We start from the raw sequence: 57,038 nt of genomic DNA, 5'->3' as shown, positions 1-57,038 counted from the left end.
GACGCGGTAGCGAAGCTGGGCATTTCGTACGACGATGTGGTGCAGCTGCTCGAAGAAGAGGGCGTCGAGAAGTTCGCGGTGTCCTGGAACGACCTGCTGAAGTCGACCGAGGCGGAGCTTCAGCGCCTCGCCCCCACGGAGGCCTGAACACTTTGTCTGTAAACGGAGCGAACCCGCTTCGTGACGCACAGGACCGGCGGCTCCCGCGCATCGCGGGGCCGTCCGGCCTGGTCATTTTCGGCGTTACGGGTGACCTGTCGCGCAAGAAGCTGATGCCTGCCGTCTACGACCTCGCCAACCGCGGCCTGCTTCCGCCGGGCTTCTCGCTGATCGGGTTCGCCCGGCGCGAGTGGCAGGACGAGGACTTCGCGCAGGAGGTCCACGACGCGGTCCAGCAGCACGCGCGCACTCCCTTCCGTGAAGAGGTCTGGCAGCAGCTGGTGCAGGGCTGCCGCTTCGTCCAGGGCGACTTCGACGACGACCAGGCGTTCGAGACGCTGAAGTCGACGATCGAGGAGCTGGACAAGGCGCAGGGCACCGGCGGCAACTTCGCCTTCTACCTGTCCGTCCCGCCGAAGTTCTTCCCCAAGGTCGTCGCCCAGCTCAAGAAGCACGGGCTGGCGGACCAGAAGGAAGGCTCCTGGCGGCGCGCGGTCATCGAGAAGCCGTTCGGGCACGACCTGACCAGTGCGCAGGAGCTCAACCAGCTCGTGCACGACGTCTTCCCGCCCAACGAGGTCTTCCGGATCGACCACTACCTGGGCAAGGAGACCGTCCAGAACATCCTGGCGCTCCGCTTCGCCAACACGATGTTCGAGCCGATCTGGAACCGGTCGTACGTGGACCACGTGCAGATCACCATGGCCGAGGACATCGGGATCGGCGGCCGGGCCGGCTACTACGACGGCATCGGCGCGGCCCGCGACGTCATCCAGAACCACCTGCTCCAGCTGCTGGCGCTCACCGCGATGGAGGAGCCCGGCTCCTTCCATCCGAAGGCGCTGGTGGCCGAGAAGCTCAAGGTGCTGACCGCCGTGGAGCTGCCCGAGGACCTGGGCAAGCACACCGTGCGCGGCCAGTACTCGGCGGCCTGGCAGGGCGGCGAGAAGGTCGTCGGGTACCTCGAAGAGGACGGCATCGACCCCAAGTCGAAGACCGACACCTACGCGGCCATCCGTCTGGAGATCAACAACCGCCGCTGGGCGGGCGTCCCGTTCTACCTGCGGACCGGCAAGCGCCTGGGCCGCCGGGTGACCGAGATCGCGGTCGTCTTCAAGCGGGCCCCGTACCTGCCGTTCGAGTCGGGCGCGACCGAGGAGCTGGGGCAGAACGCCCTGGTCATCCGGGTCCAGCCGGACGAGGGCGTGACGGTGCGCTTCGGCTCCAAGGTTCCGGGCACCTCCATGGAGGTCCGGGACGTCACGATGGACTTCGCCTACGGCGAGTCCTTCACGGAGTCGAGCCCCGAGGCCTACGAACGGCTCATCCTCGACGTGCTCCTCGGCGACGCGAACCTCTTCCCGCGCCACCAGGAGGTCGAGCTGTCCTGGAACATCCTCGACCCGATCGAGAAGTACTGGGACACGCACGGCAAGCCCGCGCAGTACCCGTCGGGCACGTGGGGGCCGGTCGAGGCCGACGAGATGCTCGCACGAGACGGACGGAGCTGGCGCCGGCCATGAAGATCGATCTCACGGAGACCAACTCCAGCAAGATCAATGCCGCGATGGTGCAGGCACGCCGGGACCTCGGCACGCCGGCCATCGGCATGGTCCTCACGCTGGTGATCGTGACCGACGAGGAGAACGCGTACGACGCGCTCAAGTCGGCCGGCGACGCTTCCCACGAGCACCCCTCGCGGATCATCGTCGTCATCAAGCGGGCCAGCCGCTCGCCGCGCAGCCGCCGCGACGCCCGTCTCGACGCGGAGATCCGCGTCGGGGCGGACTCCGGCAGCGGCGAGACCGTCGTGCTGCGCCTTCACGGCGAACTGGTCAACCATGCCCAGTCGGTGGTTCTCCCCCTGCTCCTCCCGGACGCGCCCGTCGTCGTCTGGTGGCCGGAGGGCGCTCCGCAGGACCTGGCGGGCGACCCCCTGGGGGCGCTCGGCCAGCGCCGGATCACGGACACGTACTCCGCCGAGGACCCGATCGAGGCGCTCGGCCGCCGGGCGGAGGCGTACGCGCCCGGGGACACGGACCTGTCCTGGACCCGGATCACCCCGTGGCGCTCCATGCTGGCGGCCGCGCTGGACCAGCAGACCCATTCGGTGGCCTCGGCCACCGTCGAGGGCGAGGACGACAACCCGAGCTGCGAGCTGCTGGCCATGTGGCTCGCGGACCGGCTGCAGGTCCCGGTCAAGCGCACCTCCTCGGCGGGCCCCGGGCTCACCGCGGTCCGCCTGGAGACCAAGGGCGGCGAGATCGTCCTGGACCGGGCGGACGGTGCGCTGGCGACGCTGTGCATGCCGGGGCAGCCCGACCGTGCGGTGGCGCTCAAGCGCCGCGACACGGCCGAGCTCCTGGCGGAGGAGCTGCGCCGCCTGGACCCGGACAACACCTACGAGGCCTCGCTGAAGTTCGGCGTGACCCGCCTGCAGGCTCCGCCGGAACCCGCAGCGGCCAAGGCCGAGCCCCCGGCCCCGAAGCCGGCTCCGGCAAAGCCGGCCAAGAAGGCCGCGGCGAAGTAACCCCGACCGCTGCGCGGAGCTCTCCCCGCCCCGCCCTTTCGCCGTTCCCTGGGGCTCCGCCCCAGACCCCGCGCCTCAAACGCCGGCGGGGCTGGATGATGCCGCGCAGCGGCAGATCCAGCCCGCCCGGCGTGTGAGGGCCGGGTCCGGGCAGAGCCCGGTTTCGGGAAGGGGCGGGGTGGGGTCCGGCTCCGCGCAGCGGCATCCGCACCCCGAACTACCGACAAGGCGGCAGCACATGGGCATGACGACACCCCAGGTCGTCGTCCACCGGGACAAGGAGCTGATGGCCCAGGCCGCGGCGGCCCGGCTCATCACGAAGATCGTGGACGCACAGGCCGCCCGCGGCACCGCGTCCGTGGTCCTGACCGGTGGCCGCAACGGCAACGGCCTGCTCGCCGCACTCGCGGCCGCCCCGGCCCGGGACGCGATCGACTGGTCGCGGATCGACCTGTGGTGGGGGGACGAGCGGTACGTGCCCGCCGACGACCCCGAGCGCAACCACGTGCAGGCCCGTGAGGCCCTGCTGGACGCCGTCCCGGTGGACCCCGCGCGGGTCCACGCCATGCCCGCCTCCGACGGCCCGTACGGGGTCGACGTGGACGCGGCGGCCGCCTCCTACGCGGCGGAGCTCAAGGGGGCCTCCGGCCCCGAGGACCACGGGCCGGTCCCCCGCTTCGACGTCCTGATGCTGGGCGTCGGCCCGGACACCCACGTGGCCTCGCTGTTCCCGGAGCACCCGGCGTCCCGCGAGAGCGAGCGCACGGTCGTCGGCGTCCACGGCGCGCCGAAGCCGCCGCCCACCCGGATCTCGCTCACCCTCCCGGCGATCCGGGCGGCCCGCGAGGTCTGGCTCCTGGCGGCCGGCGAGGACAAGGCCGGAGCGGTGGCGATCGCCCTCGGCGGAGCGGGCGGGGTCCAGGCCCCGGCGGCCGAGGCGTACGGCCGCTCCCGGACCCTGTGGCTCCTGGACCGCGCGGCGGCGGCGAAGCTCCCGTCGGCGATGTACCCGCCGGCCTCCGCCTGACCCGTACGACACGACCCGTACGAGACGACCCGTACCACTGGGCCCGTACGACACCGCAGGGCCCGCCCTCCCCACGGAGAGCGGGCCCTGCGGCCGTTGCGGTCAGTGCCGGGTCAGCGGCCCCGGAGCGAGCGGTACGTCGCCACCAGCGCACGCGTGGACGCGTCCAGCCCGGGCACCTCGGCGCCCTCGACGAGGGCCGGCTCGACCCGCTTGGCGAGCACCTTCCCGAGCTCCACGCCCCACTGGTCGAAGGAGTCGATGTTCCACACCGCTCCCTGGACGAACACCTTGTGCTCGTACAGCGCGATGAGCTGGCCCAGTACCGCCGGTGTGAGCTCGGTGGCCAGGATCGTCGTCGTCGGGTGGTTGCCCGCGAAGGTCTTGTGCGGGACCAGCGGCTCCGCGACCCCCTCCGCCCGGACCTCGTCCGCCGTCTTGCCGAAGGCCAGCGCCTGCGTCTGCGCGAAGAAGTTCGCCATCAGCAGGTCGTGCTGGGCCGCCAGCGCCGGGGACAGTTCGCCGACCGGACGCGCGAAACCGATGAAGTCCGCCGGGATCAACCGGGTGCCCTGGTGGATCAACTGGTAGTAGGCGTGCTGGCCGTTGGTGCCGGGCGTGCCCCACACCACCGGTCCGGTCTGCCATTCCACCGGATTGCCGTCACGGTCCACGGACTTGCCGTTGGACTCCATGTCCAGCTGCTGCAAGTACGCGGTGAACCGGGAGAGGTAGTGGCTGTACGGGAGCACCGCGTGCGACTGGGCGTCGAAGAACGCCCCGTACCAGATCCCCAGCAGGCCCAGCAGCAGCGGCGCGTTCTCCTCGGCGGGCGCCGTGCGGAAGTGCTCGTCCATCGCGTGGAAACCGCCGAGCAGTTCACGGAAGGCGTCCGGGCCGATCGCCACCATCAGCGAGAGGCCGATCGCGGAGTCGAAGGAGTAGCGCCCGCCGACCCAGTCCCAGAACTCGAACATGTTGGCCGGATCGATGCCGAAGTCCGCGACCTTCTCGCCATTGGTCGACAGTGCCACGAAGTGCCGTGCCACGGCCGCCTGGTCGCCGCCGACACCCGCGAGCAGCCACTCGCGCGCCGAGGTGGCGTTGGTGATCGTCTCGATCGTCGTGAAGGTCTTCGAGGCGATGATGAAGAGCGTCTGCTCCGGGTCCAGGTCCCGCACGGCCTCGTGCAGGTCGGCGCCGTCCACGTTGGACACGAAGCGCAGGGTCAGGTCCCGGTCGGAGAAGGCGCGCAGCGCCTCGTACGCCATCGCCGGACCGAGGTCGGAGCCGCCGATGCCGATGTTGACGATGTTCTTGATGCGCTTGCCGGTGAAGCCGGTCCACTCCCCCGACCTGACCCGGCCGGCGAAGGCCGCCATCTTGTCGAGCACCGCGTGGACCGCGGGTACGACGTTCTCCCCGTCCACCTCGACGACCGCGTCGGCCGGTGCGCGCAGCGCGGTGTGCAGGACCGCGCGGTCCTCGGTCGTGTTGATCTTCTCGCCGCGGAACATGGCCTCGCGGAGCCCGGCCACGCCGGTGGCCGCGGCCAGTTCGCGCAGCAGCGTCAGCGTCTCGTCGGTCACGAGGTGCTTCGAGTAGTCGATGTGCAGGTCCCCGACCTGCAGGGTGTAGCCGGCACCCCGGCCCGGATCCGCCTCGAACAGCTCCCGCAGATGCGTCTGCCCCAGCTCGTCCCGGTGCTTGCCGAGCGCCGCCCACTCGGGCGTCCGGTTGAGCTTCGTACGGCCCTCCCGTCGCCCGCCACCACCCTCGCTTGACGCGCTTCGCGCGGCGGCCTGGTTTGCATTCATCTCGGACATCAACCCACTTCTTCCGTCCTGTCGTGCCCCGCCGTTCTCCAACCTAAGGGATGGGAAGCGGTACAACCGACACAAAGCGGCCCGGCCCGCGGGAGAAGAAGACTCCCGCGGGCCGGGCCGCATGTCACATCAGTTGTCCACGGGGGACGCGTCAGATCTCGCCGCGCAGCTTGGCGAGCGCCTCGGCGAGGATCGCCTCGCCGTCGGCGTCCGTGCGCCGCTCCCGTACGTACGCCAGGTGCGTCTTGTACGGCTCGGTGCGCGGCGGCGCCGGCGGGTTGTCCCGGTCCTGGCCGGCCGGGAACCCGCAGCGCGGGCAGTCCCAGGTATCCGGCACCTGCGCGTCGCTGGCGAAGCTCGGCTGCGTCTCGTGCCCGTTCGAGCACCAGAAGGAGATGCGCAGGCGGGGCGCGGACTCGCCGCGCTCGGCCTCACCCATCGGCCCCGCTCCGACCCGACTACCACGGATCGCGTTGCCACTTGCCACGGTCGTAACTCCCTGCGTGATGGTGCCGCGAAGCGTGAGTGGATTCCGCCGCGGGCGCCCAAGTCTACGTAAGGCCCAACGCCCGTCCAGGAGTGGAGTTACCCATTCCAGACAAGAACGCTGGACCTCATGATAGGCCGGAGGGAGCCGACCGGACTGCCGGAATGGCCAGAACGCTTCAGCTGCCGGACTTCATGAGCAGACCGAGCGCGACGATGCACGCGAACCACAGGAGACCGATCACCACGGTGATGCGGTCAAGGTTGCGCTCCGCGACCGAGGAGCCACCGACCGACGACTGCATACCGCCGCCGAACATGTCGGAAAGACCGCCGCCCTTGCCCTTGTGCATCAGCACGAGCAGCATCAGCAGGGCGCTGAAGACGACCAAGGCGATCTCGAACCCCAAAATCACGGCTGATTCCTACTTTCTGGGCTTTCTGGACTTTCCCGCATTGCCGATTACGAGCACGGGGGCCAGCAGCTCGTTCAGCCTGCTGGCCCCCGCAAGGGTACGACGGATCCGCCCTACCGCATACTCACGACGACCGTCACTGGTCGCGGAAACGCACGATCTTGACGAACTCGTCCGCGTCCAGCGCCGCGCCGCCGATCAGGGCGCCGTCGACGTCGGGCTGGGCCATGATCGCGGCGATGTTGCCGGACTTGACCGAGCCGCCGTACTGGATGCGGACCTTGTCGGCCAGCTCCTGCGAGTACAGCTCCGCGAGACGGCCGCGGATGGCACCGCAGACCTCCTGCGCGTCGTCGGGGGTGGCGACCTCGCCGGTCCCGATCGCCCAGACGGGTTCGTACGCGATGACGATGGACTCGACCTGCTCGGCCGGGACGTCCTTGAGGCCGCCGTCGAGCTGGTTCAGCGTGTACTGGACCTGCTGGCCGGCCTTGCGGATGTCCAGGCCCTCGCCGACGCACAGGATCGGGGTGAGCCCGTGCTTGTAGGCGGCCTTGACCTTGGCGTTGCAGATCTCGTCGCTCTCGCCGTGGTACTGGCGGCGCTCGCTGTGGCCGACGGCCACGAACGCGCACTTCAGCTTCGACAGCATGGAGCCGGAGATCTCGCCGGTGTAGGCGCCCGAGTCGTGCGCCGAGATGTCCTGGGCGCCGTACTTGATCTTCAGCTTGTCACCGTCGACCAGGGTCTGGACCGAACGGAGGTCGACGAAGGGCGGCAGCACCGCGACCTCGACGGCGTCGAAGTCCTTGTCGGCCAGGGCGAAGGCGAGCTTCTGGACGTGGGCGATGGCCTCGAGGTGGTTGAGGTTCATCTTCCAGTTGCCCGCCATCAGCGGGGTACGCGTGGTCATGCGGTTCAGACCTCCAGTGCGGCGAGGCCGGGGAGCGTCTTGCCCTCGAGGTATTCGAGGGAGGCGCCGCCACCGGTCGAAATGTGGCCGAAAGCGTTCTCGTCGAAGCCGAGCGTGCGCACGGCGGCGGCCGAGTCGCCACCGCCGACCACGGTGAAGGCGTCGCTGTCGACGAGGGCCTGCGCGATCGCGCGGGTGCCGCCGGCGTAGTCGGGGTGCTCGAAGACGCCCACGGGACCGTTCCAGAAGACGGTCTCGGCATCGGTGATCTTCGAGGCGTACAGCTCGCGGGTCTTGGGGCCGATGTCCAGACCCTCCTGGTCCGCGGGGATCTTGTCCGCGTCCACGGTGATGAAGTCCGCCGGGGCCTTGGTCTTCAGGTCCGGGAAGTCCTTGGAGGCGAGGATGTCGACCGGGAGCACGAGCTCGACGCCGTTCTTCTCGGCGCGCTCCATGTACTCCTTGACGACGTCCACCTGGTCCTTCTGGAGCAGGGAGATGCCGACCTCGTAGCCCTTGGCGTAGAGGAAGGTGTACGCCATGCCGCCGCCGATGAGGAGGCGGTCGGCCTTGCCGAGCAGCTCGTCGATGACGGCGAGCTTGTCGGAGACCTTGGCGCCGCCGAGGATGACCACGTACGGGCGCTTGACCTCGGCGGTCAGCTTCTTCAGGACGCCGACCTCGGTGGCGATGAGGTAGCCGGCCGCGTGCGGGAGGCGCGCGGGGAGGTCGAAGACCGAGGCGTGCTTGCGGTGGACAGCGCCGAAGCCGTCGCCGACGTAGACGTCGGCCAGCTCGGCGAGCTGGTCCGCGAAGGCGCCGCGCTCGGCGTCGTCCTTCGCGGTCTCACCGGCGTTGAAGCGCAGGTTCTCGATGACGGCGACCTGGCCGTCGGCGAGGGCGGCGACGGTCTCCTTGGCGGAGGCGCCGACCGTGTCGGTGGCGAACGCGACGTCCGTGCCGAGCAGCTCGCCGAGGCGGGCCGCGGCCGGGGCGAGGGAGAAGGCCGGGTCCGGGGCGCCCTTGGGGCGGCCCAGGTGCGAGGCCACGATCACGCGGGCGCCGGCCTCGGCGAGCTTCGTGATGGTCGGCTGCACGGCGCGGATGCGGCCGTCGTCAGAAATCTCGGTGCGCCCCCCGTTGACGGCGAGCGGCACGTTGAGGTCCGCGCGGACGAAGACCCGCTTACCGGACACGCCCTCGGCGAGAAGTTCGTCGATCGTCTTCATTGCTGTTTCTACTCCTTTTCCCCGGCCGGATCCTGTATCCGTGCGGGGTGAGAGGTACAAGGCAAGCAACAGGGCCCGTACAGCGCTTCGTCGCGCTGCCCGAGCCCCGGTGCTCACATTGTGGTGCCTGCTGCCTTGGTGCTCAGAGCTGGCCGCCGACGAACACGGTCAGGTCGACGAGGCGGTTGGAGTAGCCCCACTCGTTGTCGTACCAGCCGATGACCTTGACGCTCTTGCCCTGGACCATGGTCAGGGAGGAGTCGAAGGTGCAGGAGTACGGCCAGTTCACGATGTCGGAGGAGACGATCGCGTCCTCGGTGTAGTCCAGGATGCCCTTGAGCTGGCCCTGAGAAGCCTTCTGGAAGGCCGAGTTGACCTCGTCCTTGGTGACTTCGCGCTCGAGCTCGATGACGAGGTCGGTCACGGAACCGGTCGGGACCGGGACGCGCATCGCGATGCCGTCGAGCTTGCCCGCCAGCTCCGGGATGACCAGCGCGGTGGCCTTGGCGGCACCCGTGGTGGTCGGGATGATGTTCTCGGCGGCGGCGCGGGCGCGGCGCAGGTCCGAGTGCGGGAAGTCCAGGATGCGCTGGTCGTTCGTGTACGCGTGGACCGTCGTCATCATGCCCTTGACGATGCCGAAGTTCTCCAGGAGGACCTTGGCCATCGGCGCCACGCAGTTGGTGGTGCAGGAGGCGTTGGAGATGACGTGGTGGTTGGCCGCGTCGTACTTCTCCTGGTTGACGCCCATCACGATCGTGATGTCCTCGTCCTTGGCCGGAGCCGAGATGAGGACCTTCTTCGCACCGGCCGCGATGTGCTTGGCGGCGTCGGCCTTCTTGGTGAAGATGCCGGTCGACTCGATGACGATGTCGGCGCCCAGCTCGCCCCAGGGCAGGTTCGCGGGGTCGCGCTCGGCGAAGGTCTTGAAGGTGTTGCCGCCGACGGTGATGGTGTCGTCGGTGTGGCTGACCTCGGCCTTGAGGCGGCCCAGGATCGTGTCGTACTTGAGAAGGTGCACCAGGGTGGCATTGTCAGTCAGGTCGTTGACACCGACGATCTCGATGTCCGCTCCCTGCTCCAGGAGCGCACGGAAGTAGTTGCGGCCAATTCGGCCAAAACCGTTGATGCCTACGCGGATCGTCACGAACCGATCTCCTCGTTGGTGCGCCGGCCTGTCCGCCGGCGAGCTGTATGGGATGTCCCCGACCGCTTACGACCCTACCTCTCCGTGAGCTTCGGAGTGACATCGACCATCCTCTGACACGCCCCGAAGCCCCGCACTCCAGGACGAGTACGGGACCTCGGGGACCTTCGACCCCGTCACTCAACGTGAGCGAATGCGGGGCCCCTGATCAGCGGTTCAGCGACCGCAGCGCCTTACCGACGAGTACGGCGCGGTCGGCTGCCGCCGGCACGTGCTCCAGGCCGAAGCCCAGGAGCACGGTGTTACGCGTAGTGACTGCCGCGTAGGACTTGAACAGCTCTCCCGACCGGGACCAATCGCCCGGAACATCAGGACTTCCGGCAGGTGCGCCCTGGGCGGTCCAGACGCCGAGCGAGGACTCGAAGCCCTCGGCCACCTGGTCGGTCCCACCGACCGAGACGCGCGCCTCGTCCGCGAACACGCCGCGGCCGCCCGAGCCCGGGTCGGTGATGTAGGAGAGGGAGACCTCGACGCTCTTGCCCGCGTACGCGCTCAGGTCGAAGGAGACCTGCTTCCAGCCGCCGGAGGAGCCGGTGAAGGTGTTCCAGGAGCCGCTGGTGCCCTGCGGGGCGCAGCCTCCGCCGTCGAGGGTGAGGTAGCGGCGCAGGAAGGGGTGGTCGTTGACGAAGAACCCGGCCCCGCACTCCTCGGGAACGGTGGTGGAGCTCAGCCCGCCCAGGTCGGGGAGCGTGGTCCAGTCGTCGCCGCCCGCGGTACGGGACTCCAGGACCGCGTGGTCGTAACCCTCCTCGGTGTTCCAGTTGAGGGCCATCTTGAGCTGCGGCTTGTCGGCCGCGCTGACCCCGGTGAGGTCGATGGTCCGGGTGAGGCGCTTCCAGTCGTCGTCGGCGTGGGTGGCCGAGGCCATCCCGGCGCCGGCGTACGGGGCGTACGGGTTGGTGACTCCGGCGTACTGGCCCGCCTGCGCGCTCTTGAACTGCGGGAACTGCGCCGCCGGCAGGGTGTCGGAGGTGACGGTGTAGGAGCCGGGGCGGTCGAGCGGGTTGCCCGCGGCGTCGCCGACGGCACCCTTGGCGCCGGCCAGGGAGCCCGCCCCGGTGAAGCCGGTGGGGCCGGTGACGCCCGCGCGGCCGTAGGCGCCGAGGTAGTACTGGCTGAAGTCGTCGGTCACGGCCCGGCCGACCTGGGCGTTGCCGCCCGCCAGCTCGCCGGCCTCGACCAGCTTGCCGCCCTCGTTGAGGAAGTCGCGCACCGCCAGCTGGGTGTCGCCGCCCGGGGACTTGGCCCCGGTGTAGTGGACGGCCGTACGGAAGTGGGAGAGCACTCCGAGGTGGTGCGGGGCGCCCTGGACGGCCACGTCCCAGACCGCCGCGCTCTTCCCGTTGGCGCGCAGGGCGTCCACGTACTCCTGGGCGTGCTGCGCGGGGGCGCCCTCTTCGGCGATCACGAGCACGTCGGCGCGCGGCCGCTGGGCCACGGTGTACGTGAAGTGCTCGCTGGAGACCTTCTTGCCGGTGCGGTCGCGGCCGGTGAACCAGACCTCGACCTTGTCGCCGGGCTTGGTGCCGTCGACCTTGGCCCGGTACTCGTCGAACCAGTTGTTGTCGTCGCCGCCGTAGACGTCACCGCCCTTCCAGGCCTTGAGGTCCTCGTCGTGGGTGCGGCCCCCGTTGACATTGAAGTTCAGTTCCTTGTCCTTCAGCGCCTTGCGGGCCGTGACGGCGACCGTCTGGTCCTCGCCGCGGGCCGCGTAGGAGGTGGTGAAGGGGTCGAGGGTGAAGTCCGCGGCGCTCAGGCCCACGGAGGACTTCGGCTGGTCCGGGTGCTCGGCGCTCTCGGCGACGGACAGCGCGAAGGGGATGTTCTTGGTGAACTCCGCCTGGATGAGCTTCTCGTCGTCCGGGAAGTTGAAGCCGGAGGCGCAGTCCTCGGGCTTCCACCGGTCGTTCGGGTCGATCGCGGAAGCCGTCTGGCAGGTGGTCATCTCGGGCGTGAACATCATGACGCCGTTGGCGTTGGCGGCCTGGCTGTCGGCCTCGCCGTTGGTGGTGTAGAGCTCCGAGGACACCTGCGGGTAGTAGCCGGGTACGGCCGAGTTCTCCGGGGTGCCGGCCAGCGCCTTGTAGGCGATGTCGTCGGGGGTCGGGGTGGCCACCTGCCAGCCCACGCCGTAGAGCAGCAGCTCGGCGGCCGAGTGGTAGTTGACGGCGTAGCTGAAGCCGATGCGCTTTTGGAACTTGTCGAGGGCGACCGTCTCGGGCTCGGAGGCGGCCTTGGGCCCGCGGTAGGTCTCGCTCGACAGGTTGGGCGAGGAGCCCTCGTTGTCGTAGCCCCACTTGTAGGCGAAGTTGCGGTTGAGGTCGACGCCGTCGCCGGCCGTGATCTTCCCGTCGCCGTTGTTGTCGCGCAGGTTCTTGCGCCACAGCCGCTGGCCGTCGGGGGCGAAGGTGTAGTCGTAGCCGTCGGGGTTGGCGGAGAGCAGGAACCACAGCTCGGTGGAGTCCACCAGCTTGGTGATCCGCGGATCCTTGCCGTAGTTGTCGAGGGTGTGGTGCATCAGCCGCCGGGTCATCTCGGGGGTGATCCACTCGCGGGCGTGCTGGTTCGACATGTACAGCACGGAGGGCTTGTCGCCGTCCTTGGACTTCTTGGCGTTCTTGCTGACCTTCAGGGCGAGGATGTCCTTGCCCTGGACGGTCTTGCCGATGGAGACGACCTTGGTGAGGCCGGGGTTCTCCTGGGCCGTGCGCAGGATCTCCTCCTGCAGTCCGCCCTTGCCGCTGTACGGGCGGAACACGCCGTCGCCGGCCTCCAGGGTGCGCGCCGCGGCCTTGGCCGGGACCTTGCGCTCGGCGAGTTTGATCCCCTTGGCCGCCAGGTCCTTGGCCTGGCCGCCGGTGAGGAAGAGCTCGACCTTGGCGGTCCCGGTGGCCGGGGCGCGTTCGGAGAGCTCGTGCCCGTCCTGGCCGGCGGCCAGCACGAGCGGGACCTGCTCCTTGGTGATGTCGGCGTCGTAGACCCGTACCTCGTCGGCGGCGGACTTCGCGGCCGCCTCGGCCTGGGCATGGGCCGCCGCGGGTAGTGCGGCCAGTGTGGTGCCGAAGACGAGTGCGCTTGCGGCGAGGATCGATCTCGCGCGGTGCCTCATATGCCCCCCTGGGCGTCGTCTGCCACGAAAGCTGTCGTCTGCCACGAAAGCCTCGGACGACAGGCTCACGACCAGTCCATGCTCATGTCAATGGGGCCTACGGAAAGAGGCCCGCACGAATGATCGTGCGGGCCCCCGTCCGAGGGACTCAGCCGGCCAGGTTGTCGGCCAGTTCCTCGGCGTCGCTGAGGTCGAGGTTCGACTCCGTGCCCGGGATCCCGAGGTCCTGGGCCCGCTTGTCGGCCATCGCCAGCAGGCGGCGGATCCGGCCCGCGACCGCGTCCTTGGTCAGCGGCGGGTCGGCGAGCGCGCCCAGCTCCTCCAGGGAGGCCTGCTTGTGCTCCATGCGCAGCCGGCCGGCCGCGGCGAGGTGCTCGGGGACCTCCTCGGCGAGGATCTCCAGGGCGCGCTGCACCCGGGCTCCGGCGGCCACCGCGGCCCGCGCCGAGCGGCGCAGGTTGGCGTCGTCGAAGTTGGCGAGGCGGTTGGCGGTGGCGCGCACCTCGCGCCGCATCCGCCGCTCCTCCCAGGCCAGCACCGAGTCGTGGGCGCCGAGCCGGGTCAGCAGGGCGCCGATGGCGTCCCCGTCCCGGACGACGACCCGGTCCACGCCGCGGACCTCCCGGGCCTTCGCGGCGATGGAGAGCCTGCGGGCGGCGCCGACCAGGGCCAGGGCGGCCTCCGGGCCGGGGCAGGTGACCTCCAGGGAGGAGGACCGTCCCGGCTCGGTGAGCGAGCCGTGGGCCAGAAAGGCCCCGCGCCAGGCCGCCTCCGCGTCGCAGGTGGCCCCGGAGACCACCTGCGGGGGAAGACCCCGGATCGGACGGCCGCGGCCGTCCACGAGCCCGGTCTGGCGCGCCAGCTGGTCGCCGCCGGCGACCACGCGGACCACGTACCGGTTGCCCCGGCGCAGGCCGCCGGGAGCCATGATCACCAGATCCGAGGAGTGCCCGAAGATCTCCAGGATGTCCTTGCGCAGGCGGCGGGCCGCGATCCCCGCGTCCAGTTCCGCCTCGATGACGATCCGGCCGCTCACCAGGTGCAACCCGCCCGCGAACCGAAGGATCGCCGAGACCTCCGCCTTCCTGCAGCAGGTGCGGGTCACGGGCAGGCGGGCGATCTCATCCTTCACCGCGGGCGTCATCGCCATGGGCCGATCCTTCCATGCATCCGAAAAATACGGTCGTACGCGGCGGCGAGCAGCTCCGGATCATGCTTCGGAGAGCCGTCCTGCCTGGCAACCGGCGCCAGCTCGACCGCGGCGCCGAACCGTTTTGCGGCATCGGCGAGGGACTCGCGGTCGGGCACGGCGGCCTGATCGGCCAGAACCACGTCCAGGGCGAGTTTAGGGGCGTGTCGGGCCAAAACCTCCAAATGACGCTGCGGAGAGAAGCCCTCTGTTTCGCCGGGTTGCGGAGCGAGGTTCAGCGAGAGGACCCGCCGGGCCTTCGTCTCGATCAGCGCGTCGAGCAGTTCCGGCACCAGCAGGTGCGGAATCACGGACGAGAACCAGGACCCCGGACCGAGCACCACCCAGTCCGCGTCGAGCACCGCCGCCACCGCTTCCGGCACCGCCGGCGGATCGGCGGGCACCACCTGTACGGAGAGCACCTCGCCGGGGGTCAGCGCCACCGTGGCCTGTCCCCGTACGGTGTCCACGTCCTCGGGGCGGGCCGGATCGTGACCCTTGACCAGGGCCTGGAGCTCCAGGGGAACCGCCGACATCGGCAGGACCCGGCCCTGGGCGCCGAGCAGCTTGCCGACGAGGTCCAGGGCCTGGACGGGGTCGCCGAGCTGCTCCCACAGGGCCACGATCAGCAGATTGCCGACCGCGTGCTCGTGCAGATCGCCCTTGGACTGGAAACGGTGCTGGATGACCCGGGCCCAGGTCTGGCCCCAGTCGTCGTCACCGCACAGCGCGGCCAGCGCCTTGCGCAGGTCCCCGGGCGGCAGCACGCCCAGCTCCTCGCGCAGCCGGCCGCTGGAGCCACCGTCGTCCGCGACGGTGACGACGGCGGTCAGCTCGCCCGTGATCCGGCGCAGGGCGGTCAGCGAGGCCGACAGGCCCCTGCCGCCGCCGAGCGCCACGACCTTGGGCGCGACCACCTTGGGGGCCTCGCCGCGGCGCAGGCCGGTGCGGCCCTCGCCGTCCTCGCCCTTGCCGGAGGTGAGCCGGCGCAGGCGGCGGAGCCGCATGGTCCGTCCGGTCACTCGCGCCCCATGTCCCTGTGGACGACGACGGTCTCGACTCCCTCGGAGGCGAGGCGGGCTGCGAGCTTCTCCGACATGGCGACGCTGCGGTGCTTGCCGCCGGTGCAGCCGACCGCGATGGTCACGTACCGCTTGCCCTCGCGGCGGTAGCCGGTGGCGATGAGCTGGAGCAGCTCGGTGTAGCGGTCGAGGAACTCCTTGGCGCCGGGCTGGCTGAAGACGTAGCCCGACACCTCCTCGTTCAGCCCGGTGAAGGGGCGCAGCTCCGGGACCCAGTGCGGGTTGGGGATGAAGCGGCAGTCGACGACGAGGTCGGCGTCGACGGGCAGGCCGTACTTGTAGCCGAAGGACATGACGGTGGCCCGCAGCTCGGGCTCCTCGTCGCCCGCGAACTGGGCGTCCATCTTGGCGCGCAGCTCGTGCACGTTCAGGCTGGAGGTGTCGATGACCAGGTCGGCGTCGCCGCGCAGCTCGCGCAGCAGGTCGCGCTCGGCGGCGATGCCGTCGACGATGCGGCCGTCGCCCTGGAGCGGGTGCGGGCGGCGGACCGATTCGAAGCGGCGGACGAGGGCGTCGTCCGAGGACTCCAGGAAGACGATGCGCCGGGTGACCCCGCGGGCCTCCAGGTCGGAGAGGGACTCGCGCAGGGCGTCGAAGAACTGGCGGCCGCGTACGTCCACGACGACGGCGATGCGCGCCACGTTGCCCTGCGAGCGGGCGCCGAGTTCCACCATGGTGGTGATCAGCGCCGGCGGGAGGTTGTCCACGACGAACCAGCCGAGGTCCTCCAGGCACTTGGCCGCCGTACTGCGGCCGGCCCCGGACATGCCGGAGATGATCACCAGCTCGGGGATGGCCGCCTCGGCGGTATCTCCGGGCTCCACTGTCGTGCCCGTATTCACCTGTGCTCCGTCTCGGTCGTACTCGGATGCGGCATCGCGCTCGGAATCATGCTCTGCTCCGCCGTCGTGCTGGGTTTCGCGCTCGGTCATTGCTCGGACCCCCGTTCGGACGCTGCTCCCGCGGGTGCGGGTGTCTCATCCTCAATGATCTCCCCGGTCGCCGTATTGACGGCGGGACCGGCGGGAACCGCCTGGGCGAGGGCCACGACCACGGCTTCGGCCGTCTTGCGGCCTATGCCCGGGACCTCGCAGATCTGGTCAATTGTCGCCTGCCGGAGCTTCTTCACCGAACCGAAGTGCTTGACCAGGGCCAGCCTGCGGCTCTCGCCCAGCCCGGGGACCTCGTCGAGCGGGCCGGCCTTCAGGCGTTTGCCCCGCTTGTTGCGCTGGTACTGGATGGCGAACCGGTGGGCTTCGTCACGCACCCGCTGGAGCAGGTAGAGCCCCTCGCTGCTGCGGGGCAGCACCACCGGGTCGTCCTCCCCGGGCAGCCAGACCTCTTCCAGCCGCTTGGCCAGGCCGCACACCGCGACGTCGTCGATCCCCAGCTCCTCCAGGGCCCGCTTGGCGGCGGCCACCTGCGGCTGCCCGCCGTCGACCACGACGAGCTGCGGGGGGTAGGCGAAGCGCTTGGGGCGCCCCTCGTCCTCGGCGGCCTGCGCGTGGCCGCCATCGGCGTCCCCGGCGGCCCCGGCGGCTGCTGCGGCCCCGGCGGCCTCGGGGGACCACTCCCCCGTCTTCAGCTTCTCCTGGAGGTACCGGCGGAAGCGCCGCGAGACCACCTCGTGCATGGAGCGGACGTCGTCCTGCCCCTCGAAGGTCTTGATCTGGAAGCGCCGGTACTCGCCCTTGCGCGCCAGCCCGTCCTCGAAGACCACCATCGAGGCCACCACGTCGTCGCCCTGCAGGTGCGAGATGTCGAAGCACTCGATGCGCAGCGGCGCACCGTCCAGCTCCAGCGCCTCGGCGATCTCCTCCAGGGCCCGCGAGCGGGTGGTGAGGTCGGCGGCGCGCTTGGTCTTGTGCAGGGCGAGGGACTGCTGGGCGTTGCGGTGGACGGTCTCCATCAGCGCCTTCTTGTCCCCGCGCTGCGGGACGCGCAGGCTGACGTTGGACCCGCGGCGCTCGGCGAGCCACTGGCTGAGCGCGGGCGTGTCCTCGGGGAGCACGGGGACCAGCACCTCCTTGGGGACGGCCTCGCCCTTCTCCTCCCCGTACAGCTGCTGCAGGGCGTGCTCGACCAGGCCGGCGGTGTCGACGGCCTCGACCTTGTCGGTGACCCAGCCGCGCTGGCCCCGGACCCGGCCGCCGCGTACGTGGAAGATCTGCACGGCCGCTTCGAGCTCGTCCTCGGCGACCGCGAACAGATCGGCGTCGGTGGCGTCGGCGAGGACGACCGCGTTCTTCTCCATCGCCCGGCGCAGGGCCCCTATGTCGTCGCGCAGCCGGGCGGCCTTCTCGTACTCCATCTCCTCGGCGGCCTCGGTCATCTGCTGTTCGAGGCGGCTGAGGTAGGTGCCGGTGCGGCCGGCCATGAAGTCGCAGAAGTCCTCGGCGAGTTCGCGGTGCTCCTCGGGGGTGACCCGGCCGACGCAGGGCGCGGAGCACTTGCCGATGTAGCCGAGCAGGCAGGGGCGGCCGATCTGGGCGGAGCGCTTGAACACCCCGGCCGAGCAGGTGCGGACGGGGAAGACCCGGAGCATCAGGTCGACGGTCTCGCGGATGGCCCAGGCGTGCCCGTACGGGCCGAAGTAGCGCACGCCCTTCTTCTTGGGACCGCGCATGACCTGGACCCGCGGATAGTCCTCGTTCATGGTGACGGCGAGGGAGGGGTAGCTCTTGTCGTCCCGGTACTTCACGTTGAACCGGGGGTCGAACTCCTTGATCCAGGAGTATTCGAGCTGGAGCGCCTCGACCTCGGTGGAGACCACGGTCCACTCGACGGAGGCGGCCGTGGTCACCATGGTGGCGGTACGGGGGTGCAGCCCGGCGAGGTCCTGGAAGTAGCTGGCCAGCCGCTGGCGCAGGCTCTTGGCCTTCCCGACGTAGATCACCCGGCGGTGCTCGTCGCGGAACTTGTAGACCCCCGGGGAGTCCGGGATCTGTCCCGGCTCGGGGCGGTAGCTGGAAGGGTCGGCCATGGCGACCACCCTACTGTCGCCCGCCGACAACCGGGCCGTGGCAGTGCGGGGTCCGGCCGCCCGGAGGACGGCCGGACCCCGCGGGTGGTTACGCCCGCACCACCCCCCGGCGCCGGGAGCGGCGCGCGGCCACCACGCCGGCCGCGCCCAGCGCCAGAGCCACGGCTCCGGCGGCCGCCCCGGCGCCCGCGGAACCGGGCCCCTCCCCGGAGCGGGAGGCGGCGGTGGCTTCCGTGGGGGCGAAGCCACCGGCCTTCCCGGACTTGCTGTAGGCGGAGCCCGGCAGCTTGTCCCCGTAGGCCTTCACGACCCGGGTCCGGTAGTCCGCGAGGCTGATGCCCGGCGCGCCGACGGCCGTCACCGCGTCCTCGTCGAGCGGGAGCACCCGCTCGTCCCGGGCCACGTACCAGGCGTCGATCTGCGGCTCGCGGAACACCGTGCCGCCGGGGAGCTTCTGCGCTCCGAGGCGTGCGTAGCGGAACTCGTCGTCACCGGTGGCGATGTTCACCACCTGCCAGCCCGCTTCCGTCCTCGCGGTCCACAGCGCGGCCCGCTGCCCGTCCGAGGAGACGGCCTGGCTGGCGAGGAACTCCAGCCGGGCCACGGGGGCACCCGCCTTCCCGGCGACGAACTCCGGCGACAGGTAGTTCACGGGGATCGCCTCGCCCTCGATGCGGGGCCGGGCGGAGGTCAGCGAGACCTTGCCCTCGCGGGCGAAGAAGCGGGACAGGGTGGCGAGCGTGTCGGGGGCCGCGGCCGCCCGCCCGGCGTCGGCCCGGTTCTCGGCGGTGGCGTTCCCGGGCTGCGGCACGGGCGCCGCGGAGGCCTGGGTGGGGACCAGGGCCAGTACGGCGGTCGCGGCGACGACGGCCGCGGCGAGGCGAGGATTCATGAGGTCACGCCCCGATCCGGTAGAGCGAGTGGGTCCAGGAGAAGGTGCTGTTGTCCACGTACCAGGCGTGGGAGGCCCAGTTGTAGCGGTCGCTGGAGGGCCACGGGTCGCCCCAGTACACCCAGCTGTTCGCGGTGTCGTAGCCGTAGATGACGTGCATGTGGCCGCCGCCGTTGGACCACTCGATGCGGGTCTCGACCGGGCGGTTGGCGTTGATCTCGGTCTGCACGGTGGAGTACTGGAGCCAGCCGGTCACGTAGGAGCCGGAGTTGATGCCGGCCCAGCGCAGGGCGGTCTGCACGTTCGCCAGATTGGCCTGGTTGTTGGGGCAGTCGTAGCCCTGCTGGCGGTTGAAGGCGGCGTTGCAGAACTGGTTCTGGCTGTAGGTGCGGCCGAACCAGGTGGCGATCGTGTTGCCGGAGGCGGCCCAGCACCAGTTGGTCTTCTGCTGGGCCTGCATGGTGATGTTCAGCCGCTTGGAGGCCAGGGCAGCGCCGGCGGCGCTCCCCGTGACCTCGGCGGTCGTGGCGCTTACTGCGGTCGTGGTGCCCGTGGTGCCCGTACCGGCGGCGGCATCGGCGGCGGTGGCGGCAGCGGTGGGCAGGGCGAGGAGCAGGGCGGTGATGAAGGCGGCCAGGGAAAGCCGCCGGTTTCGGTTGCGCATCGCGTTCCTCCCGAGGTGGGGAGTGGGGGTGGAGGAGCGCGTCCGGACGCTGTGGAGGAGCATCAGCTGTTGTCGAGAACAGGTCAACAGGCTTCAATTCGGTGTGACATCGCGGTGTGAACGGTGGGGCCAGAGTGTGAACGTCCGCCATCGCTCCACCTGCCCCCACCGGTACCGGGAGCGCCACCCGCCAGGGCGCCCGCACCGCGTCGCGTGAACGTTCACAGGAGGAACCGCCATGCGGTCGAGCCCGAACGGCACCCCCTCGGACAGATCCCTCTCGGACAGATCCCTCCCGGACGACCCCCCGGACCTCGGGCACCTGCTACGGGAAGGCCCCTTCCACCTCGCGCTGCGCGCCGCCCTCACCGCCCGCGGCCTGCCCCTGCACCGGGTGCAGCACCGGCTCGCCGCCCGCGGCATCAAGCTGGGGGTGACCAGCCTCAGTTACTGGCAGCAGGGTGCCCGGCGGCCCCGCCGCCCCGAGTCCCTGAAGGCCGTACGGGCCCTGGAGCAGATCCTGGAACTGCCCGGGGGCACCCTGCTGCGGCTGCTGGCCGCACCGGATCCCGCCGCGCCCGGGACGACGGGCCGGCCGCCCGCGCGTTCGTACCGGGCACTGTTCAGCGTGGGCGCGGCCGTGGAGTCGCTGCTGGCCGGCATGGAACTGCCCGCCGACGGCGGCCTGCACACCGTCGGCCACCACGAGCGGGTGCGGATCGGGCCCGCCGGGGAGCTGCTGGGCCGCGAATCGCAGCACGTCGTACGGGCCCACCGGGACGGGGTCGACCGGTACATCGCCGTCCACCAGGGCGATCCGGGGTGCGATCCGGCGCGGATCCGGGTGCGGGCCGACGAGAACTGCCGGACCGGGCGGATCCGTCGCGACCCCGGGACCGAACTGGTCGTCGCCGAGCTGCTCTTCGACGCCCGGCTGCGCGCCGGGGACACGTACGTCTTCGGCTACGGCTTCGAGGACGGCACCGCGGGCCGCAGCAACGAGTACGTGCGCGGCTTCAGCTACACGGGCGGGCAGTACGTGCTCCAGGTCCGCTTCGACGAGGCCGCGCTGCCGGTGCGCTGCCGGCGCTTCAGCCGCAGCGGGCCGGACGCCCCGCGCGGGCGGCTCACGGACCTGAACCCGAGCGGGCCGCACCGGGCCGTGCACCTGGTGGAACAGGGCGTGCGGCGCGGGATCCTGGGGATCGGCTGGGACTGGGAGTGAGCCGGGGGGGGCGGGCCCGTCAGCCCGTCAGCCCGTCAGCCCGTCAGCCCGTCAGCCCGTCAGCCCGTCAGCCCGTCAGCCCGCTACGAGCTTGCCGCCCTCGGCCTTCACCGGGATCTCCGGCAGCGGGCTGGCGGCCGGGCCGCGCAGCACCTTGCCCGTGGTCACGTCGAAGCGGCTGCCGTGGCAGGGGCAGTTCCCCTCACCCTCGACGATCTTGTCCAGGACGCAGCCCGCGTGGGTGCACTGGGCGCTGAAGGCCTTGTACTGGCCCGCCTCCGCGCAGCTGACCAGGATCTTCTTCTCGCGGAACAGCTTCGCGCCGCCGACCGGCACCTCGGTGGCCGCGCCCAGCTCCACGGGTTCGGCGGGGACCGCCGGGGAGCCCGAGCCGCTGTTGGTCTCGGTGGAGCAGGCCGTGAGCGCCACCGCGCCGCCGGCGGCTCCGACGATCGCGGCGGCGCCCTTGAGGACGGTACGGCGGGCGGCGGACTGCAACGCGGACATGCGGTTCTCCCGGGGTGAGGGTGGGGGTGGAGCGGGGCTGGGGCCGGGCCCGGCCCCGGTTCGGCCCGGGCGGGCCCACCCGACGATACCGCCGCCCGATGGGATACCTTCCCCCGCGTGATCGTCGTCGGTGGAGAAGCCCTGATCGACCTGGTGCCCGTCGCGGAGCCGCCGGGCGCCCTGCTGCCCCGGCCCGGCGGCGGACCGTACAACACCGCGCTCGCGCTGGGCCGGCTCGGTGCACGGGTCTCGTTCTGCTCCCGGGTGTCGGCGGACGGCTTCGGCGCCTCGCTGCTCGCCGGGCTGCGCGCGGCCGGCGTGGACCTCTCGCTGGTCCAGCGGGGTCCGGAGCCGACCACGCTGGCCGTGCCCTCGCTGGCCCCGGACGGCTCGGCGGCGTACGGCTTCTACGTCGAGGGCACCGCCGACCGGCTGTTCCGGCTGCCGGCCGCACTGCCGGCGGGGGTACGGGCCCTCGCGCTCGGCACCTGCTCGCTGGTGCTGGAGCCGGGGGCGAGCGCCTACGAGGCCCTGCTCCGCCGGGAGTCCGGACGCGGGCTGCTGACCCTGCTCGACCCCAACATCCGGCCGGCCCTGATCTCCGACCCGGCGGCCTACCGGGCCCGGTTCCTGTCCTGGCTGCCGTACGTGGGCGTCCTGAAGCTGTCGGAGGAGGACGCGGCGTGGCTGGGCGGCCGCGTCGGCGACTGGCTGGCGGCGGGGCCCTCGGCCGTGGTGCTCACCCGGGGGGCCGGAGGTCTGACGGTGTGGACGCGGGAGGGCGAGGAGCACTCGGTGCCCGCGCTCCCGGTGGCGGTGGCGGACACGATCGGCGCGGGCGACACCGTGAACGCGGCGCTGCTGCACCGGCTTTCGGGCGGCGCAGCCGGTACGGGCGGTGCGGGGGGTCCCGGCGGCCCCGGTCCGGTCGACTGGCCCGAGGTGCTGTCCTACGCCGCCCGGGCGGCCGCGCTGACCTGCACCCGGGCGGGTGCGGAGCCCCCGTACGCCGCCGAGCTCAGCGGATAGCGGCCCATACGGTCCCGGCCACGGCGGGGGCGAACTCCTCGACCGGCCGGACCGTGTCGGGGCCGGAGAAGTGCAGGAAGAACGCCCGCTGGAAGCAGGCGCCGAGCAGCAGCGCGGCGGCGGCCGGGGGGTCGGCGTCGGGGCGCAGCCGGCCGCGCCGCAGCTCGCGGAGCAGATGGCCGGTGAGGGCCTCCAGCACGACGTGCGGACCCGCCCCGATGCTCCGTACGCCCTCGCGGTGGCGGGTGAGCAGGACGGGATCGGCGAAGAGCGAGGCCGCCATGGGCATGGCGTCGGCGTAGAAGAGCGAGGCGTACCGGGCGATCTCGATCAGCCGTTCCTCGACCGGCTGCTCCTCCGGGTCCGTGGTGAGCGCCGCCATCATGGCGCCGGCGTTGGGGCGGCGCTCCATCAGCACCCGGACGAACAGCTCCTCCTTGTTCGCGAAGTACTTGTAGAGCGCCGCCTCGGAGCAGCCGGCCTCACGGGCGATGGCCTTGGTGGTGGCGTTGGCCAGGCCGCTGGTGCGCATCAGGGTCTCTGCGGCGTCCAGCAGGCGCTCGGGCGTGGACCGGCTTGACTTCGGGGTGAGCATTCACTCACCCTACTGGAAGGGGTGGGTGAGTGAATGCTCACCCACCCCTCCACCTCAGAGGAGCCAGGATGAAACTCACGGTGTTCGGAGCCACGGGCGGGGTCGGCCGGGAGGTCGTCCGGCAGGCGCTCGAGGCAGGCCACGAGGTGACGGCGGTCGTCCGCGACCCCGCGCGGCTGGACGTACTGGCGCACGGCCGGCTGCGGGTGGCGGTGGTCCGGGACCTGACGGACGAGGACGCGCTGGTCCCGCTGCTGGCGGGGCGCGAAGCGGTGGTCTCGGCGCTGGGCGCGACGAGCAACAAGCAGGCCCGGCTCACCCCGGTCGCGGGCCCGGCGCTGCGGTCGATCGTCTCCGCGATGGACCGCGCGGGGGTCAGCCGCCTGGCGGCGGTGAGCGCGGCGCCGCTGGCTCCGCCGACCCCGGCGGACGGGGTGTTCGCGCGGGTGCTCGTCCTGCCCCTGCTGCGGCGGGTCCTGCGGGACGTGTACGCGGACCTCGCGGTCATGGAGACGGCGATCGCCGCCTCCGACACCCGGTGGACGGTGATCCGGCCGCCGCGGCTGCTGAACCGGCCGTGGACGGGGGCGTACCGGCGGGCGGTCGACGCCAACGTCCCCGGTGGCCGGGTCATCTCCCGCGCCGACGTCGCGGACGCCCTCCTGACGACCCTGTCCGACCCGTCGACGTCAGGCCACGCAATCGGCATCGCCACCTAGCCCGGCCCCCTCCTCGGGCTCCGCCCCAGACCCCGCTCCTCAAACGCCGCGCGCACATGCGGGCCGACGCCGGCCAAAATCAAGCCCCGCCGGCGATTGAGGCGATCTTTTCAGCCCCGCCGGCGTTTGAGGCGCGGGGATCCGGGGGCCGGCCCCCGGGAGCGGGGCCGCGCCGAGAACGGGGCGGCGCCACCCCCGGAGGGCTACGCCTTGCGGGCCCGCGTGGCCTTCTTCGCGGCAGCCGGGGCCGCCTTCTTCCGCGCGGCCGTCTTCTTCGCCGGCCCGGCGACCGGCTCCGCGTCAGAGACCCGGTCCGCGCCCAGGATGTCCCGCAGGAACTTGCCCGTGTGGCTCGCGCCCACCGAGGCGACCTGCTCCGGTGTGCCCTCCGCGACGACGAGGCCGCCGCCGTAACCACCCTCGGGGCCCATGTCGACGACCCAGTCCGCGGTCTTGATGACGTCGAGGTTGTGCTCGATGACGATCACCGAGTTCCCCTTGTCCACCAGCCCCGACAGGACCTTGATCAGCTTCGAGATGTCCTCGAAGTGCAGACCCGTCGTCGGCTCGTCCAGGACGTACACCGTCCGCCCCGTCGACCGCTTCTGGAGCTCCGAAGCCAGCTTCACGCGCTGCGCCTCACCACCCGAGAGCGTCGGCGCGGACTGGCCGAGCCGCACGTACCCCAGGCCCACCTCGTTCAGCGTCTTCAGGTGGCGCGAGATCGTCGGGACCGCCTCGAAGAAGCCGGCGGCCTCCTCGATCGGCATGTTCAGGACCTCGGCGATGGACTTGCCCTTGTAGTGGACCTCCAGCGTCTCCCGGTTGTACCGGTCGCCGTGACAGACCTCGCACGGGACGTAGACGTCCGGCAGGAAGTTCATCTCGATCTTGATCGTGCCGTCGCCGGAGCAGTTCTCGCACCGGCCGCCCTTCACGTTGAAGGAGAAGCGGCCCGGCAGATAGCCGCGCACCTTCGCCTCCATCGTCTCGGCGAAGAGCTTGCGGACGTGGTCGAAGACTCCGGTGTACGTGGCCGGGTTGGACCTGGGGGTCCGCCCGATCGGGGACTGGTCCACGTGCACGACCTTGTCGACGAGGTCGTCGCCGTCCACCCGCGTGTGCCGCCCCGGCACCGACCGCGCGCCGTTGAGCTCGCGCGCCAGGTGCGTGTACAGGATGTCGTTGACCAGGGTCGACTTGCCGGATCCCGAGACGCCCGTGACCGCGGTGAGCACGCCCAGCGGGAAGGACACGTCGATGTCCCGCAGGTTGTTCTCCTTGGCTCCGTGGACCGTCAGCTTCCGCGAGGGGTCCACGGGCCGGCGCACGTCCGGGAGCGGGATGGACCGCTTGCCGGACAGGTACTGCCCGGTGATCGACTCGGGGTTCTTCAGCAGCTCCTTCAGCGAGCCGCTGTGCACGACCTTGCCGCCGTGCTCACCGGCGCCGGGGCCGATGTCCACGACCCAGTCGGCCACCTTGATGGTGTCCTCGTCGTGCTCGACGACGATGAGCGTGTTGCCCATGTCCCGCAGCCGTACGAGGGTCTCGATCAGGCGGTGGTTGTCCCGCTGGTGCAGGCCGATGGAGGGCTCGTCCAGGACGTAGAGCACTCCCACGAGACCGGAGCCGATCTGCGTGGCCAGCCGGATGCGCTGGGCCTCGCCGCCCGACAGGGTGCCTGCGGCGCGGTTGAGCGAGAGGTAGTCCAGGCCGACGTCGACGAGGAAGCGGAGCCGCTCGTTGACCTCCTTGAGGACCCGCTCGGCGATCTTCTTGTCGCGGGCGTCGAGGCGCATCTGCCCCAGGAAGTCCGCGCACTCGCTGATCGACATCGCGGCGACCTCGGCGATCGACCGCTCCATCACCGTCACCGCGAGCACGATCGGCTTGAGCCGGGTGCCCTGGCAGGTCGGACAGGGCACTTCGCGCATGTAGCCCTCGAAGCGCTCGCGGCTGGCGTCGCTCTCGGACTCCGCGTGGCGCCGCTTCACGAACGGCACCGCGCCCTCGAAGGCCGTGGTGTAGGCCCGCTCGCGGCCGTACCTGTTGCGGTAGCGGACCTCGATCTGCGTCTTGTGGCCGTACAGCAGGGCCTTCTTCGCACGCTGCGGCAGTCCGGCCCAGGCGATGTCCGTGCGGAAACCGAGCTCCTCGGCGAGCGCGCCGACCAGCCGCTGGAAGTAGTCCTTCGTGTGGCCGAGCGACCACGGGGAGACCGCGCCCTCGTCCAGGGACTTGTCCTCGTCCGGAATGATCAGCTCCGGGTCCACCTCCATGCGTGTACCGATACCGGTGCACTCGGGGCAGGCGCCGAAGGGCGAGTTGAAGGAGAAGGAGCGGGGCTCCAGCTCCTCGAAGGAGAGGTCGTCGTACGGGCAGTAGAGGTGCTCGGAGTACATCCGCTCGCGCTCGGGGTCGTCCTCGGCGAGGTCGACGAAGTCCAGGATCACCATGCCGCTCGACAGCCCGAGGGCGGTCTCCACGGAGTCCGTCAGGCGGCGCTTGGCGCCCTCCTTGACGGTGAGGCGGTCGATGACCACCTCGATGGTGTGCTTCTCCTGCTTCTTCAGCGTGGGCGGCTCGGAGAGCTGGATCGTCTCCCCGTCCACCCGGGCCCGGCTGTAGCCCTTGGTCTGGAGGTCGGCGAAGAGGTCGACGAACTCGCCCTTGCGCTCGCGCACCAGCGGCGAGAGCACCTGGAAGCGACTGCCCTCGGGCAGCGCGAGCACCTTGTCGACGATCGCCTGCGGCGACTGCCGCGAGATCGGCCGGCGGCACTCGGGGCAGTGGGGCTTGCCGATGCGCGCGAAGAGCAGGCGGAGGTAGTCGTAGACCTCGGTGATGGTGCCGACGGTGGAGCGCGGGTTGCGCGAGGTGGACTTCTGGTCGATGGAGACGGCCGGGGAGAGGCCCTCGATGAAGTCGACGTCGGGCTTGTCCATCTGCCCGAGGAACTGGCGGGCGTACGACGAGAGCGACTCGACGTAGCGGCGCTGGCCCTCGGCGAAGATCGTGTCGAAGGCCAGGGAGGACTTGCCCGATCCCGAGAGTCCGGTGAAGACGATGAGCGAGTCGCGGGGCAGGTCAAGAGAAACGTTCTTGAGGTTGTGCTCGCGAGCGCCACGAACGATGAGACGGTCGGTCACGCCGGTCCGCACCTTTCTTGAGAGAGCGGGGGCACTGGCCCCCGTCCCAGGGTATTGGGGGGCGCCTCTGCGGTGGAGTGGGAGACTGGACTCCGAGCGTATAGCACGTGCATTCGATTTCAGGCACTCTGCTGTCCGCTTCACCCGATCGTGTGGCGAGGGCCCTTCGGCCACTAGGCTCGGCCGCATGATCGATCATGTGCAGGACCTGCGATCCGTACGAGAGGCCACGGACCGGCTGCTGACCGCGGCCGCGAAACTGGACAACGCGACCCTGGCCGAAGAGTCACGTCTCCCCGGCTGGACCCGCGGCCACGTCCTGGCCCACCTCGCCCGGAACGCCGACGCCCTGGTGGAGGTCTTCGAGGGCCGCCCGATGTACGAGAGCGCCTCCTCCCGGGAGTCCGACATCGAGCGCGATTCCGGACGTCCCCTGCTGCAACAGCTCGAGGACGTCCGGCATTCCGCGGACCGCTGGCAGGCCGTCGCCGAACGCCCTCAGGACTGGACGCGCACCGTGGAGCTGCGCAACGGCGTCACCGACGCCGCCGCCCGCGTCCCCTTCCGCCGCCTGATCGAGGTCGAGCTGCACCACGTCGACCTGAACATCGGCTACGAGCTCACGGACCTCCCGGACGAGTTCACCGACCGGGAGATCGCCTTCCTCGCCGACCGCTGGGCGGGCCGCCCGGACGTGCCCCCGGTGACGCTGCGGGCCATGCCGGGCGAGGTCTGGCACACCGGCGGCACGGAGGGCACCCCCGTGGTCCTCGAGGGCCCCAAGGCCGAGCTGCTCGGCTGGCTCGCCGGGCGCGGTCTGCGCGGTGCCCGTCTCGCCGTCCTGACCGGCGACGGCCTGCCCGAACTCCCCCCGCTCTAGGATTGCCGACATGACGTACAGCGGAGCGGTCAAGGTCGGCGGTCCGGCCGACGTGCACGAACTCTCGGACCTGATGATTTCCAAAGTCGCGGTGGGCGGCATGAACAACAACGCCTACCTGCTGCGCTGCCGGGCCACCGACGAACAGCTGCTGATCGACGCGGCTGCGGAGCCGGAGACCCTGCTGAGCCTGATCGGCGACGGCGGCATCGCCTCCGTGGTCACCACGCACCGGCACGGCGACCACTGGGCCGCGCTGGCGGAGGTGGTCGGGGCGACCGGCGCACGGACGTACGCGGGCGCCCTCGACGCGGAGGGCATCGCGGTCCCGACCGACGTGCCCGTCGCGGACGGGGACACGATCACGGTCGGACGGGTCACCCTGACCGCCCGCCACCTGGTCGGCCACACCCCCGGCTCGATCGCGCTGGTCTACGACGACCCGCACGGCCACGCGCACGTGTTCACCGGCGACTGCCTCTTCCCGGGCGGCGTCGGCAACACCTCGGGGGACCAGAAGGCCTTCGTGAGCCTGCTCGACGACGTGGAGACCAAGCTGTTCGGCGAACTGTCGGACGAGACCTGGGTCTACCCGGGCCACGGCAACGACACCACGCTCGGCGCCGAGCGTCCCCACCTGGCCGAATGGCGCGAGCGCGGCTGGTAGTCGGCGCCGGCCCGTCAACCTCGCGCCGGACCGCACTCCCTTCCGGTCATTGATGGGCGAACGCACGTCCTGAGGGTGTGGGGCGGGGTAATTGGTGCACCATGCAACAAGACCCCGCCCCCGCCGTCCCCTCCCCCGACGCGGCCCCGGCCGTCGCACGGCCCTCGATGCTCCGGCTCGCCTCGGCCTCCCTCGCCGGGACCGCCATCGAGTTCTACGACTTCTTCGCCTACGGCACCGCGGCCGCACTGGTGCTCGGCCCGCTCTTCTTCCCCGCCTTCTCCCCGCTCGCCGGGACCCTCGCCGCCTTCGGCACCTTCGGCATCGGCTTCCTCGCCCGCCCCCTCGGATCGGCCGTCTTCGGCCACATCGGCGACCGGTACGGCCGCCGCCCGGTGCTGCTCGGCTCCCTGCTGCTCACCGGCCTGGCCACGGTGGCGGTGGGCTGCGTGCCCTCGTACGCCTCCATCGGGGCGGCCGCGCCGGTCCTGCTGGTCCTGCTGCGCTTCCTGCAGGGCCTCGGCCTCGGCGGCGAATGGGGCGGCGCGGTGCTGCTGACCGCCGAGCACGCCCCCGAGCGGCAGCGCGGGCTCTGGTCCAGCTTCCCGCAGATGGGTCCGGCGGTGGGGTTCCTGCTGGCCAACGGCCTGATGCTGGCCCTGTCGGGCACGCTGTCCGACGGGCAGTTCGCCGCGTGGGGCTGGCGGGTGCCGTTCTGGGCGGCGGGGCTGCTGGCCCTGGCCGGGCTGTGGCTGCGCCGCTCGGTGGAGGAGACCCCGCAGTTCCGCGCGCTCTCCGCGACCGGCCGCCGGGCCGACGCCCCGCTGACCGAAGTGGTACGGGGCCACTGGCGCCTCCTCCTGCTGACCGGCGGGGCACTGGCCGTGGGGTACGCCGTCTTCTACGCGGTCACCACCTGGTCCCTGGCGTACGCCACCGAACACCTCGGCGTGCACCGCTCGGTGATGCTGACCTGCGTCATGGTGGCCGTCGCCCTGAAGGGGCTGGCGACCCCGGCGATCGCGGTGCTCGGCGACCGCTACGGCCGGCGCCCGCTGTGCCTGGCCGGCTGCGCGGCCTGTGCGCTGTGGATGTTCCCCTTCGTGGCCCTGCTGCGCACCGCGGACCCGCTCCTGATGACGCTGGGGCTGTTCGGCGCGCTGCTCGGCATGGTGACGATGTTCGCGGTGGTGGGCGCGTACCTGCCCGAGCTGTACGCCCCGCGGATCCGCTGCACCGGCGCGGCCGTCGGCTACAACCTCGGCGGGGTACTGGGCGGGGCGCTGACCCCGATCGTGGCGACGGCCCTGGCGGACGGCTCGGGCCCGCCGTGGGCCGTGGCCGTGTACCTGACGGGGATCGCCCTGGTCTCGCTGGCCTGCTTCGCGCTGCTGCCGGAGACGAACCCCTCGGTGGTGCACCGTCGGGCGGGCGCGGAAACGGGGGCGGCCGAAGCGGCCGCCCCCGCGTAGCCGCGGGCCCGAGGGGCCGTCAGCCGCTCTTGGGCTCCACCGGCTTGTGCCCGGGGTAGAGGTGGTCCGGGGTCACGATGCGGGTGACCGCCTCGCCGAAGAGCGTGCTGGGCTCCTGGCCGTTGGAGAGGTCGTCGGTGTTCAGCATGATCACCATCGTCGCCTGTGCCTGCGGCAGGTAGACGGTCAGGGTCTCGTACCCGGGCAGTGATCCGTTGTGGCCGATCCAGCCCTGGACGTTGAAGATGCCGAGCCCGTAGCCGTCGCCGGGGATGATGCCGATCGGCTGGGTCTTCAGGCGCTGGGCCTGGGTCGCGGGCTTCAGCAGGGTGCCGGTGGCGACGGTCTTGGCCCAGCTGCGCAGGTCCTGCAGGTCGGAGACCATCGCGCCGGCGGCCCAGGCCCAGGACGGGCTGAGCTCGGTCGCGTTCGTGATCTTCCCCCCGGGCAGGTCGTTGGTGTAGCCCTGTGCGCGCGGTTCGGGGAACTCGTTCCCGATCGGGAAGAGGGTGCGGTCGCTGAGGCCGGCGGCCTTCACCACGTCCTGGTTGATGACGTCATGGAGCGGCCGGCCGGTGATCTTCTCGATCACCAGGCCGAGCAGGATCAGGTTGGTGTTGGAGTACTCGAACTTGGCGTTCGGCGCGAAGTTCACCGGGTGCTTGAAGGAGATGTCGAGCAGCTGCTGCGGGGTGAAGGTGGAGGTGATCTTCGCGTCGAAGCTCGGGTCCTCGCTGTAGTTGTAGAGCCCGCTGCGCATGCCGGCCAGTTCGCGCAGGGTGATGCGGTTCCCGTTCGGAACCCCGGTGATGTACTTGCCGATGGGGTCGTCCAGGCTCAGCTTTCCCTGGTCGACGAGTTGGAGGAGCGCGGTGACCGTGAACGTCTTGGTCTCGCTGCCGATGCGGACGCCGAGGTCGGGCTTCATGGCGGCGCCCGTGACCTTGTCCGAGACGCCGAAGGACCTCACGTAGCTGCCCTTGCCGGGGGCCCACAGCCCCACGGTCACTCCCGGCACCTTCGTGTCGCTCAGGACCTGGCGCACGGCCGCGTCGAGTTGGGCGTCGACCGCCGGGGTGAGCTGCGGGAAGTCCGTGCCGCCGTCCGATGAGGGCACCGCGGACACGGACGGCGCCGGGGTGGCCGCCCCGTACGCGGAGCCCGCGACTGCCGGGGCGGTGAGGAGGCCTGCGGCGGCGACGGCCACCCAGGCCCTGCGCATGCGCGTACGGGTCGGCCTCATGGCACGGCCTCCTGTCGTCCGACGACCAAGGCAACGTCACCAGCGTAGGTCCGCACCACCCCGGTCGCGCGGCGACGGATCAGGCGTCGACGCCCTCCGGGCTGGCGGCCGCCTCGGCCTCGGCCTGCTTCTTCGAGGCGATCAGGCTGGTGATCGTGGTGATCACCAGGACACCGCAGATGACGCCCAGGGAGACCGGGATGGAGATCTGCGGGACGTGCAGGCCCGACTCGTGCAGGGCGTGCAGCACCAGCTTGATGCCGATGAAGCCGAGGATGACGGAGAGGCCGTAGCTGAGGTGGACCAGCTTCTTGAGCAGCCCGCCGATGAGGAAATACAGCTGGCGCAGACCCATCAGCGCGAAGGCGTTGGCGGTGAAGACGATGTACGGGTCCTGGGTGAGGCCGAAGATCGCGGGGATCGAGTCCAGGGCGAACAGCACGTCGGTGGTGCCGATGGCGAGCATGACGACCATCAGCGGGGTCAGGACGCGCTTGCCGTTGTTCCGGATGAACAGCTTGGTGCCGTGGTAGCGGTCGGCGACGCCGAACTTCTTCTCGATGGACTTCAGGAGGCGGTTCTCCTCGAACTCCTCATCCTCCTCGTCCTTGCGGGCTTCCTGGATCAGCTTCCACGCGGTGTAGATGAGGAAGGCGCCGAAGATGTAGAAGACCCACGAGAAGTTGGTGATGATCGCGGCACCGGCGGCGATGAAGATCGCGCGCAGGACGAGGGCGATGAGTACGCCCACGAGCAGCACGCGCTGCTGGAGCTGTGAGGGCACCGCGAACTTCGCCATGATCAGGACGAAGACGAAGAGGTTGTCCACGCTCAGGGACTTCTCGGTGATGAAGCCGGCGAAGAACTCCTGCGAGGCCTGGCCGTGCCCGAAGAACAGCAGGCCGAGGCCGAAGAGCGCCGCGAGGACGATCCAGACGACCGTCCAGATGCCCGCTTCCTTCATGGAAACGTCGTGCGGTTTGCGGCCGATGAAGAAATCGGCGCCGATGAGGATGCCCAGACCAACAATGGTCAGCACCCAGAGGGTCAACGAAACGTCCACGGTTTTCATGCCTCCGGCAGATGGCTCAGCACTTTGTCAGCGTCATCGCTGCCGGAGGTCTCTTCCACCCGGACGGCCAGGAGGCCACGGGCCGGCGCCCCGGGACCGATTGCAGTCCGTATTGACGGGCACGCCGTAGCAGGAAAGCAGGAATACTCCCCTCCGCACTCACCAGGGTACCCGTCTCGGGCACATAAGGTAAAGGGGATGCCAAGAACCGGTCAGGCGCCGGTCATGTGCCGGTCATGCATCGGTCGTGCGGGCGGGGCGGACGGCCGCCCCGCAGCCGCTACCGGTTGGCGCGCCGGGCCGCCGCCACCCGCTCCAGCGCCTGGTCGAGGACCCGGCTGCCCGGCGGAGGCAGATCCGGCTCGAAGGTCCAGGCGTGGTGGACCCAGGGATCGGCGAGGTGGTTGTCCGGCACCGGCGAGAGCCGCATCAGGGAGCGCCACAGCGGGTCCAGCAGCGGCCCGTAGGCCGAGGCCTCGTCACGGTCCGCGACCATCAGCAGGTGCACGCCGACCGCCGGCCCCTCGTCGGCGAGGTAGCGCAACCGGGTGACGGCCCGGTCGTCGAACCCGTGCGGGAAATCGTGCACGATCAGCAGCTGGTCCGACGTGTCCACATCGGGCGGCAGGTCTTCCGGAGCCCCGGCCCGCACCGCCATCTGTACGAGGTCCACGCGCCGGGTCAGCCGCTCCAGGGTCTCGGACACCCCCGCGGCCCCGGCGGCGGGCGGCCCGGCCAGCACCCCGGCCCGAACCAGCGGGGCCAGCGAGGCGGCTCCGGCCCCGGCCGCGTCGATGACGTGGACCGCGAACCGGTCGGCGGGGTGGGCGGCCAGCAGCCGGGCGGCGTGCGCGACGGCCATGTCCATCGCGGCCCGGCGCAGCCGGTCGGTGTCCATCGCCATGGCGGACTCGGAGCCGGTGCGGCCGTTGTCGATCCACAGCCCGCGCTCGAGCGGGACCCTGACCAGCATGGGGATGCGCAGATCGGGCCGCTCGGGCAGGTGGAGGTCCCCCAGGCGCAGGGCCAGCGGGCTCTCGCCGGGCACGGTGTGGGCGTGCCAGACCGGGTTGTCCCAGCGGGCGTACGGGGCCGGCAGCGCGGGCTCGACCACCTCGGACTCGGCGGTGAGCTGGAGCAGGTCCCGGTCGAGGACGGCCTGCGCCTGCGCGACCAGCTCCTCGCGGCGGGCCCGGGCGGTGTCACGGGCGGCGTTGCCGGAGCCGCCGAGGCGGTGGCGGGGGTCGGACAGCGCCTCGTCCAGCTCGCGGTCCATCCGGGAGTCGGCGAACTCGACGGCGCCGCGGTAGGCGGCGACGCAGCGGGCCAGGTCCTCGAACATGCCCCAGACCTGGTTGTAGAGCCGCTCCTCCATGGACCAGCCGCTCGCGTCCCCGGCGACGGGGCGGGTCGGTTCGCCGGGCTGCGGCGGTGCGGCGGGTCGCGGCGCGGGCTCGGGCGGTTCGGTGCTGGTGCGGCGGCGCGGGTGGGCGTAGCTGATGGTCGGCGGGCCGCCCGCGGTGTCCCCGCCGGGCCCGGCCGCGTACGGGGTCGCGGAGACCGGGATCGGGTCCGGGGGCATGGGCGGCGGCGTGGGCGCGGGGGCCGGCGCGGTGTCCTGCGGGGCGTGGTCCTGCTGGGCGGTGTCCGGCTGGGCGGTGTCCGGCGCCCGGAGGCCGCGCGGCACGGTCGGGGCCGGCCCGCCGGGCATGACGGCCAGGGTGATGTCCCCCATCGGGGTCAGACCCGTCGCGACGGCGGCGAGCTCGGTGGCGGCCGGGCCGGGCAGCCCGGCGTCGGCCAGCAGGGCGCCGAGTCCGCCGGCATAGCCCTGGCCGACGGCGCGGACCTTCCAGGCTCCCTGGCGCCGGTACAGCTCCAGGGCCATGACGGCGGTCTCGGACTCCAGGCCGGTCAGCGTGTACCCGGCGAGCTCGGCGCCCTCCGGGTCGGCCACGGACACGTGGGACGCCGGGACCGCGCCGAAGCGGGCCGGGCCGCCGGGCGGCAGGACCAGCACGAAGCCGACCCGGTGCACGGCCGGGCCGACGGCGTCGAGGTCGACCGCTATGCGGTGCTGCCCCGAGACCTCCCCGGGCACTTCCAGCCCGGGCAGGGTCCGGGCGCCGGGATGGGCCAGCGCCCCGGGGCCGGCGAGCCGGCCCGCTTCGTCGCCGACCTGGGCCAGGGCGAGCACGGGTGTGCCCGCCGAGACCCTGATCTCCACCCGGCTCCGGGACAGGGGGTGGTTCTGCCCCCGGACCAGTTCGGCCGTCATCGTGCAGCCCCTCCCCCGTACCCGTTCTTCTGCTGTGCCGTCGTTGTTGCCCGGTCGTACCCGGGGCCGTGCCCGGTCGCGCCCGGTCGTGCCTGGGGGTGCCTACAGGTGCGGCAGGATCGCCGGCATCAGGTCCTGGAAGGTGCGGCCGTTGGCCGGGTTGCCCAGGGCCGTCATCTGCCAGCCGGCGCCGACGCGCGACACCTTCGCCATGATCTGGGCGGTGTACTGGCCGCCGCCGTCGAGGGTGTAGCGGGCCAGTTCCTGGCCGTTGGTCTCGTCGACGATGCGGCAGAAGGCGTTCTGCACCTCCTGGAACGTCTGGCCGGTGAAGGAGTTCACCGTGAAGACGATCTGGTCGATGTGCACCGGCACGCGCTGCAGGTCGACGAGGATCGACTCGTCGTCCCCGCCCTGGCCGACGCCGCCGACGAGGTTGTCACCGGTGTGCCGGACCGAGCCGTCGTCGCTCTGCAGGTGGCGGAAGAACACCACGTCCACGGGCTGCTTCTCGGCGAAGAGCACCGCCGACGCGTCGAGGTCGATCTCGCGGGTCCGCGAGCCGAACAGCCCCCGCCGCTTGGCCGCCTGCCAGCCGAGGCCCATCCGGACCGCGGTCAGCGTGCCCCCGTCCGCCTTCTGCAGACTGATGGCCTGACCCTTGGTCATGTTGACCGTCACGCGCTGTCCCCTCTCCATAGCCCGCCCCCGATGGGGGTGCGCAGCGTGTACCTGCGGCTGTGCCAACCCTACTGACCGGCCCCGGGTCAGGCGAGACCCGCTTCCTTCATCTGCCTGAGCTCCTTCTTCAGCTCGCTCACCTCGTCCCGGATCCGGGCCGCGACCTCGAACTGCAGCTCCGCGGCGGCGCCTCGCATCCGCTCGGTCATCTGCTCGATGAGTGCGGCCAGTTCGGCTGCGGGACGGTCGGTGAGGACCTCGCCGCCCTTGGCCCCCTTCGCCCCCTTGCCGGCCTTGCCGCCGCCCGCCTTGGCCTGGGCCGCCTTGCCGCCCAGCGCCGGGACGGGCGCCTTGAGGGCCTTGCCGTCCTTGGTCTGGCGGTAGCCGCTGCCGAGCAGCTGCTCGGTGTCGAGCTCCTCGCGGGCGATCGTCGCCACGATGTCGTTGATCTTCTTGCGCAGCGGCTGCGGGTCGATCCCGTGGGCCGTGTTGTACGCGACCTGCTTCTCCCGGCGCCGGTTGGTCTCGTCGATCGCCTGGGCCATGGCCGGGGTGATGCTGTCCGCGTACATGTGGACCTCGCCGGAGACGTTGCGCGCGGCGCGGCCGATGGTCTGGATCAGCGAGGTCCCCGAGCGCAGGAAGCCCTGCTTGTCGGCGTCGAGGATCGCCACCAGCGACACCTCGGGCAGGTCGAGGCCCTCGCGCAGCAGGTTGATGCCGACCAGGACGTCGTACTCGCCCGCCCGCAGCTCGCGCAGCAGCTCGATGCGGCGCAGGGTGTCCACGTCGCTGTGCAGGTAGCGGACCTGGATGCCGAGCTCCAGGAAGTAGTCGGTGAGGTCCTCGGCCATCTTCTTGGTGAGGGTGGTGACCAGGACGCGCTCGTCCTTCTCCACCCGCCGGCGGATCTCGTGCACGAGGTCGTCGATCTGGCCCTCGGTGGGCTTGACCACGACCTCGGGGTCGATGAGTCCGGTCGGGCGGATGATCTGCTCCACGAAGCCGTCGCCGCGCGAGAGCTCGTACTTGCCGGGGGTCGCCGACAGGTACACGGTCTGGCCGATGCGCTCCTGGAACTCCTCCCACTTCAGCGGACGGTTGTCGAGCGCGGACGGCAGCCGGAATCCGTGGTCGACCAGGGTCCGCTTGCGGGAGGCGTCGCCCTCGTACATCGCACCGATCTGGGGCACGGTCACGTGCGACTCGTCGATGACGAGGAGGAAGTCCTCGGGGAAGTAGTCGATGAGGGTGTTGGGCGCGGAGCCGCGCTCGCGGTCGTCCATGTGCAGCGAGTAGTTCTCGATGCCGGAGCAGGACCCGATCTGGCGCATCATCTCCAGGTCGTACGTGGTGCGCATGCGCAGTCGCTGCGCCTCCAGCATCTTGCCCTGCTTCTCCAGCTCCGCGAGGCGCTCGGCCAGCTCGGCCTCGATGCCGCGGACCGCCTTCTCCATGCGCTCGGGGCCGGCGACGTAGTGGCTCGCGGGGAAGACGTACAGCTCGCGGTCCTCGCTGATCACCTCGCCGGTCAGCGGGTGCAGGGTGGACAGGGCCTCGATCTCGTCGCCGAACATCTCGATGCGGACGGCCAGTTCCTCGTAGACCGGGAAGATCTCGATGGTGTCCCCGCGCACGCGGAAGGTGCCCCGGGTGAAGGCCACGTCGTTGCGCGTGTACTGGATGTCGACGAAGCGGCGCAGCAGCTGGTCGCGGTCCATCTCCTCACCGACCTTGAGGGGGACCATCCGGTCGACGTACTCCTGCGGGGTGCCGAGGCCGTAGATGCAGGACACGGAGGCGACGACGATGACGTCGCGCCGGGTGAGGAGGGAATTGGTCGCGGAGTGGCGCAGCCGCTCCACCTCCTCGTTGATCGAGGAGTCCTTCTCGATGTAGGTGTCCGACTGCGGTACGTAGGCCTCGGGCTGGTAGTAGTCGTAGTACGAGACGAAGTACTCGACGGCGTTGTTCGGCAGGAGCTCGCGGAACTCGTTCGCCAGCTGGGCGGCGAGCGTCTTGTTCGGTGCCATCACCAGCGTGGGCCGCTGGAGCTTCTCGATCATCCAGGCGGTGGTCGCCGACTTGCCGGTTCCGGTCGCGCCGAGCAGCACGACGTCCTTCTCACCTGCACGGATGCGCTTCTCCAGCTCGGCGATGGCCGCCGGCTGGTCGCCGCTGGGCTGGTAGGAACTGACGACCTCGAAAGGCGCCACCGTGCGTTCGATCTTCGATACGGGCCGCATGGGTCAACCGTACGACCCCCCACTGACAGCCGGGGTTCCCGCACCCCCGGGAACCCGTCCGGGTCTGGTCCGTTTGTCGTAGTTCGGTGGCGGCACCGTGATCTTCAACCCCATGATCGCCGTACGCGGCTCTCCCTGAAAGTGCGTCGGAAGCGCACCGCCGCAAGTGCACCGCCGGGTGCGCCGCCGCAACGAATGCCGCTCCGCGCCCGTTTGATGCAGGAGCAGGGCTCATGACCCGAGGAGAACGCGCATGTACGTCCGATCCGTCTCCGCGGCCACCGCCGCCTACCTGGGACTCACCTTGACCGTGTTCGGCGCGACCACCGCCTCGGCCGGACCCGGTCCGCACTGGCTCTCCAACCCGATCGTGTACGCCCACCGGGGGGCTTCCGCGTACGCCCCGGAGAACACCCTGGCGGCGATCGACCTCGCCAGGGAGATGGGCTTCGACTGGGTGGAGAACGACGTCCAGCGGACCAGTGACGGCGAGCTCGTGGTGGTCCACGACGACACCCTGGCCCGGACCACCGACGTCGAGCAGGTGTTCCCGGACCGCAAGCCCTGGCGGGTCAAGGACTTCACCGCGGCGGAGATCGCCCGGCTGGACGCGGGCAGCTGGTTCGGCCAGGAGTTCGCGGGCGTCCGCGTGCCGACCCTGCGGCAGTACATGGAACGGGTCCAGACCAACCGGCAGCGGCTGCTCCTGGAGATCAAGAAGCCGGAGCTCTACCCCGGGATCGAGGAGCAGACCCTGCACGTGCTGGAGGAGACCGGCTGGCTCGACGAGGACCACGTGAGCCGCCGCCTGGTGGTCCAGAGCTTCAGCGTCGATTCCGTACGCACCGTCCACGAGCTGCGCCCGGACCTGATCACGGCCATCCTCGGCACCCCGACCCTCGCCGAACTGCCGCGGTACGCCGAGTTCACCGACCGGATCAACCCCTGGTACACCACGATCGACGACGACTGGGTGGCGGCGGTGCACGGGCTGGTCGGCGCCCACGGCAAGGCGCTGGAAGTGGACACCTGGATCGTGGACGACGCGGAGACCACTCTGAAGGTCCGGGACATGGGCGTGGACGGGATCATCAGCGACAAGCCCGACGTCGTACGGAAGGCCGTGCGCCGGTACTGAGCCCGAACCGGGGCGGCGCTGTCAGGGGGCCCGGCGGCACCGGCCCCGGCGGCACGGGCCGCACTGTCAGTGGGGCGCCGTACCGTGAAGGGGTGGACAGCACCGAGCGGCCCCGCGGGCCGTACCTCGAATGGACCGTCGTCGACAGCGGCATCGGCCCCCTGCTCCTGGCCGCGACCCCGGAGGGTCTGGTCCGGGTCGAGTTCCATGCCGCGCCGGACCGGGCCGAGCGGATGATCGGCTCGCTGACATCCCGGCTCGGCGCCGACGCCCACCGGCCGGATCCGGGCCGCGAGGTCCTGCTGGCCGAGCCGGTACGCCAGCTGACCGCCTACTTCGCCGGTACGCTGCGCCGCTTCGAGCTGCCGCTGGACTGGCGGCTCAGCTCCGGCTTCAACCGGCAGGTGCTGCTGGAGCTGGACCGCTCCGTTCCCTACGGGAGCGTGGTGGGGTACGGCGAGCTGGCCGCCCGGGCCGGAGCGCCGGGCGCGGCCCAGGCCGTCGGCAACGCCATGGGATCGAACCCGCTGCCGCTGGTGGTGGCCTGCCACCGGGTCGTGGAGAACGACGGCGGCATCGGCGGGTTCGGCGGGGGCGTGGAGACCAAGCGGCAGCTCCTCGCCCTGGAGGGCGTCCTGCCGCAGCCGCTGTTCTGAGGGGGCGGCCGCAGGCCGGGCTGCGGGAGGGGGCTCCGCGCTCCCGGCTGCGGGACGCGCCGTTCTCCCGGCTGCCGTGCTCCCGGCTGCGGGGCCCGCCCTGGTCCCGGCTGCGGGCCCGACCTGCTCCTGTTAACTCTGTTCCGCCCGCGCGGTAAGGGGTGCGAAACTGCGGCGGTGACTACTCCTGCCGCCGCGTCCGCAGCCCCGCCGCACCCGGGCCGGGGGTGGACCGCGTGAGCACCGTGCCCGGCACCGACCGGTCCGCCACGCCGATCACCCTCGCCGACCTGCCCCGGCTGCGCCGCCGCACCTCCGGAGTACTGATCGCCGGCCAGATGCTGGGCGGGATCGGCGTGCCCATCAGCATCGCCCTGGCCCCGGTACTGGCCACCGAGGTCAGCGGCACGGAGTCGCTGTCCGGCTTCGCCTCCACCGCCGCCGTGATCGGCACCGCCGTCGTCTCGCTGCCGCTCGCCGCGCTGATGACCGCACGCGGCCGCCGGCCCGGCCTGGTCCTGGCCTACGTGATCGGCGCGGCCGGCGCCGCCCTGGTCGTCCTCGCCGCCGCGGTCAAGAGCTTCCCGCTCCTGATGCTCGGCATGGCCGCCTTCGGAGCCGCCTCCTCCGCCAACCTCCAGTCCCGCTTCGCCGCCGCCGACCTGGCCGAACCCGACCACCGGGCGCGGGCGATCTCCATCGTCGTCTGGGCCTCCACCATCGGCGCGGTGCTCGGCCCCAACCTCTCCGCCCCGGCCAGCCGCAGCTTCGCCGGCACCTCCATACCCCAGATGGCGGGGCCCTTCGTATGGGCCGGCGCCGTCTTCCTGCTCACCGCCGCGCTGATCGGCGTACTCCTGCGCCCGGACCCGCTGCTGACCGCGCGGGCGCTCGCCGCACCCGAGGAGCAGACCCGCGCCGGGCGGTCGCTGCGCGCCGGGTTCGCGGCGGTCAAGGCCTCCCCCCGGGCCCGGCTCGCACTGCTGACCATCGCGGTCTCGCACACCACCATGGTCTCGATCATGGTGATGACCCCGGTCGACCTGGGGCACCACGGAGCCGGACTCCAGCTCGTCGGGCTGGTCATCAGCGGGCACATCGCCGGCATGTTCGGCTTCTCGCCGCTGATGGGCTGGCTCGCGGACCGGCTCGGCCGGCTGTCCGTGATCGGCCTGGCGGCCGGGCTGCTGTGCACCGCCGCGCTCCTCGCCGGCACGGCCGGCGGCAACCACGCCCAGAGCGCGGCCGGGCTCTTCCTGCTCGGCCTCGGCTGGTCCGCGGGCATGGTGTCCGGCTCGGCGCTGCTGACCGACTCGGTGCCGCAGCCCGCGCGGGCCGCCGTACAGGGCCTCGGCGACCTCACGATGAACACGGCCGCCGGTGTGGGCGGCGCCGCCGCCGGTCTGATCATGTCCCAGGCGGGCTACGGCTGGCTCAACGCGGTCGCCGCCGCCCTGCTGCTGCCGGTGGCGGCGCTCGCGCTGTTCACCTCGCGCCGCCATCCGGCCGGGGCCCGCAAGGCCCAGTAGCCGCGGGCGCGGCCGACACCCGGTGACTGGTGGTCAGTAGCTGATGTGGTAGGCCTTGCGGAGCGTTTCGTGGACGGTCCAGGTGGTCTTGTCGCCCTCCCGCAGGACGCACGCGGAGCCGGGGCCGACCTCCAGCGTCGCGCCGCCCTCCACCGCGATGGTGGCGCGTCCGCTGACCACCACGAACAGCTCGTTCGCCTCGGTGTCGGTGACCACGCCCGGGGTGATCTGCCAGATCCCGCGCACCTGCGAGCCGTCCGGCGCCTCCCACAGCACCTTGCCCGTCACGACGGGATCGCCCGAGACGATCTGCGCGGGGTCGAGCTCCTCCGCCTCCAGGTCCGCGTCGGAGAGGTCCGGTACGGAGACGGCGAAGGAGCCCGCGGACGGTACGGGGGCGGGGGCGTCACTGTGATCACTGGTGCTCATGGACCGTCAGCCTAATCCGGTCTCCCCGCACCCCGGGGTGACCACAGCGTCCAGCGCGTGCCCGCCCCGCACGTCACCCTGTCTAGCGGCGTCCGGGCCGCACGCAGCTCCCCATACGGGCGGGTGGACAGGAGCAGCAGGCCGCCGGGGCGCAGCACCCGCAGCGTTTCGGCCAGGGCGGCCCGTACCCGAGGACTGTGGCATGCGCTCACGCGGGAACGCTACCCGGACAGGTTCGCGCCTTTGCGGGATCCGTGCGTTTGGGGTCCCGAATCGTGTGCCAGGGATGGGGACATGTCACAGCACACAGCATCTGAGTACACCGGGCCCTCCGCGGCCGCAGTCCAGGTCCAGGCCCCGGTCCCGGTCCCGGTCCTGTCGGAGGAGGTGCGCGAGGCGCTCGCCCGCCGGCAGCCCGTCGTGGCGCTGGAGTCGACGATCCTCGCCCACGGCCTGCCGCGCCCCCGCAATCTGGCGGTGGGCAGGGAACTGGAGGAGCTGGTCCGGGCGGAGGGCGCCGTTCCGGCAACGGTCGCGGTCATCGACGGGGTGGCCTACGCCGGGCTCGACAAGGCCCGGCTGGAGCGGATCGCGGGCGGCGAGGGCGTGCGCAAGCTCGGTCACCGGGACCTGGCGCCCGCGCTGGCGACCGGGGCGACGGGCGCCACGACGGTCTCGGCCACGGCCTTCCTGGCCGCGCGGGCGGGGCTGCGGGTCTTCGCCACGGGCGGGCTGGGCGGCGTACACCGGGACTGGACTCGGGCGCAGGACGAGTCGGCGGACCTCGCGCTGCTGGCACGGACCCGGATCACCGTGGTGTGCGCGGGGGTGAAGTCGATCCTGGACGTACCGGCGACGCTGCAGCGGCTGGAGACGCTGGGGGTCGGTGTCCTCGGCTACGGGACGGAACGTTTCCCCGGGTTCTACCTGGCCGACTCCGGCGAGTCCGTGGACTGGACGGTGCACCGCCCGGAGGAGGTGGCGGCCGTGATGGCCGCTCAGGACCTCCTCGGCGGACCGGAGTCGGCGCTGCTCGTGGCCAATCCGGTCGCGGAGGCCGAGCAGCTGGATCCGGAGCTGCACGACCGGGTCCTGGCCGAGGCGCTGTCGGAGTGCCGGGAGCGGGGAATCACGGGGCAGGCGGTGACACCGTTCCTGCTGGGGTTCCTGGTGCGCGCGACGGGCGGCGCCTCCCTGGAGGCCAACCTCGCGGCGGTACGGGGCAACGTGCGCCTCGGGGCCCGGATCGCGCGGGCCTGGGCGGCGCGGCCGTGACCCCCGCACCCGCCGCATCCGGGGCGCTGCTGGTCGTCGGGGACGTGGTGACGGACGTCGTGGCGGTGCATACGAGGCCGCTGGCTCCGGGCACCGACACCCCGGCCCGGATCCGCACCCTGCCGGGCGGAGCCGGGGCCAACGCGGCCTGCTGGGCGGCCCACGCGGGAGCCGCGGAGGTACGCCTCCTCGCGCGGGTCGGCGGCGATTCGGCCCGGTGGCACGAGCAGGCGCTGCTCGACGCCGGGGTGAGGCCGACGCTGTTGATCGATCCGGCCGAGCCGACGGGGACGGTGGTCGCGCTGGTCGGACAGGACGCCGAGCGGACCTTTCTGACCGACAGCGGGGCCTCGCTGCGCCTCTCCCCCGCCGACTGGGCGCCCGGGCTGCTGGACGGGGTCGCCCATCTCCACCTGTCGGGCTATCTGTTCTTCGCCGACAGCAGCCGGGAGCTGGCCCTGGTGGCGCTGCGGGCCGCCCGCGCCCGGGGGATCTCGGTGAGCGTGGATCCGGCGTCGGCGGGGTTCCTGGCCGCGCTGGGTCCGGAGCGCTTCCTGGCCGCGGTGGCGGGGGTGGGCGTACTGCTGCCGAACGAGGACGAGGCGCTGCTGCTGGCGGGAGCCGAGCCGGCGGCCGGGTCCTGCGGGGCGTCCGGGGTGGCGCGGGCGGCGGCGGAGCTGAGCCGTCGGGTGCCGCTGGTGGTGGTCACCCGGGGCCGGGCCGGGGCGCTGATCGCCGAGGGCGGCCGGGTGACGGCCGAGGTGGCGGCGGAGAGCGCCGGGGCGGTGGATTCCACGGGCGCCGGGGACGCCTTCACCGGCGCCTTCCTCGCGGCCCGGCTGGCGGGAGCGGGCTCGGCGTGGGCCGCCGGGGCCGGCTGCCGGGCGGCCGCGCTGGCGGTGGCCCGGCTGGGCGGGCGGCCGTAGGGCGGATGGGACCGTACGGCCGCGGCGTCGGGAGGTGTGACGGGGCGTTACGAGGTGTACTGCTGGTCGAGCGAGTCGATGACGCCCTTGCTGTCCAGGTGGTAGCGGAAGACGCGGCCCTGGTCGGGGTGGGCGATCAGCCAGTCGATGAGCTGCTGGAGGGTGATCGGCTGGCTCACGGTGCTCGCGACGACCGGGGTGACGGCCGTGATCTTGGCGTCTTCGGCGATGTTGAGGAAGGTTTCCTTGCCGGTCGTCTCGAAGGGCGCGGCGTCCGCACCGGGCGCGGCGCAGCCCCAGTTGCCGTGCTTGATGATCAGGCTGTGCTCGCCGCCTTCGGGGGTGTAGCGGTAGACGGCCACCTCGTCGGGCGAGATCGGCATCTTGTGGTCGCAGGTGGAGCCGGGCTCCGGCGCCTTCTTCGTGCCCGCCGCGGTGACCGTCGGAGCCGGCTTCTTCGGGGACGCCGGGGAGGACGGCGAGGTTGTGGCCGAGGGCGCGGGCGAGGCGGTGCCCGTGGCCGGTGCGGTGGTGGCGGGGCTACCACCGGGGGTTCCCGCCGCGCCGTCCTCGTCGTCACCGTTGCAGCCCGTGAGGACCAGGGTGCCGCACAGGGCCAGCACGGCGAACGCCGCCCGCGCGCGGGTCCGTCTCGCGCCCCGAAGTCCCTCGCCGTGTCCGCGCATTGCCGTCTCCCTCTGCCGGGGCGCCACCGGGGTGGCCGCCGTCGAAGCGTGCCGTCAACGTAGCGCGCGCCATCGGCCGGGGGGATGGCCGGAACCGTTCGTCACCTTGCCGGTATCTCCTTGTTGCGGTTCCCGGACCTCCGTGACGGGGCGGCGCCACGCGGGGCCGGGCCGGCCGGAGCCGGATCGGCCTGTGCCGGGTCGGCCGGTGCCGGGTCGGCCTGTGCCGGGTCGGCCGGTGCCGGGTCGGCCGGTGCCGGGTCGGCCGGTGCCCGTCGGCCGGTGCCCGTCGGCCTGTGCCCGTCGGCCTGTGCCCGTCAGCCGGCCGGTCCGGCGCGCAGGCCCGTCCAGGCCGGGTGGCGCGGATCGTCGGCGCGGACCAGCACGTCGGCCCGTGCCGCCGGGTCGGTTTCGGCCTCGTAGCGCGCGAAGGCAGGGACGGTCCAGCGGGCGGACTCCTCGGTGTGGCGGGCGAGCGCCCCCGGGGAGAGGCTGATGTGGACGCTGAGGTCGAAGGGGAACCAGTGGCCCAAGAGCAGCGGACCGTGGACGATCAGCACGCCGCCGGGCGGGAGTTCGGCGTAGGGGCTGCGGGTCGCCCGGTCGGTGGCCGGGTCCCAGAGGTCGGGCAGCACCCGGCCGGTACCGCCCGGGTCGGTCGGGCCGAAGACCTCCCGCCAGAGCGCGGCCGTGTCGTACCAGCCGTCGAGGTAGGAGTCCACGTCCTGGCGCCCGAACTCGAAGCGGAGCGAGGCCGGGCGCAGGAAGCCCCCGGCCGCCACCACCAGCACCGAACGGCCGCGCCCGCGCAGGGCGTCGGCGAGCTCGGCGGCGAGCACGCCGGTGCGGGCGGCGGGCGCCCCGTCGATGCCGACCCGCCGCCAGACCCGGCTGCTGCCGCCGCCTCCTACGTCCCCTGCGTCCCCTCCGTCCCCTCCGTCCCCTCCGCTTCCACCGCCGTCGGCCGCGTCGGCCAGGTCGTCATCGAGGTGACCGGCGAGCCGCTCGGCCATCCGCTTCCAGGTGATCGCTTCCAGCTGCACCAGCCCATTGTCAGTGGTGACCCCTAACGTTTTTCAGGAGGGATCACCGGCGCACAGGGGCCGGTGGCCCGGCCTTGGGGAGGGGTCTGTCATGGCTCGGGAGACGACGTATCTGGAGCTGTCGCAGGACGACGGCAGTGCCCACAAGTTCTACGAGGTGACCGTGGACGGCACGGCCGTCTCGGTGCGGTACGGACGCATCGGCGCGGACGGCCAGTTGCAGAACTCCTCCTTCCCCACCATCGAGAAGGCCCGGGCGGCGGCCGCCAAGAAGGTCGGGGAGAAGGTCCGCAAGGGCTACGCCCCGGCGGTTCGGGGGGCCCGCGCGGCCCGGTCGGTGACGCGCCGCCAGGTGACGTCGGCGCCGTCCACGGCGCGGGCGGTGGCCCCGGTGCTGTGGCGGCTGCGCACCGGGTCCTCCGCCTTCGGGATCCACGTGGACGAGGACCGCTGCTGGGTCGGCAACCAGGACGGCGACGTCTACACGGTGAGCCACGCCGGTGAGGTGCTGGCCCGGTACTCGCTGCCGGACGGGGTGAAATGCCTGGTGGCGGACGAGTTCTGGATATACGCGGGTTGTGACGACGGCACGGTCTACGACCTGTCCTCGAAGGTGCCGTTCGGGGCGTACGACATCGCGGCCGACGTGGACATCTTCTGGCTCGACATCCGCGAGGGCGTGCTGAACGTGTCGGACCGCGACGGCGGGCTGACGGTCATCGACCACGAGGACGAGTTCCAGTGGTCGCGCCGGTCGGCCGGCACGAACGCCTGGATGGTGCGCGCGGACGAGCGGGCCGTCTACCACGGCCACAGCAAGGGGGTCACGGCCTACGCCCCGGACGGCGGGCGGGAGTTGTGGCACACGCAGACCGACGGATCGGTGCTCTTCGGCTGGCAGGAGGACCGCGCGGTGTACGCGGGGACCGGCCGCAACACCGTGCAGCGGCTGTCGAAGGCGACGGGCGCGCTGGAGGCCTCGTACCGGTGCGACGCGGCGGTGTACTCGTGCGCGACCTCGCCGGACGGGCGCCACGTCTTCGCAGGTGACCTCGCCTCCTCCGTGTACTGCTTCGACGCCGACGGGCGGCGGCTGTGGAAGCTGGGCACCGGCAGCGGGGCGGCGCTGTCCATGCAGTATCTGGACGAGCGGCTGTACCTGGTGACCACGGACGGCTCGCTGGTGTGCGTGGACGCGAGCGAGGCCGCGATCGCCGCCGCGCGCGAGGGGTCGGTGCCGACGGCGGTGGACGTGAAGTCGGCGGCCGCACTGCCCGTCTTCACCCCGGCCGCGAGCCCCGCCGCGGTGGCGACGGTGTCGGTGACCTCGGTGCCCGCGGGCGGTGTGGTCGTGGAGTGCGTCCAGCAGGGCGGCCGGATGCGCGTCCAGGTGGTCTCGGGCGGCTTCGAGCCTTCCTGGAACGTGCAGTTCCCGCGCGGGATCCGGGAGCCCGGCGCCCGGTACGTGGTGGACGCGCTGCACCCGGCCTCAGGCGGCTTCTACCGCGTGCGCGGGGAAATACGCCGCCTCGTCTGACCGGCGTTCACCGGGCGTGCGCGGAGCACGCGCACGGCGTGGCACCGGGCGGGGCTTCGGCGGGCAGAGCGAAGGGATCACCCTCGGCGAGGGCGGCGGTCACACAGAGCACGACGGGCTCGGAGCCGAGGTTGCGGCCGAGGTGGACGTGCTGGATGCCGGCGGGCTCGACGAAGCTGGTCCCGGCGCGGTGCACCACCACCGTGCCGTCGCGCAGGATCCGGGTCAGGGTCCCGGACTTGACCACGGCCATCAGCGGGACGCGATGGTAGTGCCAGCCGGTGCAGCCGCCCGGTTCCACGGCGACTTCCCGCACCACGAGACCGGAAGCGATCTCCCCTTCGGGACGCCGGGCCATCACTCTCGGGCGCCCCGCCGTCGCCTGCCGTCCAGCCATGTTTCCTCCTCCATGGACCCACCGAGGCCCACTCGGTTCACCGTAGGAGGACACCATGAGGTCAGGGAAGACTCTGTGAAAGCGCAACTACCCTTAAGCCCAAGGTGATATACGGCCCGGACGGCGGTATCACATCGGCATGAGCCTGGTCGTTTTCGAGTCGATGAAGCAGATCCACTGCGCGGAATGCAGGCAGGGCCCCCTGCGGCACCTCGTCCGCGAGGCCGGCGTGCCCCGCTGCCTGGACTGCGCCGACCTCGGACACCTCGTCTACCTGCCGCGCGGGGACACCGCCCTCACCCGACGCGCCCACGAGGCCAGTTCACTTTCGGCCGTCGTCGTCCGCTTCCACCGGAGCAGGCGCCGCTACGAGCGCCGGGGACTCCTCGTCGAGGAGGCCGCCCTGGCCCGCGCGGAGCGCGCCTGCCTGGCGGACGCCGACGCCCGGGCCAGGCGCCGCGAGCGCGACCGGCTGCGCCGCGCGGCCGAGGACATCCGGTTCACGGCGGCGTTCGCCGCCGAGATCCTGCGCCTGTTCCCCGGATGCCCCGCCGACCGGGCGCAGGCCATCGCCGCGCACGCCTCGGTGCGCGGCAGCGGCCGGGTGGGCCGCAGCGCGGCGGGCCGGGCCCTTGATCCGCCGGCCGTTTCGGCGGCGGTACGGGCGGCCGTGCGGCACCTCGACACCGAGTACGACGCCCTGCTGATGGGGGGCGTACCCCGGTTCGCGGCCCGGTCCCGGCTGGCGTCGCGGATCGACGCGATCCTGGACGGCTGGCGGACGGCTCCCGACCTGTCCGCGCGGGCTAGTTGACCCGGAACCGGCGGTAGAGCAGCACCCCTCCGAGCAGCAGGGCCCCGCCGCCGGGCAGCAGGTACCCGACGCCCTCGGCCCCGGTGTGGGCGAGCGCCGAGGGGCCCTCGGGCGGGGCCGGCGGGGTGACGGGCGGCACGGTGACCGGGGGCTGGGCGGGCACCTCGACGACCGGGGTCGAGCCGTTGACGGAGGTGTTGCCCGCGGAAGTGTTGCCGACGTCGACGACGCTCACCGCGTTGCCGCTGATGTTCAGCGGAACGTCGACCGGGAGCTGGAGCCCGTTGCCGGACAGCAGCCCGGGAGAATCCTTTCCGCGCCCATCGGCCACCGCTCCGCCGCCGCTGCCGGGGCCGTTCCCCGCACTGCGCCCCGGGCCGTTCCCCGGGCCGTTCCCCGCACCGTTTCCGGCGCCGGGTTTCGAGGGGTGTGCGGGCCGGGGACCGGGATGGCCGGGCTGTTCCTGGTGCCCGGCGCCGCCCGGGGTCTGGTTGGCACACCGGTTCCCGGCGGCCGAGTTGAGCACGCCGACCACGCTCACGGTGTTCCCGCACACGTTCACCGGTGTGTGCACCGGCAGTTGCAGCAGGTTCCCGGACAGCAGCCCCGGCGACCGCTCCGCGTTCCCGGCCGCACCGGCATCGGCGTGGGCGAAGCCGCCCACTCCCGCGACCGCCAGTCCACCTCCCGCGACCACCGCCGCGATCAAGCCATTCCGACGACTGTGACGCATCAGATTTCCTGCCTTCCGGAAGGGTTCACGGGCGTTGCACCCACACCGGAAACAACGCTGTAGCCCCCGTTCGGGTTATAGCGCCAGTACGCATTTCACTCCATCGTGTACTGGGTAATCCCTACTTCATGACTCGCCCGCTGCTCCTCCTCGACGTGGACGGACCCCTCAACCCGTTCCGGTCCCGACTCGCAGGGCTTCGCGGTTACACCAGCCACCGGATGCGGCCGACGGTCTGGATGTCCTACCGCGCGCCGGACTCCCGCAGCGCCGTACGGGGCCTGCGGGTGCGCCTCCACCCCGCCCACGGCGCCCGCCTGCTGGCCCTGCCCTACGAACTCGCCTGGGCCACCACCTGGATGCACGAGGCCAACACGATGATCGCCCCGCACATCGGACTTCCCACTGATCTTCCTGTCATCGAATGGCCGGAACTCTTTGCCCGCGACCCCGACGGCCTCTCCTGGAAGACCCGCCACCTCCTCGACTGGGCGGACGGCCGCCCCTTCGCCTGGGTCGACGACATGATCACCCCTCGCGACCGTGCCTGGGTCACCGCCCACCACCCCGCCCCGGCCCTGCTCCTGCGGATCCACCCCCGACAGGGCCTGCGCCCGGCCGACTTCACCACCCTGCACCACTGGGCGGCCGGGCTGACCGCGAGCTGACCGCGTGAGGAGTCCGCCCGTTCGGCACTCCGAAACCGAACGGGACGGCTCAGCGCCGGAGGGCCGTCACCGGATCCGGGGCCGGGCGGCCCGTCGGCCACCAGTCCTCCGTGCCCGGGCGGGACTCGTAGGCGTACCAGAGGGCGTCCCGGCCCAGGCGCAGCTGGCGGGTGCCCGCGGTGAGTCGGTTGCGGTCGGGGCGGAAGGAGCCCTGGGCCGCGGCGAGGAGGGCGGGGCGGGCCCGGTCGAAGGGGCCGGCCGGCGGGTCCCAGGACTCCTCGAGGGCGAGCAGGGCCGGCAGGCCGCCCTGCCGCCAGGCCGCCGCACCCCGGGCGAGGTCGGTGGTGCTGCGCCCCGTGGCGTGCGCCAAGTCCCGGTAGAGGGCGCGGGTTGCGCCGGTGAGCCCGGCCGTGGGATGCGCCGAGGCCAGCCGGACCGCGTCCTGCCAGCGGCTCAGCCCGGCCATCGGATCCTCGGCGGTGCGCAGCAGGGCCAGCGCGCGGGCGGCCGCGTCCCCGGCGAGCTGGTCCAGGGCGAGCGGGTCCGGGGCCGCGGGGTCGGCCGGACAGGCCTGCGGAACCCCGGCGGCGGCGGGCGCCGCGAGCGGGGCGGGCAGCGGCGGCAGGACGGTGCGGGCCAGCGCCGCCCGGGCCGGTACGCCGGGAAAGTCCGGTGCCTCGTCGGGCCGTTCGCGCGCGGCGTGGGCGGCGTTGCGCCGGGTGAGCTCCTCCAGCAGCTCCCGCTCCCCGCGGCCGCGCAGCAGCAGCAGGACGAAGGGATCGGCGTCCAGGAGACGGGCCGCCCGGTAACACAGGGCCGCGGCGTGCTTGCACGGTGGGCGCGCCACGTCCGGGCAGGAGCAGCGCGGCGCGAGCTCGCCCGCACCGGGCAGCACCGACTCCGCGAGCGACTCCGGGACCTCCCGCTCCAGCAGCGCGGCGAGCGCCGCCGGATCGGCCGCGACCGACTCCAGCAGCTCGCTCCACTCGGCGTCCGAGAAGGCGGGCAGGGACAGCTCGGTGCGGTACGGGCGCGGTCGGCTGCCCCGTACGTAGGCCACGATCCGGCCCGGTGTGATGGTGACGGCGTCCACATGGCCCTCGGCCGCGTACGCCCTGCCCCGGGTCAGGCGGGCTCCGTCACGGGCCGCCGCCTCCAGCGCCGCCACCCAGGCACGACCCCACCAGCTGACGGCCTCCACCCCGGGGGGCACCGTCTCGAAGGTGCGGCGGCGGTCGTCCCGCGCGGTGATCACGCGGGCCTGCGCAGGGAGACGAGGTCGGCCAGCTCGCGGTCGGTCAGCTCGGTCAGCGCCGTCTCGCCGGAGCCCAGTACGGCGTCGGCCAGGGCGCGTTTGGCCTCCAGCATTTCGGCGATGCGGTCCTCCACGGTGCCTTCCGCGATGATGCGGTGGACCTGGACGGGCTGGGTCTGGCCGATGCGGTAGGCGCGGTCGGTGGCCTGTTCCTCGACGGCCGGGTTCCACCAGCGGTCGTAGTGGATGACGTGGCCGGCCCGGGTGAGGTTCAGTCCGGTGCCCGCCGCTTTGAGGGAGAGCAGGAACACCGGGACCTCGCCGGCCTGGAAACGGTCCACGAGCTCCTCGCGCCGGGCGACCGGCGTACCGCCGTGCAGCAGCTGGTGCGCGATGCCGCGATCCGTCAGATGGCGCTCGATGAGGCGGGCCATCGTGACGTACTGCGTGAAGACCAGCACCGAGCCGCCCTCGGCCAGGATCGTGTCGAGCAGCTCGTCCAGCAGGGCCAGCTTCCCGGAGCGGTGCGCGATGCGGGGCTGCTCGCCCTTCGTGCCGTGCTCCTTCAGGTACTGCGCGGGGTGGTTGCAGATCTGCTTGAGGGAGGCCAGCAGTCTCATGATCATGCCGCGCCGCTCGATGCCCTCGCTCGCGCCGATCACCGCCATCGCCTCGTCGACCGCCGCCTGGTAGAGCGAGGCCTGCTCGCGGGTGAGGGACACCGGATGGTCGGTCTCCGTCTTCGGCGGGAGCTCGGGTGCGATCCCGGGATCGGACTTCTTGCGCCGCAGCAGGAACGGCCGGACCAGCGCCGCCAGTCGGGCGACCGCCGCCTCGTTGCCGCCGTCCTCCTCCGTCTGGTGCTCCACGGGCCGGGCGTGCCGGGCCCGGAACGCGGTGAGCGGGCCGAGGAGTCCGGGCGTGGTCCAGTCGAGGAGCGCCCACAGCTCGGAGAGGTTGTTCTCCACCGGGGTGCCGGTCAAGGCCACCCGGGCGGGCGCCGGGATCGTGCGCAGCGCCTTCGCGGTCGCCGAGTGCGGATTCTTCACGTGCTGGGCCTCGTCGGCGACGACCATGCCCCAGGGCTGTTCGGCCAGCCGGGCCGCCCCCGCGCGCATCGTCCCGTAGGTGGTCAGGACGAACCCCCCGGCCAGCCCGTCCAGGCTGCGGCCGGCCCCGTGGAAGCGGCGCACGGGCGTGCCCGGGGCGAACTTCTCGATCTCCCGCTGCCAGTTGCCCAGCAGCGAGGCCGGGCAGACCACCAGCGTCGGCTCGGGATGGTCGCGGTGCAGGTGGAGGGCGATCAGGGTGACGGTCTTGCCCAGTCCCATGTCGTCGGCGAGGCAGCCGCCGAGCCCGAGCGAGGTCATCTGGTCCAGCCAGGCCAGACCCCGGGCCTGGTAGTCGCGCAAGGTGGCCTTGAGCCCGGCGGGCTGGGGCAGCGGGGCGAGCTCCCCGGTCAGCCGGTCCCGCAGGGCGGCCAGTGCCCCCACGGGAACCGCCGCCACCGGTTCGCCCCCGACCTCGGCCGTCCCCGTCAGTACGGCGGCCAGCGCGTCCACCGGGTCCAGGAGGCCCAGCTCCCGCTTGCGCGCCTTGCGCACCAGCTCCGGATCCACCGGCACCCACTGGTCGCGCAGCCGCACCACGGGCCGGTGGGCCTGCGCCAGCGCGTCCATCTCCCCCGGGGTCAGCCGGTCACCGCCCAGCGCCAGCTCCCAGGAGAAGGCGAAGAGGTGCTCGGCGTCGAAGAAGGCGGTGCCGTCGGTGGCGGAGCCGGGGGCGGTGGACCGTACGACGGCGGTCGCGGTCAGCGTACGGGCCAGGTCCCGCGGCCAGTGGACCAGTACTCCGGCCTCCGCCAGCCGGGTCGCAGCGCGGCCCAGGAGGTCTTCGAGCTCGGAATCCGAGAGGGCCAGCACATCGGGGACCGGCTGGTCCAGCAGCCGCAGCAGCGGCGGCCAGACCCGGGCCGCCCGGCGCATGGCGAGCACGGCGTCGATCCGGGACCGGGGCCCGAAACCGGCCGCGGCAGCGCCCGCCCAGAGCATCGAAGCGTCCGTGACCAGGGTCGGGTCGGCGAGGCTGTGCACCTGGACGACGGCGGCCCCGGCGCGGCGCACGCCTTCCCCGTGTCCCGTCTCGTCCTCCTCACCGTCGAAGAGGCGGAAGGAGGACAGGTCGAGGCGCAGCGAGATCCGGACACCGGTGTCCGCACCGGAGGCGACCTGCGCGGCCCAGTCCGCCATCCCCGGGACGTGCTGCGGCTCCCGGGCGGCGAACGGCCGCCCCGCGGCGAAGGGCGCCGCCGGCGTCCGGGGCAGGCTGTCGGCGACGGCGTCGAGGAACGCCCTGACCAGCGCCTCCGGTTCGGGCAGGTGGAGCGGGCGGCGGCCGGCCAGCGGGGTGGCGTACCCCTCGGGGGGCAGCGCGGCGGCGACCGCGCGCAGATGCCCGAGGTCCTCGGCGTCCAGGGGCCCGGCCCGCCAGGCGTCGATGCCGTCGGGGGTCAGACCGGGCAGCAGACGGCCCCGCGCCACGAGGGTGAGCGCCTGCACGGCGGCGGTGCCCCACGCACGGGTCGCGGGATGCGCGGCGGGAGCGCGGGCCGCACGGACGAGCACGGGCAGGGCGGCGGTGACCGTCATCGTGACGGCCGGCACGGTGCGGGTACGGACGCCCTCGCCATGGGGACGGACCACCTGGAGGGTGCCCGGGGCGCCTTCGGCGGGCAGGGCGTCCCCGTCGGGGGCCCAGAAGGCGACCCGGCCCTCGCGCGGCACGGCGGCGGGGAGGAACACGGCGGCGTGCCGCTGCAGGGCGGACGCGGGCCGGCGCGCCGGTGCTGGCGTGGTCACCGGCGTCCTCGTCATCGGAGTCGCTGTCGTCGGAGTCCTCGTCATCGGAGTCGTCGTCGGGGTCGTGGTCGTCGCTGTCGTCATCGTGTCCCCCCCCTCATGGTCGGACGGATCCCCTTCGCCACGAGTCTAGGCGTGGGCACTGACAACGCCGCTGAGCTGCGCGTTCCCCGGGATCTTCAGCGGGACCAGCGGGCCCGCTCGTGTGCGTAGCCGTAGACCGGGCGGTCCGAGGGGGCCGCGGAGACGCGCCAGGGGCGGCCCTCGTCGTCGAGCCGGAGGGTGCCGGAGCCGGTGGGTCCGCTCCAGCGGAGCTCCAGGTACCAGTCGCAGTCGCACCCGGTGGTGGTCGCCTCCACCCGCAGGACCGCCGGCTCGGCGGCCGAGACCCGGAACGGGAAGGCCGGGGCCTTGATCGGCTCCCCCGCGTCGTTGCCCGCCACCGGGCGGGCCAGCGGGCGCGGCGCGTCCAGGTTGACGGCGAAGACGGCCGGGGTGAGCGCCCCGCCGCAGCCCTGCGACATCTGGTAGACGTTCCACCGGGGCGGGGTCCGCCGCCCGGCCACCCGTACCTCCAGGCCCTCAAGGACCACCGGGTCCGGACCCGTGCCGTGCAGGGTGACCTCGACGATCTGCGTCCCCGCGTGGACGGCCCCCCGCGCGGCCGCCCAGGCCGGCGCGTCCGCCTCCACCGGCGGCGGGGGCACCGCCGAGGGCCCGGCTTCGGCGAGGTACGCGTGGCCGCAGCCCGCCGTCCACACGTGCGACCGTACGTCCGCGCGCATCGGCGGGGCCCCCTGCGCCGGGCCGGACGCCCCGGGCGTCGCCGTCGCCGCCCCCGCCCCCGGCCCGGGCGTCGTGGCGGGTCCCGGCGTCGCGCCCGTCCCCGTCCCTTGCCCCGGTGCCGGGGACGGCGTCGCCGCCCCTGTCGCCGGATCCGCCGTCGGCCCCGTCCCGCTTGCCGAACCGGTCACCCCCGCCACCGCCGCCGTTGGTCCGGCCTGGGTCGCACCGTGGTCGGGGCCCGTGTCCGGAAGGGCCCCGATACCCACCGCCAGGGCCACGACCGCGGCCGCGGCCGCCGCCACCGCTCCGGCCGGCAGCAGGCGACGCCCGCGCCGGCGCGGCCCCGGCACCCGCGGAACCCCGGACTCAGTGGCCCCCTCCGGCCCCACCCGCCCCACCGCCGCCGCTTCCACCACCGGCACACACACGACCGCCGCGTCCACCACCACGGCGTCCGCCACCGGCCCACCCTCCGCCGGCTCCCCCACCACCGGCGCCTCCACCACCGGCACACCCACCGCCGCCGCCACCACGGCGTCCGCCACCGGTGCCGTGTCCTCCAGCACCGCCCGCCGCCGCGCGTCCGCCAGCAGCCAGGCCCGGTGCAGTTCCACCGCCTCCGCCGCCGTCGCCCCGCAGGCCCGCGCGAAGCGGTCCACCGCCGCGAACTCCGCGGGCAGCGCCTCGCCGCTGCAGTACCGGTGGAGCGTCGACGTACTCGTGTGGAGCAGCCGCGCGAGCGCCCCGTAACTCCGCCCGCTCCGCTCCTTCAGCTCCCCCATCAACCGCGCGAACGCCTGCGCCTCGGCCGATCTCCCCGTCCCGGACTTCCGTTCCATGCCAAGGATGTTCCCGCAGCTGACGGGGCGTACGGGCGTTCCATCGTCCCGGTTTCGCCCCAAACCGTGGACCGGCGTCCCCGGCCGGGCACAACCTTGCCGGGCACACCGCCGCACCGACCGACACGGGGAGAACCGACCATGCTCCGACGACGACGCACCACCGTCCGCGCCCCCTTCCGCACCACCGTCCGCACCAACACCATCACCACGGCCGTCCTCTCGGCAGCGGCCGCCGCCGCCACCGCCCTGGTCCTCACCGTCTCCACGACGGCCACGGCCGCGGCCGCCGCCGCGCCCGGGTTCCTGGGCGGCACCGACCTGCCCCCGCACCCGTCCTCCTCCTGGTACGCGGGGAAGGTCACCAAGGGGCTGCCCGAGTTCGCGCCGTTCTGCCTGGAGGGCGTGCTCCCCGCGTCCGGCAGCTGGCACCGGGACTTCAGCACCGAGTACGACACGGGCGCGGTCCAGGTGTCCGTACGCGCCTCCTCGGCCACCGCGGCCGCCACCCTCGCCGCCTCCCTGGAGCGCAAAGTGGCCGCCTGCGCCGCCGACTGGCTGCGGACCAACCCGGGCGGTACCGCCTCCTGGCAGGACTACGGCAAGATCCGCGTCGAGGAGGGCGCCCACGTCTACGGGGTGCACACCTCGCTGCCGGAATCCGAGCCCGGCGTGCACCTGTACGGGATCGGGCGCGACGGCTCCACGGTGACGGTCGTTCGGTGGGGGCAGATGGGCAACCTGTCGGACGCGCCCGTCCCGGCCTTCAGGAAGACGACCACCACGGCCGTGAACAAGCTCAACCCCTGACGGTCCCCGCCCCCGGTGGGACCATGGAGGGGAGATGGAGGGGAGGGGGAGGCCGGGCGAGGCGACGACGTCGAGGCGATGGCCATGCGAACCGGAAACGAGCCGGTGACCGCCCGCAGCGCGCTGCGGCTGCGGTTCTGGCTGAGCCTGTGGGGCCTGATCTGGTCCGGTGCCGGCGCGGCGGCGTTCTCGCTCGCCGCCCGGCCCGGGTGGGCCGCGGCCTGCGCCGCCGTCGCCGTGCTCGCGGCCGTGGACCTGGGCGTCGTGCTCCACCACATGCGGCAGGGCCCGCACTACCAGCCGGGCCCGGACGTCCCCCCGTACGAGCCACCCGCGCGCTGAAACGGCCGGCTCACCCCGCGCTGAAGCTGCCGCCTCGCTCCGCGCCGAGGCGGGCGGCCTAGTTCTCGAAGCGGGCCGCGGCCAGGTAGTCCGGCTGGGGGTCGAGGGCCGCCGCGAGGCGGAAGTGCTTGCGGGCCTGCTCGGGGCGGCCCGCGCGCTCGTGCGTGCGGGCCAGCGCGAAGTGGGCGAAGGCGTTGTCCGGCTCCCGCTCCAGCACGATCTGGAACTCGAGCTCCGCCGGACGCAGTTGGGCCGCGGCGAAGAAGGCCCGGGCCCGCAGCAGCCGGGCCGCCGTGTTCTCCGGGTGGGCGGCTATGACCGAGTCGAGCAGTTTCACCGCACCGCGCGGGTCGCGCGCGGCGAGCAGCTGCTCCGCGGCCCGGTAGTCGATGACATGCGTCTCGGGCGACGGCGATGGCGACGGCGATGAGGACGGCGACGGCTGCGGGAGCGGCGGCGTGGTGTCGGACACGGTCTGTTCCTTCCCTCTGAGAACGCGTTCAACGCCCTGCGCCCCACCCGCTATTCCGTGCACGCCTCAGGCTCGCGCCGTGAGCTCCTCCCACACCTTGCGCACCTGCGGCTCCAGCGCCTCCAGCGGCCCGTCGTTGTCGATCACGAGGGTGGCCACGGCCAGCCGCTGTTCCCGCGTGGCCTGCGCGGCCATCCGGGCCCGGGCCTCCGACTCCTCCATGCCGCGCAGCGCGGTGAGCCGGGCCAGCTGGGTGGCGGGTGCCGCGTCCACCACGACGACCAGGTCGTACAGCGGCGCGAGCCCGTTCTCCGCGAGCAGCGGTACGTCGTGCACCACGATCGCGTCGGGCCCCGCGGCGGCCTCC

Annotated in this window: 51 protein-coding genes (2 of these 51 cut by a window edge); 20 read left to right on the top strand and 31 right to left on the bottom strand. The window is 72.4% G+C overall.

What is annotated here, in order from left to right; genetic code table 11:
* The 4 genes from tal to pgl all read left to right on the top strand — a co-directional run.
* Nucleotides 1–147: the final stretch of a transaldolase gene (gene tal / locus OG904_RS23960; protein ID WP_405494222.1), read on the top strand. 972 nt of this gene lie to the left of the window's left edge; the window shows 147 of its 1,119 coding nt (coding positions 973–1,119); the start codon falls outside the window, past its left edge; the stop codon is at nt 145–147.
* A 5-nt stretch (nt 148–152) separates the two neighbouring features.
* Nucleotides 153–1,682, top strand: coding sequence for a glucose-6-phosphate dehydrogenase (zwf, locus tag OG904_RS23955; RefSeq protein ID WP_405494220.1), 1,530 nt, complete (start codon nt 153–155; stop codon nt 1,680–1,682).
* On the top strand, nt 1,679–2,689 hold the full coding sequence (gene opcA, locus OG904_RS23950) for a glucose-6-phosphate dehydrogenase assembly protein OpcA (protein WP_405494218.1): 1,011 nt from the start codon (nt 1,679–1,681) through the stop codon (nt 2,687–2,689). The genes zwf and opcA overlap by 4 nt, the downstream gene beginning before the upstream one ends.
* Nucleotides 2,690–2,933: 244 nt before the next feature.
* Nucleotides 2,934–3,716: a 6-phosphogluconolactonase gene (pgl, locus tag OG904_RS23945; RefSeq protein ID WP_405494216.1), complete on the top strand. Its 783-nt coding sequence runs from the start codon at nt 2,934–2,936 to the stop codon at nt 3,714–3,716.
* Between the two features lie 113 nt (nt 3,717–3,829).
* Here the strand turns inward: pgl and pgi are convergent, their stop codons facing one another.
* The 13 genes from pgi to OG904_RS23880 form a co-directional block, all read right to left on the bottom strand.
* On the bottom strand, nt 3,830–5,533 hold the full coding sequence (gene pgi / locus OG904_RS23940) for a glucose-6-phosphate isomerase (protein ID WP_405498216.1): 1,704 nt from the start codon (nt 5,531–5,533) through the stop codon (nt 3,830–3,832).
* Between the two features lie 160 nt (nt 5,534–5,693).
* Complete coding sequence (locus OG904_RS23935) at nt 5,694–6,029, bottom strand: RNA polymerase-binding protein RbpA (RefSeq protein WP_007263454.1); 336 nt, start codon at nt 6,027–6,029, stop codon at nt 5,694–5,696.
* Between the two features lie 178 nt (nt 6,030–6,207).
* Nucleotides 6,208–6,444, bottom strand: coding sequence for a preprotein translocase subunit SecG (gene secG / locus OG904_RS23930; RefSeq protein WP_405494213.1), 237 nt, complete (start codon nt 6,442–6,444; stop codon nt 6,208–6,210).
* 136 nt (nt 6,445–6,580) lie between these two features.
* Nucleotides 6,581–7,357 (bottom strand): triose-phosphate isomerase, encoded by a 777-nt coding sequence (gene tpiA / locus OG904_RS23925; RefSeq protein WP_405494211.1) that lies wholly within the window; start codon nt 7,355–7,357, stop codon nt 6,581–6,583.
* Between the two features lie 5 nt (nt 7,358–7,362).
* Entirely contained in the window at nt 7,363–8,586 is a 1,224-nt protein-coding gene (locus OG904_RS23920; protein WP_405494209.1) for a phosphoglycerate kinase, read from the bottom strand.
* Between the two features lie 142 nt (nt 8,587–8,728).
* A complete protein-coding gene (gene gap, locus OG904_RS23915; RefSeq protein WP_243338363.1) occupies nt 8,729–9,733 on the bottom strand; it encodes a type I glyceraldehyde-3-phosphate dehydrogenase in 1,005 nt (334 codons plus the stop codon).
* 208 nt (nt 9,734–9,941) lie between these two features.
* Nucleotides 9,942–12,902 carry a M14 family zinc carboxypeptidase gene (locus tag OG904_RS23910; protein WP_405494207.1) on the bottom strand — a complete coding sequence of 987 codons (2,961 nt, stop codon included), beginning with the start codon at nt 12,900–12,902 and terminating at the stop codon, nt 9,942–9,944.
* Between the two features lie 148 nt (nt 12,903–13,050).
* Nucleotides 13,051–14,052, bottom strand: a complete 1,002-nt coding sequence (gene whiA / locus OG904_RS23905; protein WP_405494205.1) for a DNA-binding protein WhiA — start codon at nt 14,050–14,052, stop codon at nt 13,051–13,053.
* Entirely contained in the window at nt 14,043–15,113 is a 1,071-nt protein-coding gene (gene yvcK / locus OG904_RS23900) for a uridine diphosphate-N-acetylglucosamine-binding protein YvcK (RefSeq protein ID WP_405494203.1), read from the bottom strand. Before yvcK ends, whiA begins: the two co-directional genes overlap by 10 nt.
* The gene (gene rapZ, locus OG904_RS23895; protein ID WP_405494201.1) at nt 15,110–16,105 is read right to left on the bottom strand and encodes an RNase adapter RapZ; all 996 of its coding nucleotides are present in this window, start codon (nt 16,103–16,105) and stop codon (nt 15,110–15,112) included. The genes yvcK and rapZ overlap by 4 nt, the downstream gene beginning before the upstream one ends.
* Nucleotides 16,102–18,156, bottom strand: a complete 2,055-nt coding sequence (gene uvrC, locus OG904_RS23890) for an excinuclease ABC subunit UvrC (protein ID WP_405494199.1) — start codon at nt 18,154–18,156, stop codon at nt 16,102–16,104. The genes rapZ and uvrC overlap by 4 nt, the downstream gene beginning before the upstream one ends.
* Nucleotides 18,157–18,244: 88 nt before the next feature.
* Nucleotides 18,245–19,048 carry a hypothetical protein gene (locus OG904_RS23885; RefSeq protein WP_405494197.1) on the bottom strand — a complete coding sequence of 268 codons (804 nt, stop codon included), beginning with the start codon at nt 19,046–19,048 and terminating at the stop codon, nt 18,245–18,247.
* A 4-nt stretch (nt 19,049–19,052) separates the two neighbouring features.
* Entirely contained in the window at nt 19,053–19,712 is a 660-nt protein-coding gene (locus OG904_RS23880; protein ID WP_405494195.1) for a papain-like cysteine protease family protein, read from the bottom strand.
* 238 nt (nt 19,713–19,950) lie between these two features.
* On the opposite strand from OG904_RS23880, the gene OG904_RS23875 reads away from it, so the two are divergent.
* Entirely contained in the window at nt 19,951–20,937 is a 987-nt protein-coding gene (locus tag OG904_RS23875) for a hypothetical protein (RefSeq protein ID WP_405494193.1), read from the top strand.
* A gap of 75 nt (nt 20,938–21,012) precedes the next feature.
* Here the strand turns inward: OG904_RS23875 and OG904_RS23870 are convergent, their stop codons facing one another.
* On the bottom strand, nt 21,013–21,444 hold the full coding sequence (locus tag OG904_RS23870) for a Rieske (2Fe-2S) protein (protein ID WP_405494191.1): 432 nt from the start codon (nt 21,442–21,444) through the stop codon (nt 21,013–21,015).
* A 117-nt stretch (nt 21,445–21,561) separates the two neighbouring features.
* Here OG904_RS23870 and OG904_RS23865 point away from each other — a divergent pair, with 117 nt between their 5' ends.
* Nucleotides 21,562–22,473: a carbohydrate kinase gene (locus OG904_RS23865; protein WP_405494189.1), complete on the top strand. Its 912-nt coding sequence runs from the start codon at nt 21,562–21,564 to the stop codon at nt 22,471–22,473.
* Here the strand turns inward: OG904_RS23865 and OG904_RS23860 are convergent.
* Complete coding sequence (locus OG904_RS23860; protein ID WP_405494187.1) at nt 22,463–23,068, bottom strand: TetR/AcrR family transcriptional regulator; 606 nt, start codon at nt 23,066–23,068, stop codon at nt 22,463–22,465. The two genes, OG904_RS23865 and OG904_RS23860, sit on opposite strands and share 11 nt — an antisense overlap.
* 68 nt (nt 23,069–23,136) lie before the next feature.
* Here OG904_RS23860 and OG904_RS23855 point away from each other — a divergent pair, with 68 nt between their 5' ends.
* Nucleotides 23,137–23,787 (top strand): NAD(P)-dependent oxidoreductase, encoded by a 651-nt coding sequence (locus tag OG904_RS23855; RefSeq protein ID WP_405494185.1) that lies wholly within the window; start codon nt 23,137–23,139, stop codon nt 23,785–23,787.
* Nucleotides 23,788–23,990: 203 nt separating this feature from the next.
* Here OG904_RS23855 and uvrA read toward each other — a convergent pair whose 3' ends face one another.
* Nucleotides 23,991–26,951, bottom strand: a complete 2,961-nt coding sequence (gene uvrA, locus OG904_RS23850) for an excinuclease ABC subunit UvrA (RefSeq protein ID WP_405494183.1) — start codon at nt 26,949–26,951, stop codon at nt 23,991–23,993.
* Nucleotides 26,952–27,126: 175 nt separating this feature from the next.
* Between uvrA and OG904_RS23845 the strand changes: the two genes are divergently transcribed.
* The 3 genes from OG904_RS23845 (at nt 27,127) to OG904_RS23835 (ending at nt 29,958) form a co-directional block, all read left to right on the top strand.
* Complete coding sequence (locus OG904_RS23845; RefSeq protein WP_405494181.1) at nt 27,127–27,819, top strand: maleylpyruvate isomerase family mycothiol-dependent enzyme; 693 nt, start codon at nt 27,127–27,129, stop codon at nt 27,817–27,819.
* 10 nt (nt 27,820–27,829) lie between these two features.
* Nucleotides 27,830–28,486: an MBL fold metallo-hydrolase gene (locus OG904_RS23840; RefSeq protein WP_405494179.1), complete on the top strand. Its 657-nt coding sequence runs from the start codon at nt 27,830–27,832 to the stop codon at nt 28,484–28,486.
* A 167-nt stretch (nt 28,487–28,653) separates the two neighbouring features.
* Nucleotides 28,654–29,958, top strand: a complete 1,305-nt coding sequence (locus tag OG904_RS23835) for an MFS transporter (protein ID WP_405498214.1) — start codon at nt 28,654–28,656, stop codon at nt 29,956–29,958.
* Between the two features lie 19 nt (nt 29,959–29,977).
* Here the strand turns inward: OG904_RS23835 and OG904_RS23830 are convergent, their stop codons facing one another.
* The 5 genes from OG904_RS23830 to uvrB all read right to left on the bottom strand — a co-directional run bounded on the left by OG904_RS23830 (nt 29,978) and on the right by uvrB (nt 37,478).
* On the bottom strand, nt 29,978–31,201 hold the full coding sequence (locus OG904_RS23830) for a serine hydrolase domain-containing protein (RefSeq protein ID WP_405494177.1): 1,224 nt from the start codon (nt 31,199–31,201) through the stop codon (nt 29,978–29,980).
* Between the two features lie 79 nt (nt 31,202–31,280).
* Complete coding sequence (locus tag OG904_RS23825; RefSeq protein ID WP_405494175.1) at nt 31,281–32,264, bottom strand: TerC/Alx family metal homeostasis membrane protein; 984 nt, start codon at nt 32,262–32,264, stop codon at nt 31,281–31,283.
* 289 nt (nt 32,265–32,553) lie between these two features.
* A complete protein-coding gene (locus OG904_RS23820; protein WP_405494173.1) occupies nt 32,554–34,551 on the bottom strand; it encodes a TerD family protein in 1,998 nt (665 codons plus the stop codon).
* Nucleotides 34,552–34,653: 102 nt separating this feature from the next.
* Nucleotides 34,654–35,232, bottom strand: coding sequence for a TerD family protein (locus tag OG904_RS23815; RefSeq protein ID WP_328298025.1), 579 nt, complete (start codon nt 35,230–35,232; stop codon nt 34,654–34,656).
* Between the two features lie 86 nt (nt 35,233–35,318).
* Nucleotides 35,319–37,478: an excinuclease ABC subunit UvrB gene (gene uvrB / locus OG904_RS23810; RefSeq protein ID WP_405494170.1), complete on the bottom strand. Its 2,160-nt coding sequence runs from the start codon at nt 37,476–37,478 to the stop codon at nt 35,319–35,321.
* Between the two features lie 253 nt (nt 37,479–37,731).
* On the opposite strand from uvrB, the gene OG904_RS23805 reads away from it, so the two are divergent.
* The 3 genes from OG904_RS23805 (at nt 37,732) to OG904_RS23795 (ending at nt 40,801) form a co-directional block, all read left to right on the top strand.
* Entirely contained in the window at nt 37,732–38,616 is an 885-nt protein-coding gene (locus OG904_RS23805) for a glycerophosphodiester phosphodiesterase (protein ID WP_405494168.1), read from the top strand.
* A gap of 92 nt (nt 38,617–38,708) precedes the next feature.
* A complete protein-coding gene (locus OG904_RS23800; protein WP_405494166.1) occupies nt 38,709–39,272 on the top strand; it encodes a methylated-DNA--[protein]-cysteine S-methyltransferase in 564 nt (187 codons plus the stop codon).
* A gap of 236 nt (nt 39,273–39,508) precedes the next feature.
* The gene (locus OG904_RS23795) at nt 39,509–40,801 is read left to right on the top strand and encodes an MFS transporter (RefSeq protein ID WP_405494164.1); all 1,293 of its coding nucleotides are present in this window, start codon (nt 39,509–39,511) and stop codon (nt 40,799–40,801) included.
* A 33-nt stretch (nt 40,802–40,834) separates the two neighbouring features.
* Here the strand turns inward: OG904_RS23795 and OG904_RS23790 are convergent, their stop codons facing one another.
* Nucleotides 40,835–41,230: a cupin domain-containing protein gene (locus OG904_RS23790; protein WP_405494162.1), complete on the bottom strand. Its 396-nt coding sequence runs from the start codon at nt 41,228–41,230 to the stop codon at nt 40,835–40,837.
* 294 nt (nt 41,231–41,524) lie between these two features.
* Here OG904_RS23790 and OG904_RS23785 point away from each other — a divergent pair, with 294 nt between their 5' ends.
* Nucleotides 41,525–42,505 carry a pseudouridine-5'-phosphate glycosidase gene (locus OG904_RS23785; protein ID WP_405494160.1) on the top strand — a complete coding sequence of 327 codons (981 nt, stop codon included), beginning with the start codon at nt 41,525–41,527 and terminating at the stop codon, nt 42,503–42,505.
* Entirely contained in the window at nt 42,502–43,431 is a 930-nt protein-coding gene (locus OG904_RS23780) for a carbohydrate kinase family protein (protein ID WP_405494158.1), read from the top strand. The genes OG904_RS23785 and OG904_RS23780 overlap by 4 nt, the downstream gene beginning before the upstream one ends.
* Nucleotides 43,432–43,478: 47 nt before the next feature.
* Here the strand turns inward: OG904_RS23780 and OG904_RS23775 are convergent, their stop codons facing one another.
* Together OG904_RS23775 and OG904_RS23770 are read right to left on the bottom strand one after the other, a co-directional pair.
* Complete coding sequence (locus tag OG904_RS23775; RefSeq protein ID WP_405494156.1) at nt 43,479–44,117, bottom strand: hypothetical protein; 639 nt, start codon at nt 44,115–44,117, stop codon at nt 43,479–43,481.
* 317 nt (nt 44,118–44,434) lie between these two features.
* Entirely contained in the window at nt 44,435–45,160 is a 726-nt protein-coding gene (locus OG904_RS23770; RefSeq protein ID WP_405494154.1) for a uridine kinase, read from the bottom strand.
* A 91-nt stretch (nt 45,161–45,251) separates the two neighbouring features.
* On the opposite strand from OG904_RS23770, the gene OG904_RS23765 reads away from it, so the two are divergent.
* Entirely contained in the window at nt 45,252–46,697 is a 1,446-nt protein-coding gene (locus OG904_RS23765) for a WGR domain-containing protein (protein WP_405494152.1), read from the top strand.
* 7 nt (nt 46,698–46,704) lie between these two features.
* Here OG904_RS23765 and OG904_RS23760 read toward each other — a convergent pair whose 3' ends face one another.
* Complete coding sequence (locus OG904_RS23760) at nt 46,705–47,094, bottom strand: cupin domain-containing protein (protein ID WP_405494150.1); 390 nt, start codon at nt 47,092–47,094, stop codon at nt 46,705–46,707.
* Between the two features lie 139 nt (nt 47,095–47,233).
* On the opposite strand from OG904_RS23760, the gene OG904_RS23755 reads away from it, so the two are divergent.
* Nucleotides 47,234–47,908, top strand: coding sequence for a DUF2293 domain-containing protein (locus tag OG904_RS23755; RefSeq protein WP_405494148.1), 675 nt, complete (start codon nt 47,234–47,236; stop codon nt 47,906–47,908).
* On the opposite strand, the gene OG904_RS23750 is transcribed toward OG904_RS23755, so the two are convergent.
* A complete protein-coding gene (locus tag OG904_RS23750; RefSeq protein ID WP_405494146.1) occupies nt 47,901–48,641 on the bottom strand; it encodes a chaplin in 741 nt (246 codons plus the stop codon). The two genes, OG904_RS23755 and OG904_RS23750, sit on opposite strands and share 8 nt — an antisense overlap.
* Before the next feature lie 128 nt (nt 48,642–48,769).
* On the opposite strand from OG904_RS23750, the gene OG904_RS23745 reads away from it, so the two are divergent.
* Entirely contained in the window at nt 48,770–49,309 is a 540-nt protein-coding gene (locus OG904_RS23745; RefSeq protein ID WP_405494144.1) for a hypothetical protein, read from the top strand.
* 49 nt (nt 49,310–49,358) lie between these two features.
* Here the strand turns inward: OG904_RS23745 and OG904_RS23740 are convergent, their stop codons facing one another.
* The 3 genes from OG904_RS23740 to OG904_RS23730 form a co-directional block, all read right to left on the bottom strand.
* Complete coding sequence (locus OG904_RS23740; protein ID WP_405494142.1) at nt 49,359–50,564, bottom strand: SWIM zinc finger family protein; 1,206 nt, start codon at nt 50,562–50,564, stop codon at nt 49,359–49,361.
* The gene (locus OG904_RS23735) at nt 50,561–53,437 is read right to left on the bottom strand and encodes an SNF2-related protein (RefSeq protein WP_405494140.1); all 2,877 of its coding nucleotides are present in this window, start codon (nt 53,435–53,437) and stop codon (nt 50,561–50,563) included. Before OG904_RS23735 ends, OG904_RS23740 begins: the two co-directional genes overlap by 4 nt.
* 164 nt (nt 53,438–53,601) lie before the next feature.
* Nucleotides 53,602–55,047 carry a helix-turn-helix domain-containing protein gene (locus tag OG904_RS23730; RefSeq protein WP_405494138.1) on the bottom strand — a complete coding sequence of 482 codons (1,446 nt, stop codon included), beginning with the start codon at nt 55,045–55,047 and terminating at the stop codon, nt 53,602–53,604.
* A 141-nt stretch (nt 55,048–55,188) separates the two neighbouring features.
* Here OG904_RS23730 and OG904_RS23725 point away from each other — a divergent pair, with 141 nt between their 5' ends.
* Entirely contained in the window at nt 55,189–55,857 is a 669-nt protein-coding gene (locus OG904_RS23725; protein ID WP_405494136.1) for a hypothetical protein, read from the top strand.
* Nucleotides 55,858–55,941: 84 nt separating this feature from the next.
* Nucleotides 55,942–56,199 (top strand): DUF6343 family protein, encoded by a 258-nt coding sequence (locus OG904_RS23720; protein WP_405494134.1) that lies wholly within the window; start codon nt 55,942–55,944, stop codon nt 56,197–56,199.
* A 58-nt stretch (nt 56,200–56,257) separates the two neighbouring features.
* Here the strand turns inward: OG904_RS23720 and OG904_RS23715 are convergent, their stop codons facing one another.
* A complete protein-coding gene (locus OG904_RS23715; protein ID WP_405494132.1) occupies nt 56,258–56,671 on the bottom strand; it encodes a tetratricopeptide repeat protein in 414 nt (137 codons plus the stop codon).
* Nucleotides 56,672–56,737: 66 nt separating this feature from the next.
* Nucleotides 56,738–57,038, bottom strand: partial view of a dephospho-CoA kinase gene (gene coaE / locus OG904_RS23710; protein WP_405494130.1) — the 3' portion only. The gene runs 293 nt beyond the window's last position; only the last 301 of its 594 coding nucleotides appear in the window; its start codon lies beyond the right edge, outside the window; its stop codon occupies nt 56,738–56,740.

This window comes from Streptomyces sp. NBC_00096 (assembly GCF_045041305.1).
GTDB lineage: Bacteria > Actinomycetota > Actinomycetes > Streptomycetales > Streptomycetaceae > Streptomyces.
This window is presented reverse-complemented; position numbering and strand designations above follow the sequence as displayed.

Coding starts and splice junctions, on each gene's coding strand:
- OG904_RS23840 (WP_405494179.1), top strand. CDS start 27,830: ATGACGTACAGCGGAGCGGTCAAGGTCGGCGGTCCGGCCGACGTGCAC.
- uvrC (WP_405494199.1), bottom strand. CDS start 18,156: ATGGCCGACCCTTCCAGCTACCGCCCCGAGCCGGGACAGATCCCGGAC.
- pgi (WP_405498216.1), bottom strand. CDS start 5,533: ATGAATGCAAACCAGGCCGCCGCGCGAAGCGCGTCAAGCGAGGGTGGT.
- OG904_RS23725 (WP_405494136.1), top strand. CDS start 55,189: ATGCTCCGACGACGACGCACCACCGTCCGCGCCCCCTTCCGCACCACC.
- OG904_RS23755 (WP_405494148.1), top strand. CDS start 47,234: ATGAGCCTGGTCGTTTTCGAGTCGATGAAGCAGATCCACTGCGCGGAA.
- OG904_RS23820 (WP_405494173.1), bottom strand. CDS start 34,551: ATGACGGCCGAACTGGTCCGGGGGCAGAACCACCCCCTGTCCCGGAGC.
- OG904_RS23720 (WP_405494134.1), top strand. CDS start 55,942: ATGCGAACCGGAAACGAGCCGGTGACCGCCCGCAGCGCGCTGCGGCTG.
- OG904_RS23750 (WP_405494146.1), bottom strand. CDS start 48,641: ATGCGTCACAGTCGTCGGAATGGCTTGATCGCGGCGGTGGTCGCGGGA.
- OG904_RS23760 (WP_405494150.1), bottom strand. CDS start 47,094: ATGGCTGGACGGCAGGCGACGGCGGGGCGCCCGAGAGTGATGGCCCGG.
- OG904_RS23870 (WP_405494191.1), bottom strand. CDS start 21,444: ATGTCCGCGTTGCAGTCCGCCGCCCGCCGTACCGTCCTCAAGGGCGCC.
- rapZ (WP_405494201.1), bottom strand. CDS start 16,105: ATGACCGAGCGCGAAACCCAGCACGACGGCGGAGCAGAGCATGATTCC.
- OG904_RS23860 (WP_405494187.1), bottom strand. CDS start 23,068: ATGCTCACCCCGAAGTCAAGCCGGTCCACGCCCGAGCGCCTGCTGGAC.
- OG904_RS23880 (WP_405494195.1), bottom strand. CDS start 19,712: ATGCGCAACCGAAACCGGCGGCTTTCCCTGGCCGCCTTCATCACCGCC.
- tpiA (WP_405494211.1), bottom strand. CDS start 7,357: ATGACCACGCGTACCCCGCTGATGGCGGGCAACTGGAAGATGAACCTC.
- OG904_RS23835 (WP_405498214.1), top strand. CDS start 28,654: ATGCTCCGGCTCGCCTCGGCCTCCCTCGCCGGGACCGCCATCGAGTTC.
- pgl (WP_405494216.1), top strand. CDS start 2,934: ATGACGACACCCCAGGTCGTCGTCCACCGGGACAAGGAGCTGATGGCC.
- OG904_RS23735 (WP_405494140.1), bottom strand. CDS start 53,437: ATGACGAGGACGCCGGTGACCACGCCAGCACCGGCGCGCCGGCCCGCG.
- OG904_RS23920 (WP_405494209.1), bottom strand. CDS start 8,586: ATGAAGACGATCGACGAACTTCTCGCCGAGGGCGTGTCCGGTAAGCGG.
- OG904_RS23785 (WP_405494160.1), top strand. CDS start 41,525: ATGTCACAGCACACAGCATCTGAGTACACCGGGCCCTCCGCGGCCGCA.
- opcA (WP_405494218.1), top strand. CDS start 1,679: ATGAAGATCGATCTCACGGAGACCAACTCCAGCAAGATCAATGCCGCG.
- OG904_RS23845 (WP_405494181.1), top strand. CDS start 27,127: ATGATCGATCATGTGCAGGACCTGCGATCCGTACGAGAGGCCACGGAC.
- OG904_RS23885 (WP_405494197.1), bottom strand. CDS start 19,048: ATGAATCCTCGCCTCGCCGCGGCCGTCGTCGCCGCGACCGCCGTACTG.
- OG904_RS23805 (WP_405494168.1), top strand. CDS start 37,732: ATGTACGTCCGATCCGTCTCCGCGGCCACCGCCGCCTACCTGGGACTC.
- OG904_RS23830 (WP_405494177.1), bottom strand. CDS start 31,201: ATGAGGCCGACCCGTACGCGCATGCGCAGGGCCTGGGTGGCCGTCGCC.
- OG904_RS23790 (WP_405494162.1), bottom strand. CDS start 41,230: ATGAGCACCAGTGATCACAGTGACGCCCCCGCCCCCGTACCGTCCGCG.
- OG904_RS23765 (WP_405494152.1), top strand. CDS start 45,252: ATGGCTCGGGAGACGACGTATCTGGAGCTGTCGCAGGACGACGGCAGT.
- OG904_RS23730 (WP_405494138.1), bottom strand. CDS start 55,047: ATGGAACGGAAGTCCGGGACGGGGAGATCGGCCGAGGCGCAGGCGTTC.
- whiA (WP_405494205.1), bottom strand. CDS start 14,052: ATGGCGATGACGCCCGCGGTGAAGGATGAGATCGCCCGCCTGCCCGTG.
- OG904_RS23875 (WP_405494193.1), top strand. CDS start 19,951: ATGCGGTCGAGCCCGAACGGCACCCCCTCGGACAGATCCCTCTCGGAC.
- uvrB (WP_405494170.1), bottom strand. CDS start 37,478: ATGCGGCCCGTATCGAAGATCGAACGCACGGTGGCGCCTTTCGAGGTC.
- OG904_RS23910 (WP_405494207.1), bottom strand. CDS start 12,902: ATGAGGCACCGCGCGAGATCGATCCTCGCCGCAAGCGCACTCGTCTTC.
- OG904_RS23745 (WP_405494144.1), top strand. CDS start 48,770: ATGACTCGCCCGCTGCTCCTCCTCGACGTGGACGGACCCCTCAACCCG.
- OG904_RS23775 (WP_405494156.1), bottom strand. CDS start 44,117: ATGCGCGGACACGGCGAGGGACTTCGGGGCGCGAGACGGACCCGCGCG.
- OG904_RS23855 (WP_405494185.1), top strand. CDS start 23,137: ATGAAACTCACGGTGTTCGGAGCCACGGGCGGGGTCGGCCGGGAGGTC.